The organism is Mycobacterium sp. GA-1841, from assembly GCF_001954135.1.
GTDB lineage: Bacteria > Actinomycetota > Actinomycetes > Mycobacteriales > Mycobacteriaceae > Mycobacterium.
Genome location: NZ_MBEQ01000057.1, coordinates 1 through 55883, shown reverse-complemented (window position 1 = coordinate 55883; position 55883 = coordinate 1). Strand labels below are relative to the sequence as shown.

The window sequence follows — 55883 nt, the reverse complement described above, 5'->3', positions numbered from 1 at the left end:
GGTGCGTACCCACCGCTCACCCGTCGGCTCGGTATTGCTGTGCAGCACCGGACGCGGCGGCGCCGGCGCCGGCACCACACCGGATTCGGTGTCGCGCATCAGGTTCCGGTGGGTGCGGGCCGCCTCGATCGCACGCCAAGGCAACCGGGCCGCCGGGAAGCGGGGTGCGGACACGGGCACCACTGGCTCGGCGCGGCCGAACAGCCACGCCGCCAACGCCGAGGCCCGGGTCCCGTCGGCGAGGGCATGCGAAATCTGCAACACCGCGACAGTTCCGGTTTCGGCGCCCGGAATCGCACGGACCCTCGCGAATACGTGGACGCGCCAAGCCGCGACGGTGACGTCGAGCTGGTGGTCGGCCAACTGCGCGACGGCATCCAGGCACTCGTTCCACTCGAGTTCACCGCGGTGGACGGCGAACTGGTCTTCGCGCACCGGCCGCGGCGCCCAGACTGGGTACGTCAGCGCGCAGTCGTCACGGATACACACGGTCAGGTCTGGGCAGCGTTGGGCACGTGTCCGGATCTCGGCCACCGCGGCACCGAGATCCGCCGGCAGTCCGTCGAATCCATAGAGGAGAAACTGATCGTTGGGCAGTTTGGCCGACATCCACCAGTTCTGGGCGTCGATCGCGGCCAGACGTCGCACCGGTCAACTCCGTCCGGGACTACCGATGAAATCCACGATCTGTCGCCCGACCGCGTCCGGCCGGTCCAACTGCAGGAAATGCCCAGCATGGTCGATGATGCCCACCGCACTGCCGCTCGGCAGGATCTGCTCCACCCACCGGGCGTAATCCGGTGCGGCACAGCCGTCGTCGGTTCCGTGGAGGTACAGCGTCGGCAGCACCGGCGCCGACAGCCAGTGCTCGTGGAGCGCGGCATACCGGGCCGGCGGCTTACTGCCGCGGATCATGGCCCGGTAATACCCGAGCGCGGCCCGCCACCGGTCGGGCGCCCCGATCGCGGCGTCGACGTGGCGTACGTCCTCGGCGGCGTCGTAACCCGGCGACCAATGCCTCCACAGGGTCGGCACCACCCACGATGCGGATCGCTCAGGTAGCCAAGGCAATTGGAAGAACATCATGTACCAGCTGCGGAGAAGTTGACGCGGCAACTGGGCCAACAGCTTTCCGGTGTCGGGCACCCGGCCCAGCGGCCGGAACGACGCCGACGGCGGGACCGACATGATCACGGATTTGGCAAACCTGTTCTCCGGCATCGCCGCCAGGCCCGAGGCGGTGATGGCGCCCCAGTCATGCCCGATCAGCACATCGTTTCCGGTCGGCCCGACGGCATCCAGTACCCGCAGCGCGTCATCCATCAGTGCTCCGACGTGATAGCTGCCGTCGGTGGGAATCGACGACGGCACGTAACCGCGCAGAAACGGCGCCACCACTTTCCAGCCGGCATCGGCCAGCACCGGCGCGACCTTCCGCCAGCCGTAAGCGGTATCGGGAAAACCGTGCAGACATAACGCGACCGGGCCGTCGTCGGGGCCCCAGACCAACGCCCGCAGCTGTACCGCGGGTGTGTCCACATCGATCCAACGGGGCTCACTCATGGCTGCACCGGCTCGTACCGAGAAAGCAGCCACTGGTCACCGTCTTTGACCACCGTGGCCCGCACGATCGACAACGTTCTCTCCGGCACGTTTCTTCCGACCTGGACGCTTTGATCGACGTACATCATCACCTCGGCGCGGTCCGGCTCCGCGCTCACCACGCCCACGCTCTGCACATCGGCGACGGCCGAGATCTGCTGAGCATGCGCCGCCGGGATCACCTGGTCGATCATTGCGGTGTACTTCCCGAGGAACTCCCCGGTCATCCGGTCACGGGCCGCGGTCAGCTGCTGGTCGACGGTGTCGGTCTCATACGACAGCATCTGGATGGTGATGTCTTTGGCCGCCTCGACGGATTCGGTTCGGGCCGTGTCACTTTCGTGTTGCGTGACGATCAGCCAGCGCAACACCCCGCAGGCCGACGCGAGGACCAGTGCGATCACGGCCAACACCAGCGGGACCCGCGAGCGGGTACGCGCCGGCTGGTCCGTGTTGTCGGCCGTGGGCTCTTCCGTCGCGTCCGGCTCGTCCGTCGCGCCCGACACTTCCGGGTCTTCCGCAACTTCAGGGCTTTCCGGGCCTTCTGGGCTTTCTGGGGCTTGGGGGTCCATCTGCGCCGTGTCCTGGGGCTCGGCGCCCTCGGGCTCGGGCTCGGTAGCCTCCGATGTCGTGCTCTCGGGCTCGACGGCCTCCGGCGTCGCGCTCTCGGGATCGGGGGCCGGTGGCTCGACCGCGGTCTTCTCGAGGTTCACCTGCTCCGGTGTCTCGGCAGATTCCGCCGCGGCCTTACGGCGCCCGGCCGGCGGCATCTTGTGTCGGCCGCTCATTGGATGAACTCCACGTTGGAGACCTTCGCCTTGCCGTCAATGTCCTGCACGGTCAACACCATTCGCCATACCTGTGGCTTCTGCTCGGGCACCCCGGCGTTGGTGGAGCGGATGGTCGCCGAGACGAGGACTTTCGCCTCATCGGGCGAGTAGGACTTCAGCCCCGATGCCGTGACGGTGCCCACCGATTTCGATTTGATCTGTTTGACGACTTCCAGGAATGACTTCGAACGCTTGTCGAAGTCGTCGTAGAACGCACCGGTGGAGGTGTCGAGCACCCTCTGGATGTCGTCCTCGGCGTGTTCCCAGTCGACCGAGGTCAGATTGAGCGCGGCCTGGCGTGCGGTGTCGACGAACATCTCACGCCGCTGCTGATCCTGCTTTACCTGAGAGAACTCGTATCCCAGCCAACCGGTCAGCGCCACGAGCGCGACGAGAAGCACAGCGCCGAGAGCCGTCGGCGTCGCCACGAGCCGTCGCCGCCTGGACACCGCCGGAACGTCGTCCGCCGGTTCTTTTTCGTCAGCGGTGGTCTCGTCGTCGGCCTCTGCGGTCTCGTCAGCCTCCGTCTGCTCGACAGGCTCGGCGTCGGCGCTGTCGTCTGCCATACATCTGCTCCTCGGGGCACTACGTGTCGCGTGGGTTGGCACGCGTGCGATCCAAAGTACGTGGCACCGGTCACACCGTGATCAGCGGTCCCGGGTGCGGGCGCCGACGGCTCGCAGGGCAAAGTCCACGGCTGCCGCGCACGCCGCCTCCCGATCCCCGTCGGCAGGTAGACGGGACAGCTCATGGCTCACCACGGCGCGGATGGCCGCGGCGTCCCGCTCCGGTTTGGCCAGCGGAAATGAGCCGTCGTCGCGGCCGCGGCGCAGAAGTCGCGCCAGGGCCCGTTCGCGGTCGAAGCGCCACTGTTCCTGAGCCTCGTCGTACCCCTTGGCCGAGCGAACCTCGTCGGAATCCAGAACGGTGGCGTGCCCACGCAACCGCGCATCGTGGATCACCTCGAACGCCACACTTATCCACTGCGCGAGCCGCTCGACCGGCATCCCGTCGTCGTCGGCGATCCCGTCGAGACGGCAGCCCAACAACCTGCCGCCGCTCTGCTGCATCGCCAAAAACAGCGCGTCCTTGGATTCGAAATGCCGGTAGAACGCCCGAGTGGACAATCCTGCCCTGGCCAGGATCGCCGTCAGCGGTACCGCACCGGCGTGCGGCTCGGACAGGCACGTGAACGCGGCTTTGATGATTGCCTTGCGATCATCGGCGTCGCGTGCCGCGTCACCTGGCTCGATTTGCACGATTCACGATTCTAGGAATGCACCGCTGCAGCGGGTCGCAGATGGGGCGAAAACCGGCCTGGGTAACGTGACCTCCGGGGCCTGGCGAGAGGAATGTCCGTGAGCACCGCGAAACCAGAGCACAGCGAATTGCGGACCGTCGCGTTCCGCGGGGTCGACGACTTGAATCTGGTCGGCGACGAATGGAACCGCGATGCGGCGTCGGCCTCCGAGAAGCCCACTGTGCTGCTGCTGCACGGCGGCGGGCAGAACCGGTTCTCGTGGAAGAACACCGGCCAGATCCTGGCCGATCGCGGGCTGCACGTCATCGCGCTCGACGCACGTGGGCACGGCGACAGCGATCGCTCACCCAGCGCAAACTATTCGGTCGAGGTGCTGTGCGCCGATGTTCAGCATGTGCTGTACCAGATCGGCCGTCCCGTCGTGTTGATCGGCGCGAGCATGGGCGGGCTGACCGGCATCCTGGCCGCCCACGAAGCCGGTCCGGAACTGGTCACCAAACTGGTGCTCGTCGATGTGGTGCCACGGTTCGAGAAGAGCGGCAGCGCCCGCATTCGCGACTTCATGTTCACCAATGTGAACGGCTTCGACTCGTTGGAGGAGGCCGCCGAAGCGGTGGCGGCCTACCTGCCGTATCGCACCAAGCCGCGCAGTCCGGAAGGGCTCAAGAAGAACCTGAGGCTGCGCGACGGGCGCTGGTACTGGCACTGGGATCCGGCGTTTCTGACCAAGCCCGAAGACGATCCGTTCGTCCGGGTCGAGAAGCTGGAGCAGGCCGCGATAAACCTGTCGATCCCGATCCTGCTGATCCGCGGCAAGCTGTCCGACGTCGTCAGTCCCGAAGGGGTGCAGGACTTCCTGGAGAAGGTGCCCGCCGCCGAGTTCGTCGAGCTGTCCGATGCCGGGCATACCGCCGCCGGTGACGACAACGACGCGTTCACCGGGGTGGTCGTGGAGTTCGTCGGCCGCTGACCTATTACGGCTTCGGATCCGCCTGTTCGGCCTCGGCCAGCCGCTGATGCAGCCGCTCCCGGATATCCTGCGGGGTATAGGCGTTTCGGCGCCGCTGATCCCGCGCCACCATGACACCACCGGCCACGACACCGGCGACACCGGCCAGCCCGACCCACTTCCAGATGCTGCGCATGCCCCGAGTCTGCCTAAGCTGCGCATGTGAAAGCGAACACGGTGTCATTGACCAAGGCGTTGGAGGAGACCCGCACCGGTGACATCTGGTTGTTCCGCGGCGGGTCCGGGCCCGACCGGGCGATCCAAACCTTGACCAACAGCCCGGTCAACCACGTCGGGATGACCGTCGCGATCGACGATCTACCACCGCTGATCTGGCATGCCGAACTCGGCGACAAGCTGCTCGACCTGTGGACCGGCACCCACCACCGCGGCGTGCAACTGCACGACGCCCGTCAGGCCGTCGAACGCTGGGCCCACAGTTACGGGCAGCGCTGCTGGTTGCGTCAGCTCACCCCGTTCGCCACCCGCGAGCAGGAGGACACGCTGCTCAAGGTGATCGCCCGGATGGACGGCACGGCCTTCCCCACCACGGCCCGGCTCACCGGACGTTGGCTTCGCGGCAGGGTCCCCGTCGTCAGCGATTTCACTCGCGGAATTCCGTTCGTCCACAGCAAGGTTCGCGAATCGGCCGAACGCAGGAAGGCACGCGATCGCCAGGTCGGGCTGGAAACCGCCTACTGCGCGGAGACCGTGGCCATCACCTACGAGGAGATGGGTCTGCTGACCACCGAGAAGCACTACAACTGGTTCGATCCCGGGTCGTTCTGGAGCGGTGACGAGCTGCCGTTGACCGACGGATACGCGCTGGGCGACGAGATCTCGGTGATCGTCGACTGAGACGCCGAAACGTCGCCGAACGTGCACACAGATCGCGTTCCGGGCGGAATTCGCGATCTATGTGCACATTCGGGACACCGATCACTGCCTTCACAAACCGAACTTGGCCCGAGCCTCGTCGGTGACCGGCGTGAACAAGTTGACCAGGTTCCCATCCGGGTCGCGGAACAGCAGCGCACGATTACCCCATGGCATCGTCGTCGGTTCCGTCACCACCTCACCGACCTTCCCCCGCAGCCGCTCGTACTCGGCGTCCACATCGTCCACGATGAACTCGATGATTGCGCTGCGGTTGGCCGCGGGCTCGGCGGACCCGGCCCCGAACAGCGGGACTGTCTTGTCACTGCCGATGGCCAAAGTGCCGACCGGGGTGGGGATCTCGGCGAACAGTTCATTGCCCCACACGGCGTCGGCTCCGGTGACCGTCTCGTAGAACGCGACGAGACGCAACACGTCGGCGGTGATGATGCGGGTCGAAACGAATTTCATGCCCGGCACCCTAGGCCCGACCACCGACACCAAGCGCCGGGCACGAATTCAGCCGTTGAGTGCCGGCATCATCACGGGATACTGCACCCATCGGCAATCGGTGAACACGAGGTCGCGCACATAACTGAAATCCGACCAGAGCCTGCGGCCGCCCCGGGTTATTCGCATGAGCCGCACCCGTCGGTCGACCTCGTCGAGTTCGTCAGCTGTCGCCAAGCGGCGCGGGCCGGCCGTCCCGTACAGCCGCACACCGATCGGCTTGTGAAACCGACCGGTCAGCAGCGAGCGGAGCCAGAAGCCGGTTCCCCGGTCCACCGCCATGACGCACACCTGCGGGTTGGCGTCCAAATTCTCGGCCAGGCGTTCGGTGTACTGGTCGAAGTAAAAGCCCGTGCCGTCGGCGCGCAGAAAGACTGTCCCGATGGGCGTGATCGTGGGCCCACCGGCGGCGTCGACCGAAGCAATGGTGACGTGCCCGGCCGAGCGCCGCCCGCGCTCCACCATCTCGCGCACCGACGGCCATTGACGTGCAAGCTGATCCGGCATACCGACATTGTGCAGCCTGCGGACAGGCCGTTTCCGGTTCAGTCGACTCGAAAGACGCCGAAAGTGAACAAGATGTCGAGATTTTCGTGAAATCTCGACATCGTCTTCACTTTCGGCGCTGTTCGTGGCACCTACACGTTGAAGCGGAACTCCACCGGTTGGTCATCCCCTTCTATCGCCGCCTTGGTGGCGGTAAACCATGTTCGGATGTAGCGACGGTGGGGCTCAGCTGCCTCCGCCAACACGGTCGGGTTCGCCGCGAGATAGTCGACCAGCCACCGCGACAACCCATCCCACTCCTCCACAGCGCCAGCCGGATGCAGCTTCCAACCCAGGTGCTCCACCGTCCACTGGTCCTTGGCCTGATTGCTCAGCATCGACGCTGTGACCCAGTTCGACTCGTCGTCACGCCCGCCTCGGCTGACGGGCACGACATGATCGACCGTCGGGAACAACTCCCAGAAAGCGGGGTGCGTCGCTGAGACCTTCCAGTTCGGATGTGTCGGAAAGTCGACCCCCAGCACGACATGGAGGAGTCGGAGAACGCCGGGGTTAACGAGGCGGTTGCCCGTGTAGCGGTCGATGAAGCCATCACGCATGAACAGCTTCATCGACTGACGTTCTGAGTACCGGCGGGCGATCTTCTCTACCGGCTTGAACGGATACTGCGACCTAAGGGTCGCTTTAGCAGAACAGGAGTCGCCCCCAGCAAGAGCAGCGCATACCTCGAACAGCACGTCGGCCTTTGAGTCCACCCGCACACCTCCCAGCTAATTGGCACCCTTGCCGCCAGACCTACACGTTGAAGCGGAACTCCACCACATCCCCGTCGGCCATCACGTAGTCCTTGCCTTCCATCCGCACCTTGCCCGCAGCCTTGGCAGCAGCCATCGATCCGGCCTCGACGAGGTCGTCGAAAGACACGATCTCGGCCTTGATGAAGCCCTTCTCGAAGTCGGTGTGGATCACGCCGGCCGCCTTGGGTGCCGTGTCGCCCCGGTGAATCGTCCAGGCTCGCGATTCTTTGGGCCCGGCCGTCAGGTAGGTCTGCAAATTCAGGGTGTGAAAGCCGGCCCGGGCCAGGGCATCCAGGCCGCGTTCGGTCTGCCCGATCGACTCCAGCAGTTCGGCGGCCGATTCCTCGTCGAGCTCGATCAGCTCCGATTCGATCTTGGCATCCAGGAACACCGCGTCGGCCGGGGCCACCAGCTCACGGAGTTCGGCGACACGCGCAGCGTCGGTGAGCACCGACTCGTCGGCGTTGAACACGTACAGGAACGGCTTGGTGGTCATCAGGTTCAGCTCACGCAGGATCGACCAGTCCTGGGCCGACGAGACCACAGAGGACAGAGTCTTGCCGCCATCCAGTACGGCCTGGGCCGCGATGGCCGCATCCAAGAGCGGCTTGCGTTCTTTGTTGTTGCGGGCTTCCTTCTCCAGCCGCGGAATCGCCTTCTCCAGCGTCTGCATGTCGGCCAGGATCAGCTCGGTCTCGATCACCTCGATGTCCGAGCGTGGGTCCACCCGGCCGTCGACATGCACCACGTCGTCGTCGGCGAACACCCGCACCACCTGACAGATGGCGTCGCACTCGCGGATGTTGGCCAGGAACTTGTTCCCGAGACCGGCGCCCTCGGACGCGCCTTTGACGATTCCGGCGATGTCGACGAACGTCACCGGCGCCGGCACGATCTTCTCCGACCCGAAGATCTCCGCGAGCTTGTCGAGCCGGGGATCGGGCAGCGGCACCACGCCCTCGTTGGGCTCGATGGTCGCAAACGGGTAGTTGGCCGCCAACACGTCGTTACGTGTCAGGGCGTTGAACAGAGTCGACTTTCCGACGTTCGGCAAACCGACGATTCCCAGGTTCAGGCTCACAGGGACCACAGTCTAGGCCGGTGTGACAGGCGCGCCAGCGTGAGCTGGCAGCACGCGGCCAGACATAGCCGGTACGGTCTACGTGTGTCAGGACAGCGCGCACAGTCGGCAGTGCCGGCTGATCATCGCTCTGTACACCCGCGTTTCGCCGGTGTGCCGTGGTGGGGCGCTGTCTTGTTGGCCGTCACGGCTACTGCGATCGGCTTTGCTTTCGACGCCGGTTCCGGTGACCGGGAGCTCAGCGCTGTGTTTGCGGTCTGCTACTCCCTGGGTTGCCTTTTGGCTGTTCTCGCGGTTCAACAGGCCGGGCTGTTCACCGCCGTGATCCAGCCGCCGCTGATCCTGTTCGTCGCTGTTCCCGGGTCCTATTTCCTGTTCCACGGCGGCCAGCTCGACGGCGTGAAAGATCTGGCGATCAACTGCGGATACCCACTGATCGAACGCTTTCCGTTGATGCTGTTCCTCTCGGCGGCAGTCCTGCTGATCGGCCTGGGCCGGTGGTACGTCGGCCTCACAACACGCCGCGGAGGCGAGGAGATCGAGCCGACCGGCGCCACGCACACCGTCAAAGCCGGCCGGACCGCCACAGCCACGCCCGTCGCGGGAATTGTGGCTTCTGTCACAGAGAAACTTTCCGGACTGGTTCTCCGCAAACCCGCGACGGCGTCGACTCGTCGGGCCCGGGCCACCGACCAAGATCCGGCCACTGACGTTCCGCCGCGGCGCCGCCCATCGGAACGGCCCCCGCGGCGACGACCGGCCGGCGCAGGCGCCGCATCCGAAGCGGGGTCGGCCGCCGGGCGCCCCCGAGGCGAACGCCGACCCACGAAACGCACCGCGCCGCCGCGTCCCCGTCCGGGCCGTGCGCCCGACGCCGACCTCGGCAGCGAATTCGACGGGGCTGTCCCTGAGCGTCCGCGACGTCCGAGGCCGCCGCGTCCGGCCGAGCCCGGAGCCGGCGAGCCGCGTCGGCGGGCGCGGACCGAGCCGCGGGATCCACGCCGCCAGCCGCCGCCCGATCGTCGTGAAGCGGGAAGTTTCGAGGCCCATGAACGGCCCCAGCGACGTCGCCGCCGATTCGACGACTATCAGCCGTTCGAGGATTCCTTCGAACCCCCCACCCGCTCTGGCCGCTCGACGCACCATCCGGTGTCACGGGTGCGCTACCGCGGCACCGACGATGAGGATCACCGGGTGGAGCACCGCACGCGGCCCCGCTCGTCCACCCGGGGGCAGGCGCCCAGGGGACGTCACTCCTGGGAGTACGACGACTGAACGGGCGGGTCGGGCCTCAGGCCCGTGGCGGGCGGATCTCCCGCGGCAGGGCGAACACCAGTGTCTCGTTGGCGGTGGTCACCGGCTGCACGGTGCCGTAGCCGTAGTCGGCGAGCCGTTCGAGCACACCGCGCACCAGCACCTCGGGCACCGAAGCCCCTGAGGTGACGCCCACCGTGGTGACGCCGTTCAGCCAGGCCGGGTCGATGTCCTCGGCGTAGTCGACCAGGTGCGCATCCCGAGAGCCGGCCCCGAGCGCCACCTCGACCAGTCGGACCGAGTTGGACGAGTTACGCGAACCGACCACGATCACGAGTTCGCACTCGGGCGCCATGGCCTTCACCGCGACCTGACGGTTCTGCGTGGCGTAGCAGATGTCGTCGCTCGGCGGATCCTGCAGCGTCGGAAACTTCTCACGGAGCCGACGCACGGTCTCCATGGTTTCGTCGACGCTCAGCGTGGTCTGCGACAGCCAGATGACCTTGTTCGGGTCCCGCACGGTGACCTTGTCCACCGCGTCCGGATTGTCGACGACCTGGACGTGGTCGGGGGCCTCGCCTGCAGTGCCGACAACCTCTTCGTGGCCTTCGTGGCCAATCAGCAGGATGTCGAAGTCGTCACGGGCGAACCGCTTGGCCTCGTTGTGCACCTTGGTGACCAGCGGGCAGGTGGCGTCGATGACCTGCAGGCTGCGGGCGGCGGCCGTCTCGTGCACGGTCGGGGCGACACCGTGCGCCGAGAACACGACGATGGCGCCTTCGGGCACCTCGTCGGTTTCGTCGACGAATACCGCGCCGGCCTTGGCCAGCGTCTCCACCACGTGCTTGTTGTGCACGATCTCGTGCCGTACGTAGACGGGGGCGCCGTGCTTCTCCAGGGCGCGTTCCACGGTCTCGACTGCGCGGTCGACGCCGGCACAGTATCCGCGCGGCTCGGCCAGCAGAACTCGTTTGCCCGAGGCTTGCGAACCACCGCCTGACCTCACCGAGCTGGTGGCACCCGGGATACCCATATTGATTGTCGACGGCATGTCACCAGGGTACGGGGCGACAACGCAACGGAGCCAGCCGTGGCTGTGGCTAGTCTGTGCACATGGGAACTGCACCGTATGGGGTCCGGCTGCTGGTGGGTGCGGCGGTCACCACCTTGGAAGAAGCCCGCAAGTTACCCCACACCATCCTGACGTACCCCATGACCGTGGCCAGCCAGGCCGCCAACATCGTCATGCATGTCCAGCAGAACCTGGCCGAACTGGTGATCAAGGGCGACGAAACGCTCGAGCAGCTGTTTCCGCCCAAAGATGAGCAGCCCGAGTGGGCCACTTTCGACGAGGATCTCGACGCCGACGACACTGACGCGGCGCACGATGCGCCCGACGCCGACGGCGAACGACGCACCGAGGGCCGGTTCGCGCTCTACAGCACCGGTGAGCCGGAGGCGGGAGGGGCAACCAACGGCAAGTCCACTGCCACCAAGAGCAAGGCCACCACGAGCACCGCACCGGACATCGCCGACGAACTCGGCTATGACGCGCTGACGCTGGCGCAGCTGCGCGCCCGGCTGGCGTCATTGCGGGTCGCCGATCTCGAAGCGCTACTGGCCTACGAAGAGGCCGGCCGTGCCCGCGCACCGTTCGTCACCCTGCTCGCCAACAGAATCACCCGCGCGACCGCGAAGTGACCGAACCGGGTCAGTCACCGGAGAATCCCTGGCCGGTCCGCGCCGTGGCGACCCGGGTCGCCAAGTGGATCGATCGCCTGGGCACGGTCTGGGTCGAGGGGCAGCTGACCGAACTGAAGATCCGCCCGGACTCCAAGACCGTGTTCATGGTGCTGCGCGATCCGGCGGCCGACATGTCGCTGACCCTGACGTGTCCGCGTGACCTGGTGCGCAACGCCCCGGTGAAGTTGTCCGAGGGCACGCAGGTGATCGTCTGCGGCAAGCCGAACTTCTACACCGGTCGTGGCACGTTCTCGTTGCGGGTCAACGAGATTCGCGCGGTCGGCATCGGCGAATTGCTGGCCCGCATCGAGCGGCTCCGTCGGCTGCTCGAAGCCGAAGGGCTGTTCGACCCTCGGCTCAAACGACCGATCCCGTTCCTGCCCAGCACTATTGGGCTGATCACCGGCCGGGCGTCGGCTGCCGAGCGAGATGTCACCACCGTGGCCACCACCCGTTGGCCCGCGGTGCGTTTCGCGATCCGCAACACGGTCGTGCAGGGGCCCAACGCCGTCCCGCAGATCGTGGAGGCCCTGGCGGCGCTGGACGCCGACGACGAGGTGGACGTGATCGTCCTGGCCCGCGGCGGCGGCAGCGTCGAGGACCTGTTGCCGTTCTCCGACGAGACCCTGTGCCGAGCCATCGTGGCGTGCCGCACTCCGGTGGTCAGCGCGATCGGCCACGAACCCGACACTCCCCTGTCTGATCTGGTCGCCGACCTGCGTGCGGCCACCCCGACCGACGCAGCCAAGCGGATCGTGCCCGATGCGGCCGTCGAACAGGCGCTGATCACCGATCTGCACCGGCGCAGCGCCCGCGCTCTGCGCAATTGGGTGCACCGCGAACAGCACCACCTCGAGCAGCTGCGCAGCCGGCCCGTCCTGGCCCAGCCGCTGGCCGCGCTCACCGCGCGGGCCGAGGAGGTGCACCGGTGCCGCGCCACCGCCGAGCGCGACATCACCCGGTTGATCGACGCCCAGGCGGACACGATCGGACATCTGTCGGCGCGGCTGACCGCGCTCGGGCCGGCGGCGACGCTGGCCCGCGGTTACGCGGTGGTGCAGACGGTCCCGTCGGCCGGCGATCCGGTGGTCCTGCGTTCGGTGGACGACGCGCCAGAGGGCACCCGGTTGCGGGTGCGGGTGTCCGACGGGGTGGTCACCGCCGTCAGCGACGGCAATGAGGCAGCAGCCGTCAGCGACGGCAATGAGGCTGCAGGCGTCAGCGACGGCAGCGAGTAGAAGGTACGAAGATGAAGCCTATTAGTGAACTGGGCTACGAAGAGGCCCGCGATGAGCTGATCGCTGTCGTCCAGCAACTCGAACAGGGTGGCCTCGACCTCGATGCTTCGCTCAATCTCTGGGAACGAGGCGAGAAGCTGGCGAAACGGTGCGAACAGCACTTAGCTGGCGCCCGCAAGCGTGTCGAGCAGGCGCTGGCCGCCCGCGAGTCCCGAGAAGATTGATCCAGCAACCAGGTCGGGCGATCCCGCTCGAAACTGGAACATGTTTCAGTTACCCTGTCCGGCATGGGTGATCCGAAACTGACCACCGAACTCGGCCGCGTCCTGGTCACAGGCGGCTCCGGCTTCGTCGGCGCCAACCTGGTGACCGAACTACTCGAACGCGGGTACACAGTGCGGTCCTTCGACCGCGCGCCGTCCCCGCTCGGCGATCACGCCGGCCTCGAGGTCGTCGAGGGCGACATCTGCGACAAACAGACGGTGGCCGCGGCCGTGAAGGATGTCGACACGATCATCCACACCGCAGCCATCATCGATCTCATGGGTGGCGCCTCGGTCACCGAGGAGTACCGGCAGCGCAGCTTCGCCGTGAACGTCGAGGGGACCAAGAACCTGGTACACGCCGGCCAGGAGGCGGGGGTCAAACGCTTCGTCTACACCGCGTCCAACAGTGTGGTGATGGGCGGTCAGGACATCGTCAACGGTGACGAGACCATGCCGTACACCAACCGGTTCAACGACCTCTACACCGAGACCAAAGTGGTCGCCGAGAAGTTCGTGCTCGGCCAAAACGGTGAGCACGGCATGCTCACCTGCGCGATCCGCCCCAGTGGTATCTGGGGCCGCGGCGATCAGACCATGTTCCGCAAGGTGTTCGAGAATGTGCTCGCCGGACACGTCAAGGTCCTGGTCGGCAACAAGAACATCAAGCTGGACAACTCTTACGTGCACAACCTGATCCACGGATTCATCCTGGCGGCCCAGCACCTGGTCCCCGGTGGCACCGCGCCCGGTCAGGCCTATTTCATCAATGACGGCGAGCCGATCAACATGTTCGAGTTCGCCCGCCCGGTCCTGGCTGCCTGCGGTCGCCCGCTGCCCACGTTCCGGGTCTCAGGACGCCTGGTACACAAGGCGATGATGGTGTGGCAGTGGCTGCACTTCAAGTTCGGCATTCCCGAGCCGCTGATCGAACCCCTTGCGGTGGAACGGCTTTACCTCAACAACTACTTCTCGATCGCCAAGGCCCGGCGCGACCTCGGCTATGAGCCGTTGTTCACCACCGAGCAGGCCATGGCCGAATGCATGCCGTACTACACCGACTTGTTCCGTCAGATGGAGTCCGCAGCCAAGCAGCCTGTCACCGCGTAATCAGCGGTACAGGTGCACCGGATGGTGCGTGGACTGCTCGATACGCGCCGACGCGGCATGCAGTAGGTCGGTGCCCAGGGTGATGAGCGCGCGGGCCGCGGCGATCTCCTCACCGATCATCGGTGCGCCCGGGTCTTTCGGGTTGCGGTAGGCATCGCCGGTGGCCGACATCGTGTCGTCGCGCAGCTGTGCCCGGGCCGAGGCGTGGGTGTGGATCTCGTCCTCGGAGAACTCGATCTCGATGAGCCATTTGTTGGTCAGATCCTTGTCGTACATCTCAATCTCCCTCCACCTACAAGGGTGCGCCGGTTCTGTCCGCGACACCAGGTAGCAGGGTCAGGACCAGGTGGCGCAGCATGGCGATGAACGTCAGGGCCCACACCCCCAGCGCCAGCCAACCTTCGAGGTAGCCGATGTTCTCCACGATCGGCAGCTGGTCGGCCTGTCCGAGATAATGCCCGCCGACGCCGTACATGCCGAGCGGGAACACCACGCTCCACATCGTCGCGTCGTACCGCAGCGGGATCCGGTGGACGAGATGGCGCCAGACGCCGGCGGCGATCAACGGTGGGATCAACCAGGTACCGAACGCCCAGAAGAACACCGAGGTACCGGCGATCAGCCCCCGGGTGGCCGCGACCATCGGGGCGTCGGCCATCTCCACGATCCGGGCACCGGCGACGACGGTGATCGCCGTGGCGCCCATCGCCACCCAGTAGGGCGGCGTGAGATCCTCGGGTCGCAGTGGATACATCAACATCCGCAGCGCGACGAACATGCCGGCGGCGCCGTACAGAAAGATCCCGACGGACCACGAGAACACCGCCAGCAGCGCGAGTTCACTGCGCCCCTGGGCGATCTGGGGTTGCAGGGCGGCGGCCAGCACGGCCACCGATTGACTGGCGACCACCCAGATGAACCACGTGCCGTTGGCGCTTTGCAGGACGGGCCGGGCCGCGCGGCCCAGCACCGCTGTCCACGGCACCACGTAGCCCAGGACCATCCAGGCCACCCAACCGACGGCCAGCAGACCCAGGGCGACGCCGTAGTGCCCGTCGGTGGCCAGCCGGGTGCCCAGCACATTGGTGGCGGCGACGAACGTGAACATCGCGAAACCGCGCCGCGGGTCGGTCAGGTCGGCGAAGAACTCGCGACGGAACGCGATGATCCGCGCGGTCACCAACACCACCAGGACCACATAGGAGATGGCCGCCAGCCACAACAACACCACCGACAGCGCGTACGTGCGGTGATACTGCGCGGCGATCGACACGATGCCGGTGCCCATGACGAGCGCGAAGTACCCCGGATGCAAGCTGCGGACGGCTTCGGAACCCCTCGCCTGGTTCATGTTCTGGTCATACCATCACCTGGATTTCACCGGGCCCCGAGTGGCGTTCTCCGATGACGGCGCCCAAGTGCGCATAAAGTTCAACGGACACAGGATTTTCCGCGCGGAAGGGGCATCACCATGCCGAACGGCAAACCGAACATCCTCGTGATCTGGGGCGACGACATCGGTATCAGCAACCTCAGCTGTTACAGCGACGGCATGATGGGCTACCGCACCCCGAACATCGACCGCATCGCCAACGAGGGCATGCGGTTCACCGACTCCTACGGCGAGCAAAGTTGTACCGCGGGCCGGGCGGCGTTCATCAGTGGGCAGAGCGTCTACCGCACCGGCATGAGCAAAGTCGGCGCACCCGGCTTTCCCATCGGCTGGGCCGCCGAAGATCCCACCATCGCCGAACTTCTCAAGCCCCTGGGCTACGCGACCGGACAGTTCGGTAAGAACCACTTCGGCGATCTGAACAAATATCTGCCGACCGTGCACGGCTTCGACGAGTTCTACGGCAACCTGTATCACCTCAACGCCGAGGAGGAACCGGAACAGTTCGACTACCCGCATGCCGACCAGTTCCCGGTGCTGCACCAACTGGCCAAGCCACGGGGTGTGCTCGACTGCAAGGCCACCACCGACGTGTCCAGCGAACCCGACGATCCCAAGTTCGGCCCGGTCGGCAAGCAGACCATCACCGACACCGGCCCGCTGACCAAGAAGCGGATGGAAACGGTCGACGAGGACATCGCCGACCGCACGGTCGATTACATCAAGCGTCAACACGAGGACGGCAACCCGTTTTTCGTGTGGTGCAACTTCACCCACATGCACCTCTACACCCACACCAAGCCGGAAAGTCGTGGGCAGGCCGGGTTGTGGCAATCGTCCTACCACGACACGATGATCGACCACGATCGCAACGTCGGCACGGTGCTCGACGTGCTCGACGAACTCGGTATCGCCGAGGACACCATCGTCATCTACTCCACCGACAACGGCCCGCACCGCAACTCCTGGCCGGATGCCGGCACCACGCCGTTCCGCAGCGAGAAGGACACCAACTGGGAGGGCGCCTTCCGGGTGCCCGAGATGATCCGTTGGCCCGGAAAGATCAAGGCGGGCAGCATCTCCAACGAGATCATCCAGCACCACGACTGGTTACCGACCCTGTTGGCCGCGGCGGGCGAGCCGGACATCGCCGAGAAGTTGAAGAAGGGTCACAAGGCCGGTGCCGACGGTGAGACCGAATACAAGGTCCACATCGACGGGTTCAACCTGCTGCCCTACCTGACCGGTGAAGTCGAGACCAGCCCTCGGCGCGGGTTCTTCTATTTCTCCGACGACGGCGACCTGGTGGCACTGCGGTTCGAGAACTGGAAAGTCGTGTTCGCCGAACAACGGTGCCAGGGCACCATGCGGATCTGGGCCGAGCCGTTCACCCACCTTCGAGTGCCGAAGCTGTTCAACCTGCGCACCGACCCGTTCGAATACGCCGACCTCACCTCGAACACGTACTACGACTGGTTTCTGCACCACGACTACTTCGTGTTCTATGCGATCGCCATGGCCACGAAGTTCCTCGACACCTTCAAGGAATTCCCACCCAGGCACGCACCAGCGAGTTTCACGATCGACCAAGCCGTGGAGAAGCTCGAGAAGTTCCTCGCCAAAGACTGACAGGAAGGGGCGACCATGCCGAACGGAAAACCGAACATCCTGGTCATCTGGGGTGACGACATCGGGATCAGCAACCTGTCCTGCTACAGCATGGGGCTGATGGGTTATCAGACGCCGAACATCGACCGCATCGCCAAGGAAGGCATGCTGTTCACCGATGCCTACGGCGAGCAGAGCTGCACGGCCGGCCGGGCGTCGTTCATCACCGGCCAGAGCGTCTACCGCACCGGCCTGAGCAAGGTCGGTTTCCCGGGCGCCGACGTCGGATTACAAGCCGAGGACCCGACGATCGCCGAATGCCTCAAGCCGCTCGGGTACGCCACCGGGCAGTTCGGCAAGAACCACCTTGGCGACCTCAACAAGTACCTGCCGACCGCACACGGGTTCGACGAGTTCTTCGGCAATCTCTACCACCTCAACGTGGAAGAAGAACCGGAGCTGCCAGACTATCCCAAGAGGGAAGACTTCCCGGTGCTCGCCGAGATGCAGCGGCCGCGTGGTGTCATCCACTCATGGGCCACCGACAAGATATCGACAGAACCCGACGACCCCAAGTACGGTCCGATCGGCAAGCAGCGCATCGAGGACACCGGCCCGCTGACCAAGAAGCGGATGGAGAACATCGACGACGAAACCACCGACGCCTGTGTGGATTTCATTCGGCGGCAGGTCACGGCCGACACCCCGTTCTTCGTCTGGATGAACACCACCCACATGCACCTGCGCACCCACACCAAACCGGAATCGGTGGGGCAGGCCGGTGTTTGGCAATCGCCCTACCACGACACGATGATCGACCACGACCGTCACGTCGGCAAGTTGCTCGATCTGCTCGATGAACTCGGCATCGCCGAGGACACCATCGTCATCTACTCCACCGACAACGGGCCCCACGCCAACACCTGGCCCGACGGGGCCACCACCCCGTTCCGCAGCGAGAAGAACACCAATTGGGAGGGCGCGTTCCGGATTCCCGAACTCATCCGCTGGCCGGGAAAGATCAAGGCGGGCAGCATCTCCAACGAGATCATCCAGCACCACGACTGGTTCCCGACCTTCCTGGCCGCCGCGGGTGATACCAACATCGTCGACAAGCTCAAGGCCGGACACACGGTGGGTGACAAGCAGTTCAAGGTCCACCTCGACGCGTTCAATCTCCTGCCCTATCTGACCGGTGAGGCCGAGGAGAGTCCGCGTAAAGGATTCATCTACTTCTCCGATGACTGCGATGTGCTCGGATTCCGGTTCCACAATTGGAAAGTCGTATTCCAGGAGCAGCGGTGTCAGGGACGGCTGCAGATCTGGATGGAGCCCTTCACACCGCTGCGGGCTCCCAAGATCTTCAACCTGCGCACCGACCCGTACGAGCAGGCTGACATCACCTCGAACACCTATTTCGATTGGTGGCTCGATCACGACTACATCGCGTTCTACGGCAGCGCGATCGTCACGCAGTTCCTCGACACGTTCCGGGAGTTTCCGCCCCGGCAGGAGGCGGCGTCGTTCACGATCAACCACGCAGTGGAGAAACTGCACGCGTTCCTGGCGGCCGACTAAGTGCTGGAGTCATGGAAAGACGGGGTTACGAAGTCGGCGATCGTCGAGTTCGTGGACCGGGCCGGCACCGAGGTCGCACCTGAGGATCGCGTCGCGGTGTTCGACAACGACGGCACGCTGTGGTGTGAGAAGCCGGCCTACATCCAGCTGGACTTTCTGGTGCGCCGACTGGCCGCACAGGCCGCCGACGACCCCGCTCTGGCCGCTCGGCAGCCGTATACCGCAGCCGCCGCCGGCGATCTCGAATGGTTCGGTGACGCCGTCACCAAGCACTACAACGGCGACGACTCGGACCTCAAAGTGCTTGCCGGGGGCATACTCTCGGCGTACGCCGGGCTGACGGTCGAAGAGCACGCCGGCCGGATCAAGGAGTTCTTCGCCGAAGCGGTGCACCCGAGCCTGGTCCGGCCGTACACCACCTGCGGGTATTCACCGATGGTCGAGTTGTTGCGGCATCTGGAGGCCAACGGATTCACCTGCTACATCGTCTCCGGCGGCGGCCGAGATTTCATGCGGCCGGTGACGGTCTCGATGTACGGCATCCCACCGGAACGGGTGATCGGGAGTTCGGTGGGTTTGGATTTCGTCGACGGCAACCTCAAGACGACCGCCACACCGGAGTTCCTCAACGATGGTCCGACGAAAGCGGTGCGTATCTGGGGCAGGATCGGCCGGCGTCCGATCTTCGCCGTCGGTAACTCCAATGGCGACATCGAAATGCTCGAATACGTCAGTGCCGGCACCGGACCCACGCTGAGCATGCTGGTGCGCCACGACGATGCCGACCGCGAATTCGACTACACCGCGGGCGCGGAGAAGGCGCTGGCACTCGCCGTCGAGCGCAGCTGGACCGTGGCGAGCATGCGGGACGATTGGACGACGATCTTTGGGTGAGCGACTGCCGAGGTCATGGGTTCTGCGTCCAGGGCGCAAAATTACGAGTACTCCCTACCCGCACCGCAGAGTCGATCGATGACAGCTGCCGATCTGGTCTGGATTCCGGCGCAGACAACCGTTCTGGGCTCTGACGCGCACTATCCGGAGGAAGCCCCGGCGCGGGAGGCGAGCACACCGGGATTCTGGATTCAGCGTCATCAGGTGACCAATGTCGAGTACGCCACGTTCGTGGAGGCCACCGGTTATGTCACGGTCGCCGAACGACCGGTCGATCCGGACGACTTTCCCGGCGCGCAAGTGGAAAACCTGGTGCCCGGGTCCATGGTGTTCCGGCGCACCGCCGGCCCGGTGGATCTGCGGCACATCAACCTGTGGTGGGCCTGGACTCCCGGCGCCTGTTGGAACCATCCTCGCGGGCCACGATCGTCGCTGAAAGGTCGCGAACACCATCCGGTCGTGCACATCGCCTTCGAAGACGCCGCGGCATATGCGGACTGGGCCGGGCTGCAACTCCCGACCGAGGACGAGTGGGAGATCGCGGCCCGTGGCGGTCTGGTCGGTGCGTCCTATACGTGGGGTGACGAACCCGAGCACCCCGGGCAACGCCTCGCGAATTATTGGCACGGCGAGTTCCCGTATCTTCCCGAAACCGGCTATGGCACAACGAAACCGGTGGGAAGCTTCGAACCCAACGGTTACGGGTTGTTCGACATGGCCGGCAACGTCTGGGAATGGACCGCCGACTGGTACGGCCAGGACCGCCCCACCACACCCTGTTGCGCGGCCGATACGTACGACCCGAATCAGCCGCAGTTCCAGATCGCTCGTCGGGTGATCAAGGGCGGTTCGTTCCTGTGTGCCGACAGTTACTGCATGCGCTACCGCCCGGCGGCCCGGCGACCGCAGATGGTGGATACGGGTATGAGCCACATCGGTTTTCGGTGCGTGCGCCGCAACTGAGTGCCGTTCAGCCGAACGCTGGGCCGACGAAGCGGCTCAGCATTTCCAGTTCGGCGGCCTCGTCGGCGCCCGGCCAGACCAACAGTGACAACACCAGTCGCACAATCCAGGCCGCAGCCACCGGATCGTCCTCACCCAGCCCGCTGAGCTCGGTGGCGAACGTGGTCGGCACCGGTGAGCGGGCCAGATCGGCCGCTATGCCACCGCCACTGCGCAGTGAGCTCAGCAGCAGGCCGAACATCGGGTCGGCCCGGATGAGTTGCAGCGCCACGGTCACCGCGGTGAGCACGCGCTGCGCCCCGGTCAGCCCGTCGACCCGCTCACGGATCTCCCCGACGATCTTGGCGGCCAGCCGGGCCAGCACCGCATCGCGGATCTGCGCTTTACCGCCCGCATGCCGGTACACCGTCGCCCGAGAGCAGTGCACGCGCGCGGCCAGTGCATCGATGTCGAGTGTGTCGAGGCCGTCACGCGCGGCCATCTCTGCGGCCGCGGCATAGATGCGCTCGGCGGCCTCGGCACGTCGATCTCCACCGACCAGCCAGTCCGTCCGCCCCGGAGACACAACGACAATTTATCGCACCTTGAGACAAAATCAGCTGAATATCTCATCTGGTCCGCAGGTCAGCCCGAGCCCCTGAGACAGTCGCGCATCCACCTGTCGAGCGCGGGTTATCAACCTCTGGCGAGCCCGTTGACTCCTCCGGAGGCAGCCGTTCAACCTGGGCAAATGCTTCTGGCACACGAATTGTTCGAGCCGGCCTGCCTCCAGGATCCCTATCCGCTCTATGACCGGTTGCGTGCCGAGGCGCCGGTGGCGCGGGTCGGAGACTCGCCGTTCTTCGTGGTGAGTGCGTACGACGCCGTCATCGAGGCCACGGCGCGCGTCGCGGAATTGTCGTCGAATCTGACCGCCACGATGTGGTCCCAGCCCGACGGCACCGTCGCCGCGTTCGGCATGGGCGAGCCGGGTGCCCCGATCCGCGTGCTGGCCACCGCCGACGACCCGGTACATGCCGCCCATCGCAAGACGGTGCTGCCCCGGATGGCCGCCAAACGCCTGATCGAGCTGGAGCCCTTCATCGCCGAGTCGGCCGTCGATCTGTTGGCGGGGGCGGGTTCGCAGTTCGACTGGATGGAGACTGTGGCCGACCGGTTGCCGATGCTGGTGGTCGCACGCGTCCTCGGGTTGCCGTCCGACGACGTCGAACGGTTGGTGAGCTGGGCGTACGCCATCACCCAACTGCTCGATGGGCTCGTCGACACGGAGCAACTGACGGCGTCGGGGATCGCCGCGGTCGAACTCGGCGGTTACCTGACCGAACGATTCGGTGAAGCGTTGGCAAACCCGGGCGAAAACCTGCTCGGGGACCTGGCGGTCCACTGTGCGGCTGACCGTCTGTCGCCCGATGTAGCGGTGCCGATGCTGATCCAGCTGGTCGGTGCAGGCGGAGAATCCACGGCATCGTTGATCGGCAGCGCGGTCTGGATCTTGAGCCGTCGGCCCGACGTCGTCGAGCGGCTGCGGTGCGAACCGGCCCTGATCGCGCCGTTCCTGGAGGAGGTGTTGCGGGTCGAGTCCCCGTTTCGGGGCCATTACCGGCACGTGCTGAGCGATACCGAGCTGTCTGGCGTCACGGTGCCCGAAGACGCACATCTGCTGCTGTTGTGGGGAGCAGCCAACCGTGACCCAGCGGTGTTCGAGGCTCCAGACGAACTTCGACTGAATCGTCCGAATATCAAGCAGCACTTGGCCTTCGGCAAGGGAAGTCACTTCTGCCTCGGTGCGGCACTGGCACGCCTCGAAGCGCGCATCGTGGTGTCGGCACTGCTTGCCGACGGCCGCACGATACGTCCGGCCGGCGTCACCGAGTGGCAGCCCAGCCTGCTGGTGCGGCGGTTACGTCAGCTTCCGCTGAGCCTGCGGTGAACTACCGCGAGATCAGGCGTCTTGGGTGGCGAGCGCGATGCTGTCGTCGTCGACGAACACCAAGCCGCCGTCGTCGAGGTTTACCGCCCATCGCCGCGCGGGCCCGACAATTCGTTCCCCAGCGACCTCGACCGCAGTACCGGCCAGGTCGGCAAAATCTTCGACGACCTCGCCATGCAGCTCGTCGTCAGTTCCGGGATAAACGACCACCGAGGAACCCACAGCAACCTCTCCGGCAATTTCACCGGAGTCACTGTCGTTAACCCCTGTCACGACGTCTTCGGACATCACACACCTCCCCAATTGCTGACGCGTGCAACCGAGTACATCACAAACGCCTGCGATTGGCTCATTTTCATCGATACCTACAGCCACACCTTGCATAGGTCTCGGGCAAATATCCAAATTCGGCGATGACGGCCATTCCGGCAAACGGATCACAGTACCTACCGTTCCGTGTTCCCGGTCACACTTAACTCGCGACGGCGCCATTGACGAATGCTTTTGAGGCAACGGCAGCAACATTCGCCTCGGCCGGTACCGGCCCAGTACCACGGGTCTGCACCCGTTGCTGAGCACCGATCGGCTAACAGCCCATTTAGCACCGTCGAAAACGGGTCGGATCGCGGTGACACACACCACACTGCCGTTCGCTAGGGTTGCAACACGTTCTAGCGAGGAGGCCTATGTCCGACGCTGTTTTGGTCACCGGAGCTTTTGGCTTGGTGGGCTCCGCCGTGGTGAAGGCTCTGGCTGCCGGCGGGCGCGACGTGGTCGCGACCGATCTCGACGTGCCGGCCAACCGCAAGGCGGCAGCCGCGCTCCCGGCCGCGGTACAGGTGCGCTGGGCCGATCTGACGGATTCGGCCGCGGTCGATCAGCTGATGGCGACCGTCGCCCCGGCCGCCGTCATCCACCTCGCCGCCATCATCCCGCCGTTCTGCTACATGCGCCGAGGGCTGGCCCGCAAGGTCAACGTCGAGGCGACCGCCGCACTACTGCGCGCCGCCGAAGCACAGCCGAATCCGCCGCGGTTCGTCCAGGCCTCCAGCATCGCGGTCTACGGGGCCCGCAATCCACACCACATCGACGGCGTGCTGACGCCCGACACCCCGGTCAATCCGTCCGACATCTACGGCGCGCACAAGGTCGAGGCCGAAGCACTGGTGCGGGCCAGCACGCTGGACTGGCTGATCCTGCGCCTCGGCGGGGTGATGAGCTCCGAGTTCAGTCTCGACATGGACGTCGACCTCATCTCGTTCGAGAGCGTGCTGCCCGCCGACGGTCGGCTGCAGACCGTCGACGTGCGCGACGTTGCGGCCGCGTTCGTCGCGGCCACCACCGTCCCGACCACAACCGCCAACCACGAAGTGTTCCTGATCGGCGGTGATTCCGAGACACACCGCCACACGCAGGCCTCGGTCGGTTCGCAGGCGGCGGCCGCCATGGGAGTCAAAGGCGGGCTGCCCGCCGGCCGGCCCGGAAACCCCGACGATGACGCGGCCTGGTTCGCCACTGACTGGATGGACAGCAGCCGTGCGCAGGAAGTGCTCGGATTCCAGCACCACAGCTGGCCGCAGTTGCTGGCCGACACCAGGGCGAGGGCCGGGTGGAAACGGTTCCCGATCGGTCTGGTCGCCCCGCTGATCCGGGCGTTCCTCCGGTCGAAGTCCGCCTACAAGGACTATCCCGGGCGATACGCCGACGTGTGGAATGCCATCGACAAGAAGTGGGGCGACCACCGACCCGACGGGAGCCAAGCGTGAGCGCGCGGACAACCGTCGTCATCGGCGGGGCCTCGGGAATCGGGTGGGCCAGCGCGCAGGCACTGGCGGCCGACGGCTGCCGCATCGTGGTGGCCGACCGGGACGCCGACGGGGCCGGGGCCCGGGCCGGCCAGCTGGGTGCCGGCCACGACAGTCACTACGTCGACGTCACCGACGAAGCCTCGGTGGAGGCACTGTTCGCCGCAGTCGGCCCGGTCGACGTCGTGCTCAACTGCGCGGGATTCAGCAACGTCGGGCTGATCACCGACATGCCGGTCGAGGATTTCCGCGCCGTGATCGACGTCTGCCTCAACGGCGGGTTCGTCGTCGCCAAGCACGCCGGACGGCATCTGCCCGAAGGCGGGGTGCTGGTGTCGATCTCGTCGTTGAACGGGCGTCAGCCTGCGGCCGGCATGAGCGCCTACTGCGCGGCCAAGGCCGGGTTGTCCATGCTCACCCAGGTGGCCGCGCTCGAGCTCGGGCCGCGCGGTATCCGGGTCAACGCGATTGCCCCGGGATTCGTGAAAACCCCGCTGACCGACCCGGCGGCCATGATTCCCGGCGTAGTCGAGGAGTACGTCGAGAACACCGCACTGGGCCGCACCGGAGAGCCCGAGGACATCGCCGCCGCGGTGGTGTTCGTGTGCTCACCGCAGGCGTCGTGGCTGACCGGCGAGGTGCTCGACCTCAACGGCGGCGCGCACCTCAAGCGCTACCCGGACGTCCTCGGCCATGTGATGAAGCTGGCGCAGGGATGAACCTCGCCGGTAAGCAGGCGATCGTCACCGGCGCCGGATCGGGCATCGGGGCGGCCCTGTGCCGCGCGCTCGTCGCCGCCGGGGCCGAGGTGTTGTGCACCGACATCGACGCCGACGCCGCCGCTGCCACCGCCGCGGGGCTCGGCGCCCGCTCCGCCCGCCTCGATGTCACCGACGCGGCCGCCGTGCAGGATGCCGTCGACGGGGTCGTCGCGCGGGCCGGCCGGCTCGACCTCATGTTCAACAATGCCGGCATCGTCTGGGGCGGTGACACCGAACTGCTGACGCTGGACCAGTGGAACGCCATCATCGACGTCAACGTCCGCGGGGTGGTGCACGGTGTGGCCGCAGCGTATCCGCAGATGATCCGGCAGGGCCACGGCCACATCGTCAACACCGCCTCGATGGCGGGCCTGGCCGCCGCGGGTCAGCTGACCAGCTATGTGATGACCAAGCATGCCGTGGTCGGGCTGTCCTTGGCGCTGCGCTCAGAGGCAGCGGCCCACGGCGTCGGTGTGCTCGCGGTGTGCCCGGCCGCCGTCGAGACCCCGATCCTGGACAAGGGCGCGGTCGGCGGCTTCATCGGGCGTGATTACTTCCTGCAGGGCCAAGGCGTCAAGACCGCCTACGATGCCGACCGGCTGGCCGCCGACACCTTGCGCGCCATCGCCGGTAACAAGGCCATCCTCGTCAAACCCCGTCGCGCCCATGCCTCGTGGGTGTTCGCCCGGCTGGCGCCCGGTCTGATGCAGCGCCTCTCCATGCGCTTCGTCGCCTCGCAGCGGGCCAGTCAATCCGCCCACGGCCCGGGCTCCAGCGTCACGCTGGAGTGACGCTCAATGCCCACTGTCACGCCAGCGTGACGATAGGGTCAGGCCAACGGCGGGAAGGTGCCAATGGAAAACCAGTTCACCGTCACCCAGAAGCGGGCCCTGGCGGTCGTCACGGTGTTGGCAGTGTTGCTGGGTGCCTACTTTCTGCGCAGCTTCTTCGTCCTGATCGTGATGGCCGCGGTCGGTGCATACCTGTTCACCCCGCTCTACCAACGATTTCACCGACGCCTGGGCACCGGTTTCTCGGCCACGCTGACGGTGTTGGTCGCCATCCTCATGGTGATCATCCCCGTCGCCCTGGTGGTGTTCATGGCGATCGTGCAGATCACCCAGATCGTCAACACGGTGAGCACCTGGATCGCCGACACCGACGTCAGCACCCTCGGTGACCGCGGCCTCGAACTGGTCAACTCGCTGCTGGCGCGGGTACCGTTCCTGGACATCCATCTCACCGCGGATTCGTTGCGCGACACCGTGGTCAAGCTTTCCCAGCATGTCGGCGAATGGCTGCTCGGCATCCTGCAGGGCGCGGTCGGCGGGATGGTCGGCGCGATCACCTCGGCGATCATCTTCCTGTACGTGTTCATCTCGATGCTGGTGAAAAACGACGAGATGGCCACCCTCATCCGTCGGCTCAACCCCCTCGGTGAGGACATCACCGACCTGTACCTGGCCAAGACCGGCGCCATGGTGAAGGGAACGGTCAAGGGGCAGTTCGTGATCGCGCTCTGTCAGGGTGTGGCCGGCGCGATCTCGATCTACATCGCCGGCTTCCACAACGGCTTCTTCGTGTTCGCGATCCTGCTGACCGCGCTGTCGGTGATCCCGCTCGGCGGCGGCATCGTCACGATCCCGTTCGGCATCGGAATGATGTTCTTCGGCAACGTCATCGGCGGCATCTTCGTGGTGGCGTTCCACCTCGTGGTGGTCACCAACATCGACAACCTGCTGCGTCCATGGCTGGTGCCCAAGGCGGCCCGACTGGACCCCGCGCTGATGCTGCTGGCGGTGTTCTCCGGGATCGCGATGTTCGGCTTCTTCGGCCTGGTGATCGGGCCGGTGCTGATGATCATCATCGTCACCACCGTCAGCGTGTACCTGGCTGTCTTCAAGGGCGTCGAGCTCGACACCACCGAACCCGAACACGCCGGCCCGAGTCCATGGCGACGGCTCGTGACCTGGGTACAGAAACGGCTGGGCCGCGAGGACGACCGGGAGAAGGACGCTAAACGCTCAGCCGCTGAGTGAGAAACTCGACCACCCGTTTGCGCGCCTCGTAGGCCGGATGCCCGTCGACCTCACGCACCTGGTCGGTCAGCACCGAGTGCGCCGAGGCCGGGAAGTCGTGTGCATTGCCCTTTTTCGAGTCGATCTCGATGACCTCGAAGGCATCGCCGAGTCGGGCCTTGAGCGTGGCGAACCGCTCCCCCGGGGCCATCCGGTCCTGGCTGAACCGCAGGGCCAGCGCACACAAGCCGTCGTTGGCGGCGCGCTGTTCGACGATCTTCAGCTCGGCTTCCGACAGGCCCGGATCGCGCTTCTGCTTGGCCGTCAACCCCACCGGGACCGAGGGCTGGCTGAGCACCGGTGCCAGCACACTGTCGTCCACCGCGGCCGCGAGCGCGAAACCACCGGTGAAGCACTGCCCGATGACGCCGACGCCTTTACCCGGGGTGTTGGCGTTCAGGTCGCGCGCCAGCGCCCGCAGATAATGTGCGACGGGACGATCCGCATTCGTCGCGAACGCCGCGAATTCCTTTGTCACGCAGGCTTTCATCACCACCCCGACGGCTCCGGGCCGCACCGCAGGCGCACCCGGCGTGCCGAACAGCGACGGGGCCGCCACGGTGAACCCGTTGTCCACCAGATGATTACCCAGCGCCAGGACACCGGGATGCAGGCCGGGGATCTCGGGGATCAGCACCACACCCGGGCCGGCGCCCTTGCGGTACACGTCATAGGTCTGGCCGGCGGCGGTGAACGGGGCCGCGGTCCACCCGGTGAGATCTGCAACTGGCGACGACAACACGGGCTCCATCCGGTAGTGCGTCACGGCCTCTTGACGGGCAGCGGCGATTGCTTCTGCGTCGCGCTCGCCAGCGTACGGAACTCGTCGGGATCGCCGGCTCCGGTGATGGCGACCTGGGCGGGCCCGCTCAGCCGCGTCGTCCACACCGGCTCGGGGTCGCTGCTCTCGTAGACCACCCACGTCACCCCGTCGACCTCTTGGGTGCCCGACGGGTAGGAGTCCGATTGGATCGAGGCCACCAGCGCGGCCTCGTCGGCATTGCTCTGGGTCAGGCTCAGATATCTGCCGCTGGGCGCCAGGTAGCCGACGCGCGAGGACACTGCCCGCTCATGGCGGCCGTCGGGTAGCGTCCTACCGCCGTCGATGCCGTGGCGGCTACCGGAGTTGGGCTGCCAACCCTGCGGCAGCTGCGGCAGGCGGATCGGGATCTTCAGCGCCTCGGCGTCGGCCTGCAGCGCCGCCGGGGCATCGAACTCCGGAGCCGGTCCGGCACCCGGACCGCCCGCCTGCAGCGAGCACATGCCCAGCATCCCGGCCAGCACGATGCAGGCCACGACCAGCGGCGCCATCGACCAGAACATGTCCCGGCCGTCCTGCAACAACCGCGACTTCGCCGGCTTGGGGACCGGGGTGGGCTGGGAGGTGGGCTCACTGGACATGCTCGTCAGTATCCCAGCTCCCAAACTCTGACCACGTTCTGGGACAATCTGGGCCATGAGTCCCACGCGGGGGGAAGCCCCGGATCGCAACCTTGCCCTCGAGCTCGTCCGGGTGACCGAGGCCGGCGCCATGGCCGCAGGTCGCTGGGTCGGCCGCGGCGACAAAGAGGGCGGTGACGGGGCCGCCGTCGACGCCATGCGCGAACTGGTCAACTCGGTGTCGATGCGCGGCGTCGTGGTGATCGGCGAGGGTGAGAAAGACGAAGCCCCGATGCTGTTCAACGGGGAAGAAGTCGGCAACGGCGACGGACCGGACTGCGACTTCGCCGTCGACCCGGTGGACGGCACCACGCTGATGAGCAAGGGCATGCCCAACGCCATCTCGGTGCTCGCGGTCGCCGAGCGCGGCGCGATGTTCGACCCGTCGGCGGTGTTCTACATGAACAAGATCGCCGTCGGCCCGGACTGCGTGGACGCCATCGACATCACCGCCCCGATCGGCGAGAACATCCGGCGGGTGGCCAAGGTGCGCGGCGCGCGGGTGGGCGACCTGACGGTGTGCATCCTGGACCGGCCGCGGCACGCCCAGCTGATCGAGGATGCCCGCGCTGCAGGTGCCCGCATCCGCCTGATCACCGACGGTGACGTCGCCGGCGCCATCTCGGCCTGCCGGCCCAACTCGGGCACCGACATCCTGGCCGGTATCGGCGGCACCCCCGAGGGCATCATCGCCGCGGCCGCGATCCGCTGCATGGGTGGCGCGATCCAGGCCCAGCTCGCCCCGACCGACGACGCCGAACGCCAGAAGGCCATCGACGCCGGCTACGACCTGGACCGGGTGCTGGCCACCGAAGACCTCGTGTCGGGTGAGAACGTGTTCTTCTGCGCCACCGGCGTCACCGACGGTGACCTGCTCAAGGGCGTGCAGTACTACCCCGGCGGCTGCACCACGCAGTCCATCGTCATGCGCTCCAAGTCCGGCACGGTCCGGATGATCGAGGCCTACCACCGACTGGCCAAGCTCAACGAGTACTCGGCCATCGACTTCACCGGCGACAAGACCGCCGCCTACCCGCTCCCGTAACTCGCCAGAAAGGGCAACATGAGCACCGATACCGACGGAGCTGTCGAGTACCGCATCGAGCACGACACCATGGGCGAGGTCCGGGTGCCGGTCAACGCCCTGTGGCGGGCACAGACCCAGCGTGCCGTGGAGAACTTCCCGATCTCGTTCCGCGGGCTGGAACGCACGCAGATCCGGGCCCTGGGCCTGCTGAAGGCGGCCTGCGCGCAGGTCAACAAGGACCTGGGCCTGCTGGCCGCCGAGAAGGCCGACGCCATCATCGCAGCAGCCGGTGAGATCGCCGACGGACTGCACGACGACCAGTTCCCGATCGACGTGTTCCAGACCGGCTCGGGCACCAGCTCGAACATGAATGCCAATGAGGTGATCGCCTCGATCGCCGCGCGCAACGGCGTGACCGTTCACCCCAACGACGATGTGAACATGTCGCAGAGCTCCAACGACACGTTCCCGACCGCCACCCACATCGCGGCCACCGAAGCCGCTGTGCGCCACCTGATCCCGGCGCTCGAGGTGCTGCACGAGTCGCTGGCCGCCAAGGCCAAGCAGTGGAAGACCGTGGTGAAGTCGGGCCGCACCCACCTGATGGACGCGGTACCGGTGACGCTGGGCCAGGAGTTCGGCGGCTACGCCCGGCAGATCGAGGCCGGCATCGAACGCGTTCGCGCGACCCTGCCGCGCCTCGGCGAGCTCGCGATCGGCGGCACCGCCGTCGGCACCGGACTCAACGCCCCCGACGGCTTCGGCCCCAAGGTGGTCGAGGTGCTGGTGAACCAGACCGGTCTGGCCGAATTGCGTACCGCCGCAGACTCGTTCGAGGCACAGGCGGCCCGCGACGGTCTGGTCGAGGCTTCCGGTGCGCTGAAGACCATCGCCGCCTCGCTGACCAAGATCGCCAACGACGTGCGCTGGATGGGTTCGGGCCCGTTGACCGGTCTCGGTGAGATCCAGCTGCCGGACCTGCAGCCGGGCAGCTCGATCATGCCGGGCAAGGTCAATCCCGTTCTGCCCGAGGCGGTTACCCAGGTGGCCGCGCAGGTCATCGGCAACGACGCTGCCGTCACCGTCGGCGGTCTCTCGGGTGCGTTCGAGCTCAACGTGTACATCCCGATGATGGCGCGCAACGTGCTGGAGTCGTTCACGCTGCTGTCCAACGTGTCTCGGCTGTTCGCCGAGAAGTGCATCGACGGCCTGGTGGCCAACGAGGAGCACCTGCGCACTTTGGCCGAGTCGTCGCCGTCGATCGTGACGCCGCTGAACTCGGCGATCGGCTACGAGGAGGCCGCCAAGGTCGCCAAGCAGGCGCTGAAGGAGAAGAAGACCATCCGCCAGACTGTGATCGACCGCGGCCTGATCGGTGACAAGCTCTCCGAGGCCGAGCTGGACAAGCGCCTCGACGTGCTCGCCATGGCGAAGGTCAAGCAGCAGGGCTGATTTCCCTGCGCGAGCAGACATAAAACTGCCCCTTTTCTTCGGAAGAGGGGCAGTTTTATGTCTGCTCGGCAAAGGACTTTTTGCCCTACCCGGCCGGAGGGCGGCGGCGCACGCTGGAGGGGTGAGCTTTCCCGACGCGACGACGCTGCAGACCGCCCTGTCGATGGCAGTGCGCGCGCCGTCGGTACACAATTCGCAGCCCTGGCGCTGGCGAATCGACGGTACCGACAGCCTGAACCTGTATGCCGACCGGAGCCTGCACCTACCCGCCACCGATCCCGACAGCCGCGATCTGATGCTCAGTTGCGGCGCGACGCTGCATCATTGCGTCGTCGCGCTCGCCTCCCTGGGGTGGCGCGCCACCGTGCAGCGGTTCCCCGATCCGAACGATCCGCACCACCTCGCCCGCATCACCGTGACACCCGGTCCACCGAGCGAGGCCGACCTCAAGCTGGCCGCTGCGATCGGCCGCCGCCGCACCGACCGGCGCCACTACGGCAGCACCGAGGTCTGTCCCGCCGACGTCGCGCTGATCGGGATGCGGGGCGCCCGGATGGGTGTGACGATGCGCCGGGTGGAGTCGATCGAACAACTCAACGGCCTTGTCGAACAGGCGATTTCCAAACACATCAGCGATGATGCCTACCTCACCGAGCTGACCCGGTGGAGTGGTCGTTACCGCTCGCTGGCCGGCGTTCCCGCACACAGCACCCCAGCACCGGATCACGCCGCGATGATGCCGGGCCGGGTCTTCGCCGGACCGGCCCTGGCCCAACCACCCGAACAGCCCGGCGCGATCGAGAACTCCGCGGTCCTGGCGCTGGGCACCCACGCCGACGATGCACAGGCGCGGCTGCGGGCCGGGGAGGCCACCAGCCTCGTGCTGCTCACCGCGACCGCACTGGGCCTGGCGACGTGCCCGATCACCGAACCGTTGGAGGTACCCGACACCCGTTCGGCGCTGCGCGAGGAGTTCTTCGACGGCCGGGAGTACCCGCAGATGCTGATCCGGATCGGCTGGCCGGCCGAGCAGGCCGCACCGCTGCCCGCCACCCCGCGGCGCCCTGCCCTCTGACCCGCACTATTCGGGAAGTGGTGCCACCCAACGCAATACGGTGCCCCCGCCAGGCCGGTCGGTGACGGTGAACTCACCACCGGCATGCAGGGCGCGGGCTCGCAGATTGCCCAGCCCGCTCTCGGTGACCTCGGCGGCGATCCCGCATCCGTTGTCGGAGACCTCGATGGACAGCTCGTCGGCCACCTCCACCCGGACGGTGAGTTCACTTGCCCCCGAATGCCGCACCGCATTGCTCACCGCCTCACGCACCACCGCCTCGGCGTGATCGGCCAGGGTGGCGTCGACGACCGACAGCGGGCCGATGAACCGCACCTCGGTGTGTAACCCGGCATCGGCGAACTGGCCGATCACCGCGTCGAGCCGCTGCCGCAACCGCGTCGTCCCCGCCGGTGTCCCATGCAGATCGAAGATCGCGGTCCGGATCTCCTGGATCACGGCCTGCAGGTCGTCGACGGTGTCGGTGAGCCGCTGCTGCACGTCGGCCGAACGCGCCCGCGGGATGGTGCCCTGCAGCGACAGGCCCACCGCGAACAGCCGCTGGATCACGTGGTCGTGCAGATCCCGCGCGATCCGATCGCGGTCGGCCAGGATGTCGAGTTCACGCACACGGCGCTGCGAGCTGGCCAGTTGCCACGCCACGGCGGCCTGGTCGGCGAACGCCGCCGCCATGTCGAGTTGCTCGGCGGTGAAGCTGCGGGCGCCCTCTGCGCGCACCGCCACCAGCACACCGGCCACGGTGTCGACGGCCCGCAGCGGCAACACCAGCGCCGGACCGGCCAACCCGTCGAGCTCGAGCCGGTCGAGCCGGTGCGGTGTGCCGTCACGGAAGGCGGCGACCACCGCGTCCTCCACCCGGCCGACCAGAATCGACTCGACGGTCGTCGGTCGGCCCGCCGCGGCAGCCACCACAAGGGTGTCGATGTCGCCGATGGGAATCTCGCCGGCTTCGTCGACGGGAGGGACGGCGACCACGATGCGGTCCGCACCGGTCAGCTTGAGCGCCTCGTCGGCCACCATCCGAAACACCGTGGCCGGATCGGTACCGCCGAGCAGTTCGGTGCCGATGTCGCGGGTGGCGGCGATCCAGGCCTGCCGGTCGCGGGACAATTCGTAGAGCCTGGCGTTCTCCACCGCGACGCCGGCCGCCGCGGCCAGGGCCTCGACGAGCACCTCGTCGTCCTCGCTGAACGGCTGCCCGTTGGTCTTCTCGGTCAGGTAGAGATTGCCGAACACCTCGTCGCGGATCCGCACCGGGACACCGAGGAAGGTCCGCATCGGCGGGTGGTTGGGCGGAAAACCGACCGAGTCGGGATGCTGGTGGATGTCGTCGAGCCGGATCGGTTTCGGATCGTCCAGCAAGACCCCGAGCACACCGCGCCCCTCGGGCAGATGCCCGATCAGGGCCCGGGTCTCGTCGTCGATGCCCTGGTGGACGAACTCGGTCAACTCGTGCCCTTCGCCGCGCACACCGAGCGCGCCGTAGCGCGCGTCGACCAGCTGGATCGCGGTCTGCACGATGGTGCTCAACGTGACCTCCAGATCCAGGCCCGAGGTCACCGCGAGCATCGCCTCGACCAGCCCGTCGATCCGGTCGCGTCCGGTGATGATCTCCTCGACGCGGTCCTGCACCTCGGTGAGCAACTCACGCAACCGTAACTGCGAGAGCGTCTCTCGCAACGGCGAGATGTGCGGCTCGTCGTCGGGTTGCGCTGGGTGACCGGTCATGTTGCCCATGCTGGCATCATCTGCACCTCAAACCTGGGGTCGGTGCCGGTCCAGCGTGGAGGCGAACACCGCGGCCTGGGTGCGTCGTTGCATGCCGAGTTTGGCCAGGAGCCGGGACACGTAGTTCTTGACGGTCTTCTCGGCAAGGAACATCCGGGCCGCGATCTGCCGGTTCGTCAACCCCTCCCCCAGCAGGTCGAGCAGGACCCGCTCCTGCTGGGTCAGCCCGGCCAGCGGGTCGGAACGCTCGGCATCCCCGCGCAGTTTGGCCATCAGCGCTGTGGCCGCGCGATTGTCCAACAGGGACTTGCCGGCGCCGACGTCCTTGATCGCCTGGGCCAGCTCCATGCCCTTGATGTCCTTGACGACGTAGCCGCTGGCACCGGCGAGGATCGCATCGAGCATGGCCTCGTCGGAAGTGAACGACGTCAGCATCAGGCAACGCAGATCCGGCATGCGCGACAACAGATCCCGGCACAGCTCGATCCCGTTGCCGTCCGGTAACCGGACGTCGAGCACCGCGACGTCGGGTGCCACGGCCGGCACCCGGGCCATGGCCTGCGCCACCGAGTCCGCCTCGCCGATCACGTCGAGTTCCGGATCCGCGCTGAGCAGGTCGATCAGCCCGCGACGCACCACCTCGTGGTCGTCGACCAGGAATACTCTGATCATCCCCCGAGTCTCACAATCACTGGCGCCGATCGCAAGGGAGCACCGCACAACCGGTCCGGCCCAGCACCTCCTGCAGTTCGGCCGAATCGCAGTGATCGGCAGGGACGACGAGCACCTGAACCGACTCCGGCTGCGCCGCCAGGTATTCGGCGGCACTGTCGTACCCGTCGATGCGCTGCACGTCGAGGTCCGGCGAACGGCGCAGCGCCCGGGTCAGGCGTCGCTCCAGCTGGGCGGCTGACAGCCGGTCACGGTCGGCAACCGCCGTGGCGTCGTACATCTCCCGGTGCCGCGCCGCCCAGGTGGTCAGCACCCGCAGCGGCGCGCCGCGGCGCAGCGCCTCCTCGATCGCGGCGTGCAGCGCGTCGTTGCCGGCGGTGCGGCCATCGGCTTCGACCAGGACGGCCGCGCTGCCGACCGGAGCATCAGTGGGGGCGGGGGCGATCAGGGTATCGGTCACGGTCATCTCCTATTCGAAGGTCAGGAAGGTGTCGACGGCACGGCGGGGCGTGGGCGGGGGTGAGTCGGTGAGGGTCGGGGCGATTCCGATCCGGATCAGCAGCTGCGGGCAGGCGTCGCGGTTGATCAGGGTGCCGATGATGTCGCGGCTGGCGTGCAGTTCGGTGACGTGGCTGACGGGGCAGGTGGCCAGGCCCGACAGGGTGCATTCGAGCAGCAGCGCCGACAGGGCCTCACCGGCGTCCAGGGCGTCGCCCCGGCTGTAACCGTCGGTGGACAACACCACCAGGGTCGCCGCGTCGTCATGCACACTCGGGCGCCGATCGCTGTGCGCGGTGACCGGGAACCCGCGGGACACCGCGACCCGCTCACTTTCGGAGGCCGACACCAGCGCACTCTGCGGGATACCGTCTTCGGTGGCGAACGGTGTTGTCCACCAGGCAAGTTCAGCATGGTAGGCGGAATCGTAGAGGCGTAGCGACTCCGTCAGCGCCGCGGCCTCGGCCACTTCGGCGCGCATGTCCTCGCCCAATACGTCCAGGTGCACCGGGCCTTCGCCCAACCGCATCCGCAGCACCTGTTCGAGAGCCTCCCAGTCCGCATAGGCGGCCATCGGCAACCGGTCGGTGCGCCGGGCCAGGATGGCATCTGCCCGCCGGCGGTGCGCCTCGGCGACGAACTCCATGGCCGAGAACTGCACCGTCGCCAGATGGTCGAGGTTGTTCGGGTTGGGGAACCGGTCGACGTGGGTCGACCAACCTCCCGCCGCCATCGCGACCCGCAGATGGTCCAGGAACACACCGCAGCTGATGATCGCCTCACGCGCGGACCGGTCCGTGGCAGTGACCACGCGGTTCTGGTCGAGGTGCAGTTGTACGCCGTCACTGCCGGCGACCAAGCGCCACGGTTGGGTGTTGTGCAGCGACGGGGCACGCGATGCCAGCTGCACAGCGTTGGTGAGAACTGCTGAGTCGAACATCGTCTCGGGCATGCTTCAAGCCTCGTCGTGCCCGAGCCCGCCGGTTAGGGTCTTTGGTCCTCAAACCGACGCGATGTGCGTCTCACGCCCCGTTGTTCGGGCCTCCGGAGTTCGCCCCGGGGATGTCGGTGATCGGGAAGTTCGGCATCGGCGCCGGCGACGGTGTCGCGGGCAGCGCGGGGATCTCCTGCGGCGGAATGTCCTTGAGCGCCTCGGCCGGTGGCACGGGCGGGCCGTTCTCCCGGCTGCCGTAGCTGGAGCCGGGCTCACGTTCACCGAGCATGTGGCTGACCGTCACCAGGTGATAGCCGTTGGCCTTGAGCACCGGGATGAACTGGTACACCAGATCGACGGTGGACGAATAGGTGTCGTGAAACAGCACCACCGAGTTCGGCTTGATCTGCGTCATCAGCATGTAGCGGGTGGCCGCGGTGTTGGCGTCGTTGGCCCAGTCGAACGGGATGACGTCCCAATTGATGTCGGCCAGTCCTTGCTTGCGGGCCTCGGCCAGCACCTGGTCGTTGACCAGCCCGCCGGCCGTGCGCACCAACTTCGGCCGTTGCCCCGTCGCGGCCTCGATCGCGTCACTGGCCTTGCTGAACTGGGCCGGAATCTCTTGCGGCGGAATGGTGGTCATGTTGGGGTGTTCCCAGGTGTGGCTGCCCAGCTCCATCCCGGCCTCGACGACGCGCTTGGCACCTTCGGGGTTGGCCGCGACCTTGTTGCCGATCTCGAAGAACGTGGCCTTGGCGTCGTTGTCCTTGAGGATCTGCAGCAGCCGGTCGGTGTAGGGGCTGGGCCCGTCATCGAAGGTGAGCGCGATGCACTTCTCTTTCGAGCAGTCCACGTCGTCGGGGCCGTCACGGTGAATACGCCCGGTGAGCAATCCGACGACGACGACCACGACGGCAGCCGCCACACCGATCGCGGTCCACCGCCACGCCTGACTGTTGGGGAACCTCGCCACCCCGGCAGCCTACCGGCCTGCGATTTGGGTGCGTTCGGTAACGCCTGGCGTTACTGAACGCACCCAAATCACCGGCTCAGGGCAACGCCCCGGGGCTGAACTCCTCCAGCATCTCGGTGACCAGGGCGGCGATCGGCGAGCGTTCGCTGCGCTGCAGGGTGATGTGGGCGAACAGCGGGTGGCCTTTGAGTTTCTCGATGACCGCCGCGACGCCGTCGTGGCGACCGACCCTGAGGTTGTCGCGCTGAGCCACATCGTGGGTGAGCACCACCCGTGATCCCGCCCCCAGCCGGGACAGCACGGTCAGCAGCACGTTGCGCTCCAGTGACTGCGCCTCGTCGACGATGACGAACGAATCGTGCAGCGAGCGGCCCCGAATGTGGGTCAGCGGAAGCACTTCCAGCATTCCGCGGGAGAGCACCTCCTCCAGCACCGCCGGGCTGGCCAGCCCTTCGAGGGTGTCGAAGACAGCCTGGGCCCAGGGCCCCATCTTGTCGCTCTCGCTGCCGGGCAGGTAGCCGAGGTCTTGGCCGCCGACCGCGTACAGCGGGCGGAACACCACCACCTTGCGCTGGGTCCGGCGTTCCAGCACCGCTTCCAATCCGGCGCACAGGGCCAGCGCGGATTTACCGGTGCCCGCCTTGCCGCCGAGCGAGACGATGCCGACGGATTCGTCGAGCAGCAGATCGAGGGCGACGCGCTGTTCGGCTGACCTTCCCCGGAGGCCGAACACTTCGCGATCACCACGCACCAGCTGTACCCGCTTCTCGGCGGTGACCCGGCCGAGCGCCGACGAGCTACCACCCAGCAACCGAATTCCGGTGTGGCAGGGCAGATCCCGCGCCTCGGCCAGATCGATCTCGCCATCGGCGAACAGCGTGTCGATCTCCTCGGCCGCCACGTCGAGTTCGGCCATGCCCGTCCAGCCGGACACCACCACGTCCTGGGCGTGGTACTCGTCGGCGGCCAGACCCACCGCGCCGGCCTTGACCCGCAGCGGAATGTCCTTGCTCACCAGCGTGACGTGCTTGCCCTCCGCGGCGAGGTTGGCGGCACATGCGAGGATCCGAGTGTCGTTGGTCTCGGTGCGAAACCCTGCGGGCAACACCGTCGGGTCGATGTGATTCAACTCGACCTGCAGCGTGCCGCCTTCTGCGCCAACGGGAATCGGCTGATCCAGCCGCCCATGTTCGAGCCGCAGATCATCGAACATCCGCAGTGCCTGCCGGGCGAACCAGCCCAGCTCGTGGTGATGCCGTTTGGCCTCCAGCTCGCTGATCACGACCAGCGGGACCACCACTTCATGCTCGGCGAACCGCGTGCATGCCCAGGGATCGGACAGCAACACGGAAGTGTCGAGCACATAGGTACGGACAGCTGAATCAGTCACGTGGCGCTCCTAGAACCCGCGCGGCCCCACACGAGTTGCTCGGTGGACACTGCGGCACCAGGACCGGAGCCGGTCCTTTCAGATCAAACTGATCGGTACCGTCCGGACAGCAGAGCATGTCGCTAGCCATCGGATTCGACGCTACTCCCGCCGTGACGGGGTTGCTGGCTGGCGCGCCGGGCGAAAAAAGCCCGCCGCGTTACGTGTTGATGAACTCCTGGAGCTGGGGTTCGTCGGCCAGACCCCAGGCCGTGATCCGGTCGGAGATGACCTGCGCCAACGCGGCCTTGTCGAAGATGCCGGCCTCGGCCACCAACGCCACCTTGTCCTGGTAGGCGTCGATGTCCGCGCCGATCACGTCGAGCTCGCGCGCCCGGGCCGCGATGGCCGCAATGGTCTCGTCGCGGTGCGTGCCCAGCAGGTGGGACACCAGGTTGCCGAAGAACAGTTCGTGACGTTCCTCGTCGACCGCGATGCGATCGATCAGCGATCCCAGCACCGGCTCGGCGATCTGCGCCCGCAGGTTGCGGGTGAAGACGGCGTGGGCCCGCTCGAAGTACGCCATGAACACGAGCGTCTCGATCTGGCTGTAGCTGTCGGCGCGGTAGCCCTTCATCACGTGTTCGACGCGGACGTCCTCGTTGGCCGTCGGGTCGATCTCGCGGGTGACGACGAGGTAGTTGCGCAACGCCACGGCGTGCAGGTGCTCCTCGGCGGTCCAGCGGCCCAGGAAGCGTCCCCACTTGTCCTCGAGGATGAAGTGCTCGACGAGTTCGCGGTGGTAGCCCGACAGGTTGTCCTTGGTGATCAGCAGGATCTCCAAGGCGTCGGTGACGTTTTTGGGCAGGGTCACCCCGGATGGATCCCAGTCCTTGCCACCGAGGAAGGCGAAGTTCTCACCCTGGTCGAAAGGCACGTAATCGTGCGCGTACCAGAGGACCTCGGTGTCGAGGTGGCGACGCAGCTCAGCCTCGACGACCGGCTCGAGCTCAAGGGTCAGCGCGTTAGCGACAGGTTTCTGTGCCATGAGGTAACTGTAACCCGGGTTTACATGTTTCTAAAAGTCGGGGCGCCGTGTGTCGCGGCACCCGACTCAGAGGGTCAGCCCGGGGTACAGCGGGTTGGCGGTGAGCAGCTCGGCGGAGGCCGCATGCACACGCTCGGCGGTGCCGTCGGCCAGCTTGTACTTGGCCTTGGAAGACCCCTCGGCCTGAGTGTTGGACAGCACCTCGACGATCAGCTCGGCCACCCGGTCGAAGTCGTCGGCGCCGAAGCCACGGCTGGTCAGCGCGGGGGTACCGAGCCGGATGCCGCTGGTGTACCAGGCCCCGTTGGGGTCGGCCGGGATGGCGTTGCGGTTGGTGACGACGCCGGCGTCCAGCAGGGCGGACTCGGCCTGGCGGCCCGTCAGCCCGAATGAACGCACATCGAGCAGCACCAGATGGTTGTCGGTGCCGCCGGTGACCAGGCCCGCATCCCGCTTGACGAAGCCGTCGGCCAGCGCCTGGGCGTTGTCGGCAACCTGCTGGGCGTAGGTCTGGAACGCCGGCTGACGCGCCTCGGCCAGCGCGACGGCCTTGGCGGCCATCACGTGGCTCAGCGGCCCGCCGAGCACCATCGGGCAGCCCTTGTCCACGGCCGGCGCGAATTCCTCGGTGGCCAGCACCATGCCGCCGCGCGGGCCGCGCAGCGACTTGTGCGTGGTGGTCGTGGTGACATGCGCGAACGGCACCGGGTTCTCGTCACCGGTGAACACCTTGCCCGCCACCAGGCCGGCGAAGTGCGCCATGTCGACCATCAGGGTGGCGCCCACCTCGTCGGCGATCTCGCGCATCTTGGCGAAGTTCACCCGGCGCGGATAGGCCGAGTAACCGGCCACCAGCACCAGCGGCTTGAACTCGCGGGCCGCGGCAGCCACCGCGTCGTAGTCAAGGAACCCGGTCTCCGGGTTGGTCCCGTAGCTGTGCTGGTGGAACATCTTGCCGGAGATGTTGGGCCGGAAACCGTGAGTGAGGTGCCCGCCGGCATCCAGGGACATGCCGAGCAGACGCTGGTTGCCCAGCTTGTTGCGCAGGGTCTCCCAGTCCGCCTCGGACAGGTCGTTGACGTGCTTGGCGCCGAGTTCGGCCAGGCCGGGAGCCTCCACCTTGGTGGCCAGGATGGCCCAATAGGCAACGAGGTTGGCGTCGATGCCGGAGTGCGGCTGGACATAGGCGTACGGGGCGCCGAACAGCTCGCGGGCGTGCTCGGCGGCCAGCGCTTCGACGGTGTCGACGTTCTGGCAGCCCGCGTAGAACCGGTGCCCGACGGTGCCCTCGGCGTACTTGTCGGAGAACCAGGTGCCCATGGTGAGCAGCACCGCCGGGGACGCGTAGTTCTCGCTGGCGATCAGCTTGAGCGAATCACGTTGATCGGCAAGCTCTTTGCGGGTGGCTGCGGCGACCCGAGGCTCGACGGATTCGATGACCTGCAATGCGGCTTGGTAGGCGGCACTTGAGGTGTCGGCGTAATCAGCGCCGGAAGCCGCGGGCAAGGTGGATGACGAGTCTGCTGCCATGGCTTTTAGCCTAGTCGGAGCCGTTGTGGCCGTTCATCGGGCCTGGCGCTGGATGGCCGGGGTACGGACACGGCGGCTGTGATGGATGCGCGGCCAGATCAATTCGTGTGGTTCCAGGCGCCGCCGGCCCTGCCGTGGATGGCAGCGCCACCCCCCTTGCCGTGGGCGAAACCGCCGCCGGGCCAGCCCTTGCTCCAGTCGTGGCCGGCCCAATCGCCGCCGGGCCACGGGATCGTGAGGGCGGGGGTGGGCGGATCGACCGTCTCTCCGTTCAGCACGACGACGGGATCGGCAGTGGCCACCGCCGCGGTGCCGATGAGTCCGGCCAATGAGATCGCCACCGCGGCCACACCGGCCATCAACGTGACCCGGTTCGATGTCGTCCCTGTTGCAGCCATGTCGACTCCCTGCTGCCACCCGGTTTCAGCGCCGTGATGCTCGGCAGAAATTTTACGCCTCAGCGAACGTGAGATTCAACCAGCCGAGGGGGATATCCACCCCCGCTTCGGCACAATCAAGGTCAATCTTTGCGCTTTCAACTGCGGGAATGACGCTGCGACGCGATACTTGACTGACACAGGCGCGCAATCCCCGGCAGTTATCAGCAAAGCATTCAGCGAACCGCAGGACGACGGCTCTCCCACGCAGAAGCCGGACGGACCCATCGAGTCCGCCCGGCTTTCAGGTCATGGGATCAGTCGCGGTGCAACCACGCCCCGCCGGCCTTGCCGTGGCTGGCAGCGCCGCCGCCCTTTCCGTTGGCGTAACCGCCGCCGGGATATCCCTTGCTCCAGTCGTGGCCGGCCCACGCACCTCCGGGCCACGGGCTGACGAGGGACGGGGCTTCGGCGCCAGACGTACCCGCGCCGACGGCGTCGGTGATGCCGTTGATCGCGGACGTGACGGGATCGCTGCCGACCTTGGTGGCCGGCGATTTATGGCCGCGAGGGTTGACCGGCGTCACCGGATCGCTACCCACTTTTGTGACGGGCGTGGCATTGGCCACCGCGCCGGGGCCGACGCTTCCGGCCCCGATGATTCCGGCCCCGAAGATTCCGGCCCCGAAGATTCCAGCGAAGGCCATCGCACCCGCCGCCATGATCACACCTGCGGCGCGCTTGATCTTGTTCAACGTTCCCATTGTCGCGGCCATGGTCGTTTCCTTTGCTCAGCCGGGTACCCCACCGGGCTCGACACCGTAAATGTTACCGACCAGTAACTGGCCGATTCAAGCAGGTGAGACCAGCATCATAAGGCAAAGCCGGCGTTCGGTGAACGCCGGGTGACGAGGCCGGAAACAGCGCGAAACAGCTTTGCTATCAGCGCCCCTACGCGGCTGATCGGCGGCTCAGCGCAACGTCGACGGAATCAGCGGCTCGTCGAGCAGCCGGCCGAACCGCTCGGTCAGCGTCACGCCCTCGGGTCGGGCGTCCAGCCAGCCGCGCAGCAGCCGGTAGCCCTCGATGTACGTGCTGGTGTAGGCCCGCCACAACGGTGAGGACAGAAAACGCAGCGTCTGGCGGGCCCGCTCGTCGTTGATCAACAGCCACCGCTTGAGGAACTCCACCACCTCGTCGACGTCGCGATGCTCGTCGTGCAGCATCAGCGCCGCATCCTGGCGGACGTCGGCCAGCCCGGCCATCGCCTCGGAGATCGCCTCGGCGCGCCCGCCGTCGAACCGCAGCCCCAGGTCGGCGTAGATGTCGGCGGCCCACGGTCCCCAGCCTTGGCTGTTTCCCGTCGCTTCGCCCGCCCCGTCCCCCACGATCGCGTACAGCGCCAGGTCGGCCAGGCCCTCGGCCATCAGGCATTGCGGGGTGTTGACGAGGAAGATCGTCTGTTCGGCCTGCCCGTCACGGGCCACCAGCCCCGCCTCCTTGCGGCAGTGCTCGGTGTGATGGCCCGGATAGGACTCGTGGGCCACCAGACGCGGCAGATTGGCCATCTGTTGTTTGAGATCGGCGTTGACGGCCACGGTGGACTTGTAGTCACCCAGGTAGTAGTTGAAGCCCGACCAGGGTTTGTCGGTGACGACCTCGTAGGTGATGGTCTCGGTCTCGGGCAGCGGGTAAGCGGCCCGCACCTTGTCACGCAGGGCCGAGGAGAAGGCGTGAATGCACTCCGCCAGCCGGGCCGGCGGAATCTCATCGCCGCTGCGGTGCGCCTGGATTCGGTCGGCCAGCGGGCCCGTGCCGCCGAGCGCCTCGTCGAGTTTGGCGTGGGCCTGCCGATACTTTTCCGGGTCACCCTTGGTGATCCGGACGTCGAAATACGCCTGCACCTCGTCGACGAAACCGACGTCCTCCCCGGCGAACTTGCGGCCCGCACAGTTCAAGGCCCGCAGGTGGGCAGCGAGGTATTCGGCCCGGTCGGATTCGAGATCGTCGGGGATCTCACCGAGCAGCCGGTCGGCCTGCCGCGCCAGCTCAGCGGGGTCGGGCGTGGGCTCATTCTGCACGGCACGACGCAGCTGCGGGTCCCCGGTGAACGAGTCGACGTAGCCCTCCTCGACCCGGTCGAACCGCAGACCGAGCAGTAGATACTCGCGGATCAGAGTGCTGGAATCCATCCCCTTCGCCATGACCACAACCGTAGATGCAAGACTGACCGAATGCCGCGGCCGAGCGAGCCGAGCCCCTATGTGGAGTTCGACCGAAGTCAATGGCGTGCCTTGCGCATGTCGACACCGCTGAAACTCAACGAGGACGAACTGCTGCGTCTGCGCGGCATGGGCGAAAAACTCGATCTCCTCGAGGTCGAAGAGGTCTACCTTCCCCTGGCCCGGTTGATCCACCTGCAGGTGGCCGCGCGGCAGCGATTGTTCGCCGCCACCGCGGAGTTCCTCGGTGAGCCGCAGCAGAATCCGGACCGGCCGGTGCCGTTCGTCATCGGTGTCGCGGGCAGTGTGGCGGTCGGGAAATCGACCACCGCCCGTGTGCTGCAGGCATTGCTGGCCCGGTGGGGCCACCACCCTCGGGTGGACCTGGTCACCACCGACGGGTTCCTCTACCCGAACAAGGAACTTCACCGTCGGAACATCATGCACCGCAAGGGCTTCCCGGAAAGCTACGACCGGCGGGCGCTGATGCGGTTCGTCACCGCGGTGAAAGCCGGCGCCGACGAGGCCTGCGCACCGGTGTATTCACACCTGCTGTACGACATCGTGCCGAGTGAGAAGCAGGTGGTCCGCCACCCGGACATCCTCATCCTGGAGGGGCTCAACGTCCTGCAAACCGGCCCGGCCCTGATGATCTCGGATCTGTTCGACTTCTCGGTGTATGTCGATGCGCGCATCGAAGACATCGAGAAGTGGTACATCTCCCGGTTCCTGACGATGCGTTCGACGGCGTTCGCCGACCCGGCTTCGCACTTCCACCACTATTCGACGTTGACCGATGATCAGGCGGTGTTCGCCGCGCGCGACATCTGGCATTCCATCAACCGGCCCAACCTGATCGAGAACATCCTGCCGACAAGGCCGCGAGCCACCCTGGTGCTGCGCAAGGATGCCGACCATTCGATCAACCGGCTGCGGCTGCGGAAGCTCTAGGCAGCCCCGGCCGGGACTGTGACCAGCGGGCCGCACCGCACGTCGAAACGCTCCGCCACGGTGTCGAGGGTGCGACGCAGATGTTCGCGGTCCCGGTGGTGGGTCGCCATGAACCGGGCGGTGGCCGACAGCTGGCGCGGCAGCGGATACCAGCGGTTGAAGTCCAGGCCGCAGTCCCGGAACACCTTGGCGGGCACCCCATCCGAGATCAGACTCAGGTTGTGCTGAGCCAGGGTGAACATCGTATACACCAGCGCCTTTTTGGATTTCTGCGCCAAGTCCTGCAGATCGAGCTCGTAGAGCGGCATCGTGTTCAGCTTGTCCAAGAACATCAGGTGCGTCGCGAAGTAGGCCGCAAATGACGACAGATGCAATGTGGCGGAACGCATTTGAATCGACAGCACAGACCCGCCACCGGAAACGTACGGCTCGTAGGGATAATCGCTCTTGGTGAGATACCCGGTGCAGTTCACGATCCAACTGCCCGGTGTGACGGTTTTTCTGGCCCCGCTGCGGAACACCAGATCTGCGGAGCCGTTGCTGTCGACGACGTCGACGAGGTGGTCCATCACCACATCGTTCAGACCTGCCACGATGGCGGTGTTCTCGGCCTCCGACAGGACACCGGCGACGTAATGATCGGCCTGCTGTGTCGGACAGGTGCCGTAGGCCGACCGGAACCACCGGGCAACATCGTCCTCGTTGGTGCCGTCGAAGAGCCGGGTCATCTCGATGGACATCTTGGTCAACGAGGTCCCGCCCGCCCAACGCCGGGCACCGGCGGGGAAAAATCGATCCCGGCTGGCGAAGAAGGTGCCCGAGCCGGCCACCATGTTCACCTCGCGCCCCGGGCTCGACGTGATCAGCGCGTGCGCGGTGTCCATGGCGGTCTTGCCGCTGCCGATCACCCATACCGGGGTATCGCTGTCGTGGATCTCTCCGAAGCGCACATCACACGAGTCCGGGGAGACCGACCGCACCCGGTCGCTGGACAGCTCCAGCGCATCGTTGGGCGTCACCCGCACGCCGTACGCCTTGATCAATCGGTTGGTCCGAATGGTGTGCAGGCGTGCCTCGCTGTCGCGGCAGATGACCTGCACCGCACCGCCGTTCGTTTCCGCGGTCTGGAAATCCCAGCCGTAACGTTCCTCGACCCGAACCCGTTGTTTGATCTGCTGCAGGCAGTGGCTGAAATGGTCGAGCACCTCGGGTTTGGTGGCCAGATAGGACGGTTCACGACCGAGGGTCCACTTGATGTTGCCGGCGGTGAACATCGGATGGGGTTGATGCAGCCGCACATACGGATACGTGTCCACCCACATGCCGCCGACCCGAGGACGCCGGTCGATCAGGATGATCTTCTGGTCGGGTCTCAGGTAGGTGGCGGCCACGAACAGCGCGTTCATGCCGCACAGGCCGGCACCGACAATGCACACGTCACAATCGTCTGTAGGCATCGCAATTCTCCCGGATGTCGCCACGTCAGCTCAGTGTGCGCCCGAGAGGCCGCGACGCCGTGAGTAGTCGACTACCCGAATTGGTGATCGCCCAGGGCCGCGGGTCCTGGGCGATCACCAATGTGCTCAGGCCGGAATTCGCCGGACCCCGACGTATTGCAGTTCGGCCATCACCAGCGTGTAGATGCCGGTGGCGATGACGAACACCACCCCGACGGTGGTGAGTGCCATGGTGAACACGGCAGCCAGGGCGATGACGGTGCAGGCCGCGTTGGCGATCACGGTGCCGATGCCGGCGGGACGGACGCGCTCGATCCCGGCGAGGGCGAACACCGCGATGCCGTAGACGACCGAGAAGATGCCGACGCCGTATTCGACCGACGTGGGCAGGCCGGTGAGATCGGCGAACCACCCGGCCGCGGCCAGCAACGCGATGCCGCAGATGCCGACGAGGACGGCGTCCAGCCGCATCGCCAGGCGCAGCAACGAATCGGTTCGCTTGGTGGTGCCGGCAGCTCCGGTGGCGGTGATGGCGGTCATGATTCTCCTTCTCGAGTGGTGATTACCAGTGGTGCATTCACTTCGAACGGTGGAGCACGGTGCGGGGTCGCGCGCCGTAACCTCTTGCGGCGGCGCCCCGTACCGGCTCGGGAGGGAGTCACGCCAGACGGCGCACTCCGCGGTATTGCAGCCAGGCCAACACGACGGTGGCGCTGACGAATCCGAGCACCAACTCGTCTCCGGTCCCGGTCAACGGCAGCCAACCGGTCACGATGGCGGTGACGGTGGTGATCGCGAATGCCACGTTGCCGGCGAGGACGGCGACGCCGACCCGTCGGACGTGCGCGGCCGCGGCCAGGACGTAGAGCAGAGCGCCGTAGCCGACCAACCCGGCGCCGACGAACCACCCGGCGGTGGCCGACAGCCCCGCGATGCGGGCCAGTTGATCTGCGGCCATCGCGATCAGCAGGCCGACCCCGGCACACACGGTGGCGTCGGCGCGTAGCGCGAATCGCAGCAGGGAATCGTGTGCGGCGGTTCCGGTTCCGGAGTCGGTCAGTGGCCGGTTGAGAGTGGCGGTCATGTCGGGCTCCTCGGTGATGAGGGTGTCGAGGGTGGAACACCTCTGACCCTGCCCACGAGCCGCTGCCAGATCGACGCCAAACACTGCCAACCACTGCCAAGTGCAGGTCAGCGCCCTGCAGGTGTCAGTAGTCGGTAGTGACCAGGGTGCCGCGCAGGTCCGCGGCGATCACCCGCGCGGCGGCGTTCTGCCAGTTGTGCAGCGAGCGTTGCGGCACCTCGGTGACGAACCACTGCCAGGCCTGCCGGGCCACCGGGTCGAGCCCGGAGGCGGTGGCGTTCTGGGCATAGGCGCGGACCCCGACGACGTAGGGGAAGTACAGCGAGTTGTAGTGCCGCCACTGTTCGGTGGTGCCGAAGTCGCCGCCGTCGCGAGGCTTGAGCGCGGCGATGCGATCGGCCAGCAGAGCCTTGAGCTCGTTGGCGCGCTCCAGCGGTTGATCCGGCGCCCCGCGCTGCGCCAGCCGGGCATCGATGGCGGGCAGCGCGGTCAGCGGACTGGCGACGAGCTTGGACAGATCACCGTAGTGGCCCAGCGCACGACGGGTGAGCCGGGTGAAGGCGTCGTCGTCGATGTCACCGAGCGGATGACCGGCCCGCAACGGCAGCGCCGCCTCGGTCTGACGCAGGGCCTCCCGGTCAGCGCGCAGGGCCGGGGACCGGGAAAAGGCGAGCCGGTCGAACACGCCGGCCAGCGGATCGGCCAGCACCTCCACCGCCACCGCGACGGCCAGGCTGGTGAACAACAGGACGGTCAGCACGGTATGGCCGGTGCCGGCTTCCAACACCGCCATGCCGATGAGGGCTTGCGCAGCGAACGGCACCGCGATCACCAGGGTGCCGATGATCGAGCGGCGCATGTCGGCCCGCACGGCCTGTCCCTCGTCGAAGGCGTCCCAGATCGCCACGGCCACCCCGAGCAGCGCCACATCGAATCCGGTGGAGGCCAGCGCCAGCCAGCTCGGCACCAACCCGAGCGGGATCACCAGGATCGCGTTGCCCAGTGCGAAGAACAGCGTCGCGACGATGATGAACCCCACCACCGAGCCGGGTTTGGCCCCGCCCAGCACGGCCTTGACCATCGCCCCGAGGGAGGACAGCGAGATCACGGCGAACATCACCCAGTGGCCGGTGCGCAGCGGGCCGTCGACGCTGCCTGCCAGCGCCGCTCCGGCGAAGGTCAGGATCGCGACGGTGAAGATCCCCGCGACCTCGCCCACGCGGGAGCGGAAGGTGTCGGCCGGACGGGCGAGTTCGACCATGACGGCGAACCAGGCGATGCCGGGCAGCGCGACCAGATAGATCTCGATGCGGCTGAGCAACTCGGAGCCGGTGACCAGCCGGACGGCGTCGAGCGCGACGACGACGGCGAAACTGGTCAGCCCGATCGCGGCGAGGACGAGGACGGGTTTCCGCGGATCGCGGGCAAGCAGGTAGAGACCCAGCCACCAGCTGAGCGTGAAGACCACCGCCGACAGCGCAGCCATGGTCTCAGTGTGTCACTACTTGCCGAAACGGCGATGCCGGGCGGTGTAATCGCGCAGGGCACGCAGGAAGTCGACGCGACGGAAGGCGGGCCAGTACGCCTCGGTGAACCACATCTCCGAATATGCGCTCTGCCACAACAGGAATCCGGACAGGCGTTGCTCACCGGAGGTGCGGATGACCAGATCGGGGTCGGGTTGCCCCGAGGTGTAGAGGTTTTCCGAGATCCCCTCCACGGTGACGGCTTCCACGAGCTGTTCGGCGGTGGCACCGTTGGCCAGCTCCTTGGACAGCAGTGACCGGACGGCGTCGACGATCTCCTGGCGGCCGCCGTAGGCCACGGCGACGTTCACATGGAACGAACCGGGTGGGGTCGAGGCCGTTCGCTCGACGGCCTCCCGCAGCCGTCGGGCCGGCTGCTCCCCCAACAGCTCCAGATCACCGACCGTGCGCACACTCCAGGTGTTCGACGGAGCGCAGATCTCTTCGACGACGTCGGTGATGATCTCGATCAGTTCGGACAGCTCATCGGGATCGCGTTGCAGGTTCTCCGTCGAGAGCAGATAGACCGTCGTCATCTCGATGCCGGCGGCCTGACACCAGCGCAACATCTCGGCGATCTTGGCCGCGCCCATCCGGTAACCGATGCTGACATCGTCGTAACCCGCGTCACGCGCCCAACGGCGATTGCCGTCACACAACACTGCGATGTGGCGAGGCAATTCGGATCTGGCCTGCGTCAGCTCGTGACGCAACCGCATCTCGTAGAGCCGGTAGGCCGGTTCTTTGAGCCGCGGGGGAATGATGTCCACGAGAGTCCAGACTACTGTGAGCGTCGGGGAACACCATGTGTTGTCAATGGAGGTGACATGACCGCGCCGACCGGTAGCACCAAGCCCTATCGCTCTGCCGCCGCATTGAGCCGGCCTGCCGAAGACCTGCCCGAAGCCGTCGCCGAAGGCGTCGCCCAGTTCCTCGGCAAACCACGCGCGCGCGGCTGGATCCACGTGTACTCGGCGATCGTCGCATTCATCGCCGGCGCGGCGCTGGTGTCGGTGTCGTGGTCGGTGGAATCGTTGCGTGCCGGGCTGGCCACGCTGCTCTACACCTTCACGATCGTGGCGATGTTCACCGTCAGCGGCACGTATCACCGGGTGAACTGGAAATCGGTGAACGCCCGCAAATGGATGAAGCGCCTGGATCATTCGATGATCTTCATCTTCATCGCGGGCAGCTACACGCCGTTCGCCCTGCTGGCGCTGCCTGAATCCAAGGGCATGGTGTTGTTCTGGATCGTCTGGGGCGGGGCGATCGCGGGCGTGTTGCTCAAGATGTTCTGGCCGTCAGCCCCACGCTGGCTCGGTGTCCCGCTCTACATCCTGTTGGGCTGGGTGGCGGCCTGGTTCATCGGGCCCATCATGCGCGGCGCCGGCGTGGCCGCGGTGGTGTTGCTGATCGTCGGCGGCGCGCTCTACAGCATCGGTGGCGTGCTGTACGCGCTGAAGTGGCCGAACCCGTGGCCGACCACGTTCGGTCACCACGAGTTCTTCCACGCCTGCACGGCGGTCGCGGCGATCTGCCACTACATCGCCATGTGGTTCGCCGTCTTCTGACCTACAGCTGCTTGACGTCAGCGGCCGACCAGTAGGCCTTCATCGAGGTGATCTGCCCGTCGGCGTTGAATGTCATCACCTCGATGGGTTCGATCCGCATCGCGTCACCGACGTTGATGGCGAACAGGAACGCCGCCTCATGGCCGCCCGGACGGAACTGCAGCAGCTCGGTCGTGATGGCAGCGCCTGCCGCGGTCAGGTTCTTGTAGAAGCCCTCGATCGCCTGCCGGCCGATGTGCACCTCGCCGCTGCCCACCGGGTCCTCCAGCGTCGCGTCGTCGGCATACAGCGCGGCGACCTCGGCCGCGGAACCACCGGCAACGGTGTCGAGGTAACGCTTGACGAAGGTTTCCAGGGCTGCGGCATCGTGGCTCATGGCCGCGAGGCTACACGGGCACACCGAGCGCGGTAGCCAGTTCCCCGACCGTCGTCACCGGCAGGTCGCACACCGTGCCGCGGCACACATAGGCAGCGTCGGCGCCGTCCACCCGGTCACGTCCCTGCAGCAACGGTGCGGACCCGGCAGCACCACCGACCACGACCGCCCCACCGGGGGCCATCCGCCGAGCGGCGGCCAACAACGGCGACGACGGATCTCCGGCCACCGCGATCTGGATCGGTCCGCGCACCTGTGCTTCGGCCACCGCCAGCCAATGCCCGCCGGAGCGGGCCGCGCGCGCCAAGATCGGCGTCGCCGAGGACAAAGTTGCCTGTGCGGCATCGAGATAGCGTTGCGAACCGGTCAGGTGTCCGCCCAGCTGTAGCGCCTCGGCGATCAACGATGCGCCGGATGGCGTCGCGCCGTCGATCGGATCGGCGGGACGCACCATGAGTTGCTCGGCGTCATCGGCGGTGTCGAACCAGCGACCGGGCTGCTCGGGATCGGCGAAATGGTCCAGCGCGACGTCCAGCAGACCGACCGCCTCGTCCAGGCCGTATCCGGTCAGCTGGGACAGCGTCAGCAACGCAGTGGCCAGCGCCGCGTGGTCTTCCAGGATCGCCGCGCTGTCTCCAACCCGGCCACCCAGGCTGGCCCGGCGCAGCCTGCCGTCCACCAGGTGCAGATCCAGCATTCGGCGTGCACATTGCTCTGCAGCGGAAAGGAATTCGGGTCGATTCAGCGCGACGGATGCTTCGGCCAACGCCGTGATGGCCAGCCCGTTCCAGGCGGTCACGACCTTGTCGTCGCGGGCCGGCTGGGGCCGGGAGGCGCGCGCGGCCAACAGCGCCGTACGTACCGACTCGAACCGGGCCGCATCGTCGGGGTCACGAGGCAACTGCAGCACCGACGCCCCATGCTCGAACGTGCCGGCCGCGGTGACGCCGAAAAGCGAAGCCGCCCAACCTCCGTCGTCGTCACCCAGGACCGAACGGAGCTCGGCCGGCGTCCACACGTACGTCAGCCCCTCGCGTCCACCGGCGTCGGCGTCCAGTGCCGAGACGAACATGCCGTCGGCCTCCAGGTCCGACAGCAGGAACCCGGCAGTTTCCTGAGTCACCTTGTGCGCCAACCGATCCTGGGTGCGACGCGCCAGGTGGGCGTAGGCCCGCAGCAACAGGGCATTGTCGTAGAGCATCTTCTCGAAATGCGGCACCACCCAGTGCGGGTCGACGCTGTAGCGGGCAAAGCCACCGGCCAGCTGGTCATAGATGCCGCCGCGCGCCATCGCCGAGCAGGTGCGCTGCACCGCCTGCAAGGCCGCCACCGATCCGGTGCGCTCGTGGTGGCGCAGCAGCCCTTCCAGCAGCGCCGAGGGCGGGAACTTGGGCGCACCACCAAAGCCGCCGTAGGTTTCGTCCTCGTCGCGCAGCACCGCGGCCACCGCGTGGTTGCACAACTCGGGGGCCACCGGCGCTCCCCCGCCGGGCAACCCGGCCGACATCGACCGCAGCTCGGTGGCGATCTGATCCGAGGCCCGCTCGACCTCGTCGCGGCGGTCCCGCCAGGTCTCGGCGACGGCGGCCAGCAACTGCAGGAAACCCAACTTCGGGTAGTAGGTGCCGCAGAAGAACGGCCGGCCGTCGGGGGTCAGGAAGCAGGTCATCGGCCAGCCGCCCTGCCCGGTCAGGGCGACGGCGGCGTTCATGTACACCGCGTCCAGGTCCGGACGTTCCTCACGGTCGACCTTGATGCAGACGAATCCGTCGTTGAGCACCGCGGCAACTTCCACGGACTCGAACGACTCGTGCGCCATCACATGGCACCAGTGGCACGCCGCGTATCCGATGGACAGCAGGATCGGGACGTCCCGTTCGGCCGCTTCGGCCAACGCCTCGGGCGACCATTGCCGCCAGTGCACCGGGTTGTCGGCGTGCTGGCGCAGGTACGGGCTGGTGGACCCGCCGAGCGTGTTACCCGGTACCGGGCTCACGTGGCTGACCCTTGGGACCGGGTGCGTGGTCGGGAACATCGGGGGCGGCGTGGTCAGGGGCGCTGTCCACCGAGCCGTCCACGGTGCCCTCGTCGGCGTCCTGATCAGGCTCGGGGTGCTGCGGATCGAACGATTCGGGCAGCTTGCGCAGGTGCCGGTTCATCGACCAGACCAGGGCGAAGGTGCCGACCAGCAGTGCCACCGTGACCAGCAGGCCAAGCGGGGTGGCCTTGCCGAATTCCGGGCCGGTGTTACGCGGCTCGTCGGCGAGCAGTGTGAGCACTGCGGTGAAGGTGTCGATCATCTCTCAATCCCGGTGAACAGGTCGTCTTCCGGCAGTTTCACCGGCACACGCGACCGCGCCAACTCGAACTCCTCAGTCGGCCACAACCGCTGCTGCCACTCGATCGGCGCATGGAAGAAATCGCCTTTCGGGTCGATCTGCGTCGCGTGCGCTCGCAGCGCGTCGTCGCGCTGACTGAAGTACTTCGAGCATTCAACACGGGTGGTGACCCGGTTGGCGAATATGTCGTGATCGGGGTCCCAATGCTCGAGCCATTTCGCGAAGGGGCCCTGCTGGCCGTTCTTGGCGAATTCGTCCTGCAGCAGTTGCATGCGTTGACGCAGGAAGCCGTGGTTGTAGTAGAGCTTCGACACGCTCCACGGCTCCCCGGCGTCGGGGTACAGGCGGAAGTCGGCGGCCGCCTCGTAGGCCGCCACCGACACCTGATGGCAGCGGATGTGGTCGGGGTGCGGATAGCCGCCGTTCTCGTCGTACGTGGTCAGCACGTGCGGCCGGAATTCCCGGATCACGCGCACCAGCCGGTGCACCGGCTCTTCGAGCGGCGTCAGCGCAAAACAGCCTTCCGGGAGGTCCGGCAACGGGTCGCCCTCGGGCAAGCCCGAGTCTTCGAATCCCAGCCAGTGGTGCTCGACGCCGAGGATCTCGGCGGCCTTGGCCATCTCGTCGCGACGCACCTCATGGATCCGGCCGTGCACCTCGGGCAGGTCCATCGCCGGATTCAGAATGTCGCCGCGCTCGCCGCCGGTCAGCGTCACGACCATGACGCGCGCTCCCTCGGCCGCGTAGCGCGCGGTGGTAGCCGCACCCTTGCTGGACTCGTCGTCCGGGTGGGCATGCACCGCCATCAACCGCAGTTCACTCATTTCGCTTTCATCTAACTACGGCGTCCTCTTACCTATGCCCGCTGCCCAAGTCCTCGACGCCCAGAACGTTGCCTGGGCTCAGGGACAAACCTGTCTCGACCTATAGTTCCAGTTCTGATGATCGAACGCCCCGCCGCCCGCTACGGATCCCGCCAAATGTCTCGCCGGACCCGGCGCTGGATCATGTTCGCGCTGGTCGGCCTGGTGGTGGTGGCAGGTGTGGTGCTTGCCGTCGTGGCCAATCAACGATTGGGCAGCGGCGAGGTGAAAGGCGAGCTCAGCGCCTATGAACTGATCGACAACCAGACCGTCTCCGTGACGATCGGGGTGACCCGGCCCGACCCGTCGATCCCGGTGGTGTGCATCGTGCGGGCCCGCTCGATCGACGGCAGCGAAACCGGACGGCGTGAGTTTTTGGTCGGCCCATCCGATCAGCGCGTCGTACAGGTGACCGCGGAGGTGAAATCGAGCCGACCCCCCGTGATCGGCGATGTCTACGGGTGTGGCACGGATGTGCCGTCCTACCTGGTAGCGCCCTGATTCAGCAGCGCGCAACAAACGCCGAACAGCGATTACATGAAGAATGCCCGGCCGCTCGGTGGTACGATTGTGCGATACACGGTTCCTCGCTGGGGCCGTGTATTGCTGCATTAGCGCTCGATTAAGCGCTTACGCCCGCGGCAATACACGCGCATGCCTCCGGCCGGGAAACGACCGACTTCGCACACAGGGGGGGCGCGCGAGCGCCGCGAGACCAAGGACAGACAGGAGCACGAGAACATGACCGACACTCAGGTCACCTGGCTCACTCAGGACGCATTCGACCGGTTGAAGGCGGAGCTGGATCAGCTGATCGCCAACCGGCCGGTGATCGCCGCCGAGATCAACGATCGCCGTGAAGAAGGCGACCTGCGCGAGAACGGTGGCTATCACGCCGCCCGCGAGGAGCAGGGCCAGCAGGAGGCCCGTATCCGTCAGCTCCAGGAGCTGCTCAACAACGCCAAGGTCGGCGAGGCTCCCAAGCAGTCCGGCGTCGCACTGCCCGGTTCGGTCGTCAAGGTGTACTACGACGACGACAAGAAGGACACCGAGACGTTCCTGATCGCCACCCGTCAGGAAGGCATCAGCGACGGCAAGCTGGAGGTCTACTCCCCCAACTCACCGCTGGGCAGCGCGTTGATCGACGCCAAGGTCGGCGAATCGCGCACCTACACCGTGCCCAACGGCAGCACCGTCAAGGTCACCCTGATCAGCGCTGAGCCCTACCACGCCTGACGGGCGACCCCGGGGGACGCACTACAGTCGGGGAAATGGCGCAAATCGCCGAAGACCTGTTCCTGCTTTTGCTGGACAACGCCGCCGCGCAGCCGGGGTTGGACCGTCGTCGCAGGGAGAAAGTACTCAGCGCGGCCGTCCTGCTCGATCTGGCCTACGCCTGCCGGATTCGCCCGGCCATGGCCGACGAGCCCGTCGAGGCCGGCCGGCTGATCGCCCTCACCGGTGATGGGCCTACCGACCCGGTCGGTGACGCGGCGTTTGATGTCCTGCAGCGTCGACCGCTGGCGCCCGAGACGGCGCTGACCAAACTGGGCCGGCACATCCAGACCAATCTGGAGCAGCACCTGGAACGCATCGGGCAGATCCGGCGCGTCCGCATGCCCGGCAAGGGTCTTCCGGGCCGCCCGGTGTATTGCTGGCCGCTGACCAATCGCGAGCGGGTCAGTCAGGCGCGGGCCGCGTTGCTGGCCGCCTTGTTCGACGGACACAATCCGGTACCGGCCATCGCCGCGATCATCTGCCTGCTGCACGCGGTCGACGGCCTCGGCGCAGTGTTGAGCCTCAACGACCGGGGCTGGCGCTGGGTGCACGCCCGCTCCACCGAGATCGCCACCGGCAGCTGGGTGGACGAGACGGCGTCGGCGCTGCCGGAGATGAATCTGGCAGTGACGACCTCGGCGCTACGTCCTGCCCTGATGGCCTAATGTTCCCCGCGGGCAAACATAAACCCGTACCTTTTCGCGTGAAAAGGTACGGGTTTTGTGTTCGGCGTTAGTTGGCGAGCGCCTGCTCCAGGTCGGCCAGCAGGTCGGCCGCATGCTCGATGCCCACCGACAGCCGCACCAGGTCGTCGGGCACCTCCAGCTGCGAGCCGGCCGTCGAGGCATGCGTCATCGCACCCGGGTACTCGATCAACGATTCCACGCCACCGAGCGACTCGGCAAGAATGAAAAGTTCGGTGCGCGAGCACAATTCGCGGGCCGCAGCGGGGCCGCCGCGCAACCGCAGACTCACCATGCCGCCGAAGCCCGACATCTGGCG

At 66.6% G+C, this 55883-nt stretch carries 62 protein-coding genes (1 of these 62 running past the window's edge); 24 read left to right on the top strand and 38 right to left on the bottom strand.

All coding sequences use genetic code 11. From position 1 onward, the window contains the following. The 5 genes from A5740_RS13630 to A5740_RS13610 all read right to left on the bottom strand — a co-directional run. On the bottom strand, nucleotides 1-648 hold the 5' portion of the coding sequence (locus A5740_RS13630) for a DUF1298 domain-containing protein (protein ID WP_076194819.1). The gene continues 603 nt to the left of window position 1, outside the view; the window shows 648 of its 1251 coding nt (coding positions 1-648); its start codon is at nucleotides 646-648; the stop codon falls past the left edge of the window. A gap of 3 nt (nucleotides 649-651) precedes the next feature. Continuing rightward, nucleotides 652-1563 (bottom strand): alpha/beta fold hydrolase, encoded by a 912-nt coding sequence (locus A5740_RS13625; RefSeq protein WP_076194817.1) that lies wholly within the window; start codon nucleotides 1561-1563, stop codon nucleotides 652-654. Then, nucleotides 1560-2390, bottom strand: a complete 831-nt coding sequence (locus A5740_RS13620) for a hypothetical protein (protein WP_083654100.1) — start codon at nucleotides 2388-2390, stop codon at nucleotides 1560-1562. Before A5740_RS13620 ends, A5740_RS13625 begins: the two co-directional genes overlap by 4 nt. Further along, the gene (locus A5740_RS13615; RefSeq protein ID WP_076194815.1) at nucleotides 2387-2998 is read right to left on the bottom strand and encodes an Mce protein; all 612 of its coding nucleotides are present in this window, start codon (nucleotides 2996-2998) and stop codon (nucleotides 2387-2389) included. The genes A5740_RS13620 and A5740_RS13615 overlap by 4 nt, the downstream gene beginning before the upstream one ends. An 81-nt stretch (nucleotides 2999-3079) precedes the next feature. Then, the gene (locus A5740_RS13610) at nucleotides 3080-3691 is read right to left on the bottom strand and encodes a TetR/AcrR family transcriptional regulator (protein ID WP_371454751.1); all 612 of its coding nucleotides are present in this window, start codon (nucleotides 3689-3691) and stop codon (nucleotides 3080-3082) included. A 99-nt stretch (nucleotides 3692-3790) separates the two neighbouring features. On the opposite strand from A5740_RS13610, the gene A5740_RS13605 reads away from it, so the two are divergent. Then, nucleotides 3791-4663 carry an alpha/beta fold hydrolase gene (locus A5740_RS13605; protein WP_076194831.1) on the top strand — a complete coding sequence of 291 codons (873 nt, stop codon included), beginning with the start codon at nucleotides 3791-3793 and terminating at the stop codon, nucleotides 4661-4663. A gap of 4 nt (nucleotides 4664-4667) precedes the next feature. Here A5740_RS13605 and A5740_RS28335 read toward each other — a convergent pair whose 3' ends face one another. After that, nucleotides 4668-4838: a hypothetical protein gene (locus tag A5740_RS28335; RefSeq protein WP_139335107.1), complete on the bottom strand. Its 171-nt coding sequence runs from the start codon at nucleotides 4836-4838 to the stop codon at nucleotides 4668-4670. 41 nt (nucleotides 4839-4879) lie between these two features. Here A5740_RS28335 and A5740_RS13600 point away from each other — a divergent pair, with 41 nt between their 5' ends. Next, nucleotides 4880-5560, top strand: coding sequence for a guanylate cyclase (locus A5740_RS13600; RefSeq protein ID WP_139335110.1), 681 nt, complete (start codon nucleotides 4880-4882; stop codon nucleotides 5558-5560). Nucleotides 5561-5650: 90 nt separating this feature from the next. Here A5740_RS13600 and A5740_RS13595 read toward each other — a convergent pair whose 3' ends face one another. From A5740_RS13595 to ychF, 4 genes are all read right to left on the bottom strand, one after another. Further along, nucleotides 5651-6049: a VOC family protein gene (locus A5740_RS13595; RefSeq protein WP_076194811.1), complete on the bottom strand. Its 399-nt coding sequence runs from the start codon at nucleotides 6047-6049 to the stop codon at nucleotides 5651-5653. A 48-nt stretch (nucleotides 6050-6097) separates the two neighbouring features. Further along, nucleotides 6098-6595 carry a pyridoxamine 5'-phosphate oxidase family protein gene (locus A5740_RS13590; protein ID WP_076194809.1) on the bottom strand — a complete coding sequence of 166 codons (498 nt, stop codon included), beginning with the start codon at nucleotides 6593-6595 and terminating at the stop codon, nucleotides 6098-6100. Nucleotides 6596-6726: 131 nt separating this feature from the next. After that, nucleotides 6727-7350 (bottom strand): HNH endonuclease, encoded by a 624-nt coding sequence (locus tag A5740_RS13585; RefSeq protein WP_254849180.1) that lies wholly within the window; start codon nucleotides 7348-7350, stop codon nucleotides 6727-6729. A 40-nt stretch (nucleotides 7351-7390) separates the two neighbouring features. Further along, entirely contained in the window at nucleotides 7391-8473 is a 1083-nt protein-coding gene (gene ychF / locus A5740_RS13580; protein ID WP_076194805.1) for a redox-regulated ATPase YchF, read from the bottom strand. A gap of 84 nt (nucleotides 8474-8557) precedes the next feature. Between ychF and A5740_RS13575 the strand changes: the two genes are divergently transcribed. Beyond that, the gene (locus tag A5740_RS13575) at nucleotides 8558-9748 is read left to right on the top strand and encodes a DUF6542 domain-containing protein (RefSeq protein ID WP_076194803.1); all 1191 of its coding nucleotides are present in this window, start codon (nucleotides 8558-8560) and stop codon (nucleotides 9746-9748) included. 16 nt (nucleotides 9749-9764) lie between these two features. Here A5740_RS13575 and A5740_RS13570 read toward each other — a convergent pair whose 3' ends face one another. After that, on the bottom strand, nucleotides 9765-10778 hold the full coding sequence (locus A5740_RS13570) for a 4-hydroxy-3-methylbut-2-enyl diphosphate reductase (RefSeq protein WP_076194801.1): 1014 nt from the start codon (nucleotides 10776-10778) through the stop codon (nucleotides 9765-9767). Nucleotides 10779-10840: 62 nt separating this feature from the next. On the opposite strand from A5740_RS13570, the gene A5740_RS13565 reads away from it, so the two are divergent. The 4 genes from A5740_RS13565 (at nucleotide 10841) to A5740_RS13550 (ending at nucleotide 14081) form a co-directional block, all read left to right on the top strand. After that, nucleotides 10841-11428, top strand: a complete 588-nt coding sequence (locus tag A5740_RS13565; protein WP_076194799.1) for a lipid droplet-associated protein — start codon at nucleotides 10841-10843, stop codon at nucleotides 11426-11428. Further along, on the top strand, nucleotides 11425-12708 hold the full coding sequence (gene xseA / locus A5740_RS13560; protein WP_076194797.1) for an exodeoxyribonuclease VII large subunit: 1284 nt from the start codon (nucleotides 11425-11427) through the stop codon (nucleotides 12706-12708). Before A5740_RS13565 ends, xseA begins: the two co-directional genes overlap by 4 nt. A gap of 11 nt (nucleotides 12709-12719) precedes the next feature. After that, complete coding sequence (locus A5740_RS13555; RefSeq protein ID WP_076194795.1) at nucleotides 12720-12932, top strand: exodeoxyribonuclease VII small subunit; 213 nt, start codon at nucleotides 12720-12722, stop codon at nucleotides 12930-12932. A 63-nt stretch (nucleotides 12933-12995) separates the two neighbouring features. Next, nucleotides 12996-14081 (top strand): NAD-dependent epimerase/dehydratase family protein, encoded by a 1086-nt coding sequence (locus tag A5740_RS13550; protein ID WP_076194793.1) that lies wholly within the window; start codon nucleotides 12996-12998, stop codon nucleotides 14079-14081. Here the strand turns inward: A5740_RS13550 and A5740_RS13545 are convergent, their stop codons facing one another. After that, entirely contained in the window at nucleotides 14082-14357 is a 276-nt protein-coding gene (locus A5740_RS13545; protein WP_076194792.1) for a DUF1876 domain-containing protein, read from the bottom strand. 16 nt (nucleotides 14358-14373) lie between these two features. Beyond that, nucleotides 14374-15432: a tellurite resistance/C4-dicarboxylate transporter family protein gene (locus A5740_RS13540; protein ID WP_076194790.1), complete on the bottom strand. Its 1059-nt coding sequence runs from the start codon at nucleotides 15430-15432 to the stop codon at nucleotides 14374-14376. Between the two features lie 120 nt (nucleotides 15433-15552). On the opposite strand from A5740_RS13540, the gene A5740_RS13535 reads away from it, so the two are divergent. The 4 genes from A5740_RS13535 to A5740_RS13520 all read left to right on the top strand — a co-directional run bounded on the left by A5740_RS13535 (nucleotide 15553) and on the right by A5740_RS13520 (nucleotide 20517). Beyond that, entirely contained in the window at nucleotides 15553-17103 is a 1551-nt protein-coding gene (locus tag A5740_RS13535; RefSeq protein WP_076194788.1) for an arylsulfatase, read from the top strand. Nucleotides 17104-17118: 15 nt separating this feature from the next. Then, on the top strand, nucleotides 17119-18660 hold the full coding sequence (locus A5740_RS13530) for an arylsulfatase (protein ID WP_076194786.1): 1542 nt from the start codon (nucleotides 17119-17121) through the stop codon (nucleotides 18658-18660). Then, a complete protein-coding gene (locus A5740_RS13525) occupies nucleotides 18661-19554 on the top strand; it encodes an HAD family phosphatase (protein ID WP_076194784.1) in 894 nt (297 codons plus the stop codon). It abuts the gene before it with no gap. A 78-nt stretch (nucleotides 19555-19632) separates the two neighbouring features. Further along, complete coding sequence (locus tag A5740_RS13520; protein WP_076194783.1) at nucleotides 19633-20517, top strand: formylglycine-generating enzyme family protein; 885 nt, start codon at nucleotides 19633-19635, stop codon at nucleotides 20515-20517. A gap of 7 nt (nucleotides 20518-20524) precedes the next feature. Here A5740_RS13520 and A5740_RS13515 read toward each other — a convergent pair whose 3' ends face one another. Next, entirely contained in the window at nucleotides 20525-21082 is a 558-nt protein-coding gene (locus tag A5740_RS13515) for a TetR/AcrR family transcriptional regulator (RefSeq protein ID WP_076194782.1), read from the bottom strand. 165 nt (nucleotides 21083-21247) lie between these two features. Here A5740_RS13515 and A5740_RS13510 point away from each other — a divergent pair, with 165 nt between their 5' ends. Continuing rightward, nucleotides 21248-22447 carry a cytochrome P450 gene (locus A5740_RS13510; protein ID WP_076194781.1) on the top strand — a complete coding sequence of 400 codons (1200 nt, stop codon included), beginning with the start codon at nucleotides 21248-21250 and terminating at the stop codon, nucleotides 22445-22447. Between the two features lie 12 nt (nucleotides 22448-22459). Here A5740_RS13510 and A5740_RS13505 read toward each other — a convergent pair whose 3' ends face one another. Beyond that, complete coding sequence (locus A5740_RS13505; RefSeq protein ID WP_175616242.1) at nucleotides 22460-22735, bottom strand: hypothetical protein; 276 nt, start codon at nucleotides 22733-22735, stop codon at nucleotides 22460-22462. 398 nt (nucleotides 22736-23133) lie between these two features. Here A5740_RS13505 and A5740_RS13500 point away from each other — a divergent pair, with 398 nt between their 5' ends. From A5740_RS13500 to A5740_RS13485, 4 genes are all read left to right on the top strand, one after another. After that, complete coding sequence (locus A5740_RS13500) at nucleotides 23134-24213, top strand: NAD(P)-dependent oxidoreductase (protein ID WP_076194778.1); 1080 nt, start codon at nucleotides 23134-23136, stop codon at nucleotides 24211-24213. Beyond that, nucleotides 24210-24971, top strand: a complete 762-nt coding sequence (locus tag A5740_RS13495; RefSeq protein WP_076194776.1) for an SDR family NAD(P)-dependent oxidoreductase — start codon at nucleotides 24210-24212, stop codon at nucleotides 24969-24971. The genes A5740_RS13500 and A5740_RS13495 overlap by 4 nt, the downstream gene beginning before the upstream one ends. Then, nucleotides 24968-25804, top strand: a complete 837-nt coding sequence (locus tag A5740_RS13490) for an SDR family oxidoreductase (RefSeq protein WP_076194774.1) — start codon at nucleotides 24968-24970, stop codon at nucleotides 25802-25804. Before A5740_RS13495 ends, A5740_RS13490 begins: the two co-directional genes overlap by 4 nt. Nucleotides 25805-25867: 63 nt before the next feature. Next, nucleotides 25868-27052, top strand: coding sequence for an AI-2E family transporter (locus A5740_RS13485; RefSeq protein ID WP_076194772.1), 1185 nt, complete (start codon nucleotides 25868-25870; stop codon nucleotides 27050-27052). On the opposite strand, the gene A5740_RS13480 is transcribed toward A5740_RS13485, so the two are convergent. Continuing rightward, nucleotides 27030-27830, bottom strand: coding sequence for a dienelactone hydrolase family protein (locus A5740_RS13480; RefSeq protein WP_076194829.1), 801 nt, complete (start codon nucleotides 27828-27830; stop codon nucleotides 27030-27032). The two genes, A5740_RS13485 and A5740_RS13480, sit on opposite strands and share 23 nt — an antisense overlap. Before the next feature lie 23 nt (nucleotides 27831-27853). After that, complete coding sequence (locus A5740_RS13475; protein WP_076194770.1) at nucleotides 27854-28492, bottom strand: DUF4245 domain-containing protein; 639 nt, start codon at nucleotides 28490-28492, stop codon at nucleotides 27854-27856. Nucleotides 28493-28547: 55 nt separating this feature from the next. Between A5740_RS13475 and glpX the strand changes: the two genes are divergently transcribed. From glpX to A5740_RS13460, 3 genes are all read left to right on the top strand, one after another. After that, nucleotides 28548-29576 (top strand): class II fructose-bisphosphatase, encoded by a 1029-nt coding sequence (glpX, locus tag A5740_RS13470; protein WP_076194768.1) that lies wholly within the window; start codon nucleotides 28548-28550, stop codon nucleotides 29574-29576. A gap of 18 nt (nucleotides 29577-29594) precedes the next feature. After that, nucleotides 29595-31010, top strand: a complete 1416-nt coding sequence (locus A5740_RS13465; protein WP_076194766.1) for a class II fumarate hydratase — start codon at nucleotides 29595-29597, stop codon at nucleotides 31008-31010. A 163-nt stretch (nucleotides 31011-31173) separates the two neighbouring features. Continuing rightward, complete coding sequence (locus tag A5740_RS13460; RefSeq protein WP_076194828.1) at nucleotides 31174-32085, top strand: NAD(P)H nitroreductase; 912 nt, start codon at nucleotides 31174-31176, stop codon at nucleotides 32083-32085. Nucleotides 32086-32091: 6 nt separating this feature from the next. On the opposite strand, the gene A5740_RS13455 is transcribed toward A5740_RS13460, so the two are convergent. The 11 genes from A5740_RS13455 to A5740_RS13405 all read right to left on the bottom strand — a co-directional run bounded on the left by A5740_RS13455 (nucleotide 32092) and on the right by A5740_RS13405 (nucleotide 43418). Continuing rightward, nucleotides 32092-33822 (bottom strand): GAF domain-containing sensor histidine kinase, encoded by a 1731-nt coding sequence (locus A5740_RS13455; RefSeq protein WP_076194764.1) that lies wholly within the window; start codon nucleotides 33820-33822, stop codon nucleotides 32092-32094. A gap of 18 nt (nucleotides 33823-33840) precedes the next feature. Further along, a complete protein-coding gene (gene devR / locus A5740_RS13450) occupies nucleotides 33841-34485 on the bottom strand; it encodes a two-component system response regulator DevR (RefSeq protein WP_076194763.1) in 645 nt (214 codons plus the stop codon). A 16-nt stretch (nucleotides 34486-34501) separates the two neighbouring features. Then, a complete protein-coding gene (locus A5740_RS13445; protein WP_175616241.1) occupies nucleotides 34502-34945 on the bottom strand; it encodes a universal stress protein in 444 nt (147 codons plus the stop codon). 9 nt (nucleotides 34946-34954) lie between these two features. Then, a complete protein-coding gene (locus tag A5740_RS13440) occupies nucleotides 34955-35935 on the bottom strand; it encodes an NAD(P)H nitroreductase (RefSeq protein WP_076194759.1) in 981 nt (326 codons plus the stop codon). A 70-nt stretch (nucleotides 35936-36005) separates the two neighbouring features. Further along, complete coding sequence (locus A5740_RS13435) at nucleotides 36006-36890, bottom strand: polysaccharide deacetylase family protein (protein ID WP_076194757.1); 885 nt, start codon at nucleotides 36888-36890, stop codon at nucleotides 36006-36008. Nucleotides 36891-36966: 76 nt separating this feature from the next. Beyond that, on the bottom strand, nucleotides 36967-38280 hold the full coding sequence (locus tag A5740_RS13430; RefSeq protein ID WP_076194755.1) for a PhoH family protein: 1314 nt from the start codon (nucleotides 38278-38280) through the stop codon (nucleotides 36967-36969). A gap of 199 nt (nucleotides 38281-38479) precedes the next feature. After that, nucleotides 38480-39307, bottom strand: coding sequence for an acyl-ACP desaturase (locus tag A5740_RS13425; RefSeq protein WP_076194753.1), 828 nt, complete (start codon nucleotides 39305-39307; stop codon nucleotides 38480-38482). 66 nt (nucleotides 39308-39373) lie between these two features. Continuing rightward, entirely contained in the window at nucleotides 39374-40837 is a 1464-nt protein-coding gene (locus tag A5740_RS13420) for a glycine hydroxymethyltransferase (protein WP_076194751.1), read from the bottom strand. 98 nt (nucleotides 40838-40935) lie between these two features. Continuing rightward, on the bottom strand, nucleotides 40936-41235 hold the full coding sequence (locus A5740_RS13415; RefSeq protein WP_139335106.1) for a hypothetical protein: 300 nt from the start codon (nucleotides 41233-41235) through the stop codon (nucleotides 40936-40938). A gap of 296 nt (nucleotides 41236-41531) precedes the next feature. Continuing rightward, nucleotides 41532-41990: a hypothetical protein gene (locus A5740_RS13410; RefSeq protein WP_139335105.1), complete on the bottom strand. Its 459-nt coding sequence runs from the start codon at nucleotides 41988-41990 to the stop codon at nucleotides 41532-41534. A gap of 195 nt (nucleotides 41991-42185) precedes the next feature. Continuing rightward, nucleotides 42186-43418: a DUF885 domain-containing protein gene (locus A5740_RS13405; RefSeq protein ID WP_175616240.1), complete on the bottom strand. Its 1233-nt coding sequence runs from the start codon at nucleotides 43416-43418 to the stop codon at nucleotides 42186-42188. A 30-nt stretch (nucleotides 43419-43448) separates the two neighbouring features. On the opposite strand from A5740_RS13405, the gene coaA reads away from it, so the two are divergent. After that, nucleotides 43449-44387, top strand: a complete 939-nt coding sequence (gene coaA / locus A5740_RS13400; protein ID WP_076194745.1) for a type I pantothenate kinase — start codon at nucleotides 43449-43451, stop codon at nucleotides 44385-44387. Here the strand turns inward: coaA and A5740_RS13395 are convergent. The 5 genes from A5740_RS13395 to A5740_RS13375 all read right to left on the bottom strand — a co-directional run bounded on the left by A5740_RS13395 (nucleotide 44384) and on the right by A5740_RS13375 (nucleotide 49224). After that, nucleotides 44384-45844: a potassium transporter gene (locus A5740_RS13395; protein WP_076194743.1), complete on the bottom strand. Its 1461-nt coding sequence runs from the start codon at nucleotides 45842-45844 to the stop codon at nucleotides 44384-44386. The two genes, coaA and A5740_RS13395, sit on opposite strands and share 4 nt — an antisense overlap. A 126-nt stretch (nucleotides 45845-45970) precedes the next feature. Beyond that, nucleotides 45971-46384: a hypothetical protein gene (locus tag A5740_RS13390; RefSeq protein WP_076194740.1), complete on the bottom strand. Its 414-nt coding sequence runs from the start codon at nucleotides 46382-46384 to the stop codon at nucleotides 45971-45973. Nucleotides 46385-46502: 118 nt separating this feature from the next. Then, complete coding sequence (locus tag A5740_RS13385; RefSeq protein WP_076194825.1) at nucleotides 46503-46928, bottom strand: hypothetical protein; 426 nt, start codon at nucleotides 46926-46928, stop codon at nucleotides 46503-46505. A gap of 124 nt (nucleotides 46929-47052) precedes the next feature. After that, nucleotides 47053-48414 (bottom strand): hypothetical protein, encoded by a 1362-nt coding sequence (locus A5740_RS13380; RefSeq protein WP_076194738.1) that lies wholly within the window; start codon nucleotides 48412-48414, stop codon nucleotides 47053-47055. 15 nt (nucleotides 48415-48429) lie between these two features. Then, nucleotides 48430-49224: a (2Z,6E)-farnesyl diphosphate synthase gene (locus A5740_RS13375; protein ID WP_076194736.1), complete on the bottom strand. Its 795-nt coding sequence runs from the start codon at nucleotides 49222-49224 to the stop codon at nucleotides 48430-48432. Between the two features lie 57 nt (nucleotides 49225-49281). On the opposite strand from A5740_RS13375, the gene A5740_RS13370 reads away from it, so the two are divergent. Next, nucleotides 49282-50025, top strand: a complete 744-nt coding sequence (locus tag A5740_RS13370; protein ID WP_076194734.1) for a hemolysin III family protein — start codon at nucleotides 49282-49284, stop codon at nucleotides 50023-50025. 1 nt (nucleotide 50026) lies between these two features. Here the strand turns inward: A5740_RS13370 and A5740_RS13365 are convergent, their stop codons facing one another. The 4 genes from A5740_RS13365 to mca are packed head-to-tail and all read right to left on the bottom strand — an operon-like array spanning nucleotide 50027 to nucleotide 53564. Then, entirely contained in the window at nucleotides 50027-50401 is a 375-nt protein-coding gene (locus A5740_RS13365) for a nuclear transport factor 2 family protein (RefSeq protein ID WP_076194732.1), read from the bottom strand. A gap of 10 nt (nucleotides 50402-50411) precedes the next feature. Beyond that, nucleotides 50412-52436: a thioredoxin domain-containing protein gene (locus A5740_RS13360; protein WP_083654098.1), complete on the bottom strand. Its 2025-nt coding sequence runs from the start codon at nucleotides 52434-52436 to the stop codon at nucleotides 50412-50414. After that, entirely contained in the window at nucleotides 52378-52701 is a 324-nt protein-coding gene (locus tag A5740_RS13355; protein ID WP_076194728.1) for a hypothetical protein, read from the bottom strand. Before A5740_RS13355 ends, A5740_RS13360 begins: the two co-directional genes overlap by 59 nt. Further along, nucleotides 52698-53564, bottom strand: a complete 867-nt coding sequence (gene mca / locus A5740_RS13350; protein ID WP_076194727.1) for a mycothiol conjugate amidase Mca — start codon at nucleotides 53562-53564, stop codon at nucleotides 52698-52700. The genes A5740_RS13355 and mca overlap by 4 nt, the downstream gene beginning before the upstream one ends. A 117-nt stretch (nucleotides 53565-53681) precedes the next feature. Here mca and A5740_RS13345 point away from each other — a divergent pair, with 117 nt between their 5' ends. The 3 genes from A5740_RS13345 to A5740_RS13335 all read left to right on the top strand — a co-directional run bounded on the left by A5740_RS13345 (nucleotide 53682) and on the right by A5740_RS13335 (nucleotide 55546). After that, the gene (locus A5740_RS13345) at nucleotides 53682-54104 is read left to right on the top strand and encodes a DUF4307 domain-containing protein (protein ID WP_076194725.1); all 423 of its coding nucleotides are present in this window, start codon (nucleotides 53682-53684) and stop codon (nucleotides 54102-54104) included. Between the two features lie 240 nt (nucleotides 54105-54344). Next, nucleotides 54345-54839, top strand: a complete 495-nt coding sequence (gene greA, locus A5740_RS13340; protein WP_076194824.1) for a transcription elongation factor GreA — start codon at nucleotides 54345-54347, stop codon at nucleotides 54837-54839. Between the two features lie 35 nt (nucleotides 54840-54874). Further along, entirely contained in the window at nucleotides 54875-55546 is a 672-nt protein-coding gene (locus tag A5740_RS13335; RefSeq protein WP_076194723.1) for a GPP34 family phosphoprotein, read from the top strand. Nucleotides 55547-55613: 67 nt separating this feature from the next. Here the strand turns inward: A5740_RS13335 and A5740_RS13330 are convergent. Continuing rightward, nucleotides 55614-55883, bottom strand: a 270-nt coding sequence (locus A5740_RS13330) for a PLP-dependent transferase (RefSeq protein WP_175616239.1), incomplete at its 5' end; no start/stop codon positions are given.

Coding starts and splice junctions, on each gene's coding strand:
- A5740_RS13365 (WP_076194732.1), bottom strand. CDS start 50,401: ATGAGCCACGATGCCGCAGCCCTGGAAACCTTCGTCAAGCGTTACCTC.
- greA (WP_076194824.1), top strand. CDS start 54,345: ATGACCGACACTCAGGTCACCTGGCTCACTCAGGACGCATTCGACCGG.
- A5740_RS13355 (WP_076194728.1), bottom strand. CDS start 52,701: ATGATCGACACCTTCACCGCAGTGCTCACACTGCTCGCCGACGAGCCG.
- A5740_RS13590 (WP_076194809.1), bottom strand. CDS start 6,595: ATGCCGGATCAGCTTGCACGTCAATGGCCGTCGGTGCGCGAGATGGTG.
- A5740_RS13465 (WP_076194766.1), top strand. CDS start 29,595: ATGAGCACCGATACCGACGGAGCTGTCGAGTACCGCATCGAGCACGAC.
- A5740_RS13455 (WP_076194764.1), bottom strand. CDS start 33,822: ATGGGCAACATGACCGGTCACCCAGCGCAACCCGACGACGAGCCGCAC.
- A5740_RS13485 (WP_076194772.1), top strand. CDS start 25,868: ATGGAAAACCAGTTCACCGTCACCCAGAAGCGGGCCCTGGCGGTCGTC.
- A5740_RS13530 (WP_076194786.1), top strand. CDS start 17,119: ATGCCGAACGGAAAACCGAACATCCTGGTCATCTGGGGTGACGACATC.
- A5740_RS13420 (WP_076194751.1), bottom strand. CDS start 40,837: ATGGCAGCAGACTCGTCATCCACCTTGCCCGCGGCTTCCGGCGCTGAT.
- A5740_RS13565 (WP_076194799.1), top strand. CDS start 10,841: ATGGGAACTGCACCGTATGGGGTCCGGCTGCTGGTGGGTGCGGCGGTC.
- A5740_RS13410 (WP_139335105.1), bottom strand. CDS start 41,990: ATGGCCGCGACAATGGGAACGTTGAACAAGATCAAGCGCGCCGCAGGT.
- A5740_RS13345 (WP_076194725.1), top strand. CDS start 53,682: ATGATCGAACGCCCCGCCGCCCGCTACGGATCCCGCCAAATGTCTCGC.
- A5740_RS13390 (WP_076194740.1), bottom strand. CDS start 46,384: ATGACCGCCATCACCGCCACCGGAGCTGCCGGCACCACCAAGCGAACC.
- A5740_RS13625 (WP_076194817.1), bottom strand. CDS start 1,563: ATGAGTGAGCCCCGTTGGATCGATGTGGACACACCCGCGGTACAGCTG.
- A5740_RS13395 (WP_076194743.1), bottom strand. CDS start 45,844: ATGCCTACAGACGATTGTGACGTGTGCATTGTCGGTGCCGGCCTGTGC.
- A5740_RS13535 (WP_076194788.1), top strand. CDS start 15,553: ATGCCGAACGGCAAACCGAACATCCTCGTGATCTGGGGCGACGACATC.
- A5740_RS13595 (WP_076194811.1), bottom strand. CDS start 6,049: ATGAAATTCGTTTCGACCCGCATCATCACCGCCGACGTGTTGCGTCTC.
- A5740_RS28335 (WP_139335107.1), bottom strand. CDS start 4,838: ATGCGCAGCATCTGGAAGTGGGTCGGGCTGGCCGGTGTCGCCGGTGTC.
- A5740_RS13360 (WP_083654098.1), bottom strand. CDS start 52,436: ATGTTCCCGACCACGCACCCGGTCCCAAGGGTCAGCCACGTGAGCCCG.
- A5740_RS13555 (WP_076194795.1), top strand. CDS start 12,720: ATGAAGCCTATTAGTGAACTGGGCTACGAAGAGGCCCGCGATGAGCTG.
- A5740_RS13385 (WP_076194825.1), bottom strand. CDS start 46,928: ATGACCGCCACTCTCAACCGGCCACTGACCGACTCCGGAACCGGAACC.
- A5740_RS13620 (WP_083654100.1), bottom strand. CDS start 2,390: ATGAGCGGCCGACACAAGATGCCGCCGGCCGGGCGCCGTAAGGCCGCG.
- A5740_RS13475 (WP_076194770.1), bottom strand. CDS start 28,492: ATGTCCAGTGAGCCCACCTCCCAGCCCACCCCGGTCCCCAAGCCGGCG.
- A5740_RS13335 (WP_076194723.1), top strand. CDS start 54,875: ATGGCGCAAATCGCCGAAGACCTGTTCCTGCTTTTGCTGGACAACGCC.
- A5740_RS13380 (WP_076194738.1), bottom strand. CDS start 48,414: ATGGCTGCGCTGTCGGCGGTGGTCTTCACGCTCAGCTGGTGGCTGGGT.
- A5740_RS13545 (WP_076194792.1), bottom strand. CDS start 14,357: ATGTACGACAAGGATCTGACCAACAAATGGCTCATCGAGATCGAGTTC.
- A5740_RS13440 (WP_076194759.1), bottom strand. CDS start 35,935: ATGCCCGAGACGATGTTCGACTCAGCAGTTCTCACCAACGCTGTGCAG.
- A5740_RS13405 (WP_175616240.1), bottom strand. CDS start 43,418: ATGGCGAAGGGGATGGATTCCAGCACTCTGATCCGCGAGTATCTACTG.
- A5740_RS13425 (WP_076194753.1), bottom strand. CDS start 39,307: ATGGCACAGAAACCTGTCGCTAACGCGCTGACCCTTGAGCTCGAGCCG.
- A5740_RS13540 (WP_076194790.1), bottom strand. CDS start 15,432: ATGAACCAGGCGAGGGGTTCCGAAGCCGTCCGCAGCTTGCATCCGGGG.
- A5740_RS13500 (WP_076194778.1), top strand. CDS start 23,134: ATGTCCGACGCTGTTTTGGTCACCGGAGCTTTTGGCTTGGTGGGCTCC.
- A5740_RS13370 (WP_076194734.1), top strand. CDS start 49,282: ATGACCGCGCCGACCGGTAGCACCAAGCCCTATCGCTCTGCCGCCGCA.
- A5740_RS13490 (WP_076194774.1), top strand. CDS start 24,968: ATGAACCTCGCCGGTAAGCAGGCGATCGTCACCGGCGCCGGATCGGGC.
- coaA (WP_076194745.1), top strand. CDS start 43,449: ATGCCGCGGCCGAGCGAGCCGAGCCCCTATGTGGAGTTCGACCGAAGT.
- A5740_RS13520 (WP_076194783.1), top strand. CDS start 19,633: ATGACAGCTGCCGATCTGGTCTGGATTCCGGCGCAGACAACCGTTCTG.
- A5740_RS13550 (WP_076194793.1), top strand. CDS start 12,996: ATGGGTGATCCGAAACTGACCACCGAACTCGGCCGCGTCCTGGTCACA.
- A5740_RS13570 (WP_076194801.1), bottom strand. CDS start 10,778: ATGCCGTCGACAATCAATATGGGTATCCCGGGTGCCACCAGCTCGGTG.
- A5740_RS13505 (WP_175616242.1), bottom strand. CDS start 22,735: ATGTCCGAAGACGTCGTGACAGGGGTTAACGACAGTGACTCCGGTGAA.
- mca (WP_076194727.1), bottom strand. CDS start 53,564: ATGAGTGAACTGCGGTTGATGGCGGTGCATGCCCACCCGGACGACGAG.
- A5740_RS13460 (WP_076194828.1), top strand. CDS start 31,174: ATGGCAGTGCGCGCGCCGTCGGTACACAATTCGCAGCCCTGGCGCTGG.
- glpX (WP_076194768.1), top strand. CDS start 28,548: ATGAGTCCCACGCGGGGGGAAGCCCCGGATCGCAACCTTGCCCTCGAG.
- A5740_RS13510 (WP_076194781.1), top strand. CDS start 21,248: ATGCTTCTGGCACACGAATTGTTCGAGCCGGCCTGCCTCCAGGATCCC.
- A5740_RS13615 (WP_076194815.1), bottom strand. CDS start 2,998: ATGGCAGACGACAGCGCCGACGCCGAGCCTGTCGAGCAGACGGAGGCT.
- A5740_RS13415 (WP_139335106.1), bottom strand. CDS start 41,235: ATGGCTGCAACAGGGACGACATCGAACCGGGTCACGTTGATGGCCGGT.
- devR (WP_076194763.1), bottom strand. CDS start 34,485: ATGATCAGAGTATTCCTGGTCGACGACCACGAGGTGGTGCGTCGCGGG.